Source organism: Marichromatium purpuratum 984 (genome assembly GCF_000224005.2).
GTDB lineage: Bacteria > Pseudomonadota > Gammaproteobacteria > Chromatiales > Chromatiaceae > Marichromatium > Marichromatium purpuratum.
The window spans coordinates 1512059-1568733 of sequence record NZ_CP007031.1 but is presented as its reverse complement, the minus strand read 5'-3'; the positions used below and the strand labels follow the sequence as shown (position 1 = coordinate 1568733).

Genomic DNA, 56675 nt, shown 5'->3' with positions numbered 1-56675 from the left:
CAGGGCGTGGAGATCGAACACCGCCACCGCGACCATGCTGAACACGGCGGCAGCGATGGAGACAACGAGGGTCTTGCGAGTCAGGCTCGCGACGAATGAAACGGTACTGGACATGGGTTCGGGCACATCGGCATCGGCCAGCGACGCCGGCGCAGCGACGTCCGCGGAAGAGAACGGCGCCCGATCCCCGGACGCATGTCACACATCAACGGACGTCGCTTCCATGGCGTCACCCGATCAAGTCCTGCATTCTAGCCTCGGCGCGGCAAGCGGAAAACAGCAGCGCCGTCCTCATCCCCAGGCCGCCGCATCGACCAGCACCTCGGCCCCGGCGGCCTCGGCCACCCGCGCCACCGGCAGGCTCGCCCCGGCGCGCCAGCGCGCCAGCGCCTTGCGCTTGCCTGCACCGCTGACCAGCACCAGCGCCTCGCGCCCGGCGGCCAGCGCGCCCGGGGTCAGACTGACTCGGTCGGCAGGCGGTTTGGGGGCGTGATAGACCGCCATCGTCAACGCCTCGCCCTCGGGCATGGCGTGTCCGGGGAACAGGCTCGCGGTGTGACCGTCCTCGCCCATGCCCAGCAACACCAGATCGAACGGCAGCAAGGGTGCGATCAGCTCGGCGTAACGACGCGCCGCCGGCTCGGCACCGAGTTCGGCGGGGATCGGCAAGTGGTTGCTCGGCGGCAGAGCGACCGGGTCGAGCCAGGCGGCGGCGATCGCATGGCTGTTGCGCTCCGGATCGGCGGCGGGGAGACAGCGCTCGTCGCCGTGCAACACCAGCCAGCGCGACCAATCGCTGCGCGCGCGCGCCAGCCGCGCATAGACCTGCAACGGGGTCCGCCCACCGGCGGCCACCAACACGAAGCGTCCGCGCGCGGCGATCGCCCGCCGCGCCGTCTCCAGAACGCGCGCGGCGACGACCTCGGCCAACGTCTCTGGCGTCTCGTGCAGCTGGAATCCGACACCGGTGACAGACATGCTAGGATCTCCTCCAGTCATTACACTAAAGCGGATGGGGGCGCGGGCGCGGCGCGCCAAGCCCGCACCGCGCGGCTCGACACCCGCCGGCACGCGCCAACAGAGCATACTCGCACGCCACCCCGCCCGAGGGACGGGGCTTCTCGCGGAGGATTGGATGAAGATACTGCTGGTCGATGACTCCAGGTCGGCGCGCTATGCGCTGCGGCTCCAGCTCCAACGCCACGATGTCGAGGTCGAGACCGCCGATTCGGCCGAGGCCGCCTTCGAGATCCTCGAGCGCGAGCTGCCCGACGCCATCCTGATGGATCACATGATGCCCGGGCTCAACGGCTTCGAGGCGCTCGAGGTGCTCAAGCAGAACCCGCGCACCGCCGCGATCCCGGTGGTGATGTGCTCCTCGCACGAAGAGGCCGACTTCGTCGAGACCGCGCGACGCAAGGGCGTGCTCGGGGTGCTGCCCAAGTCGGTCGCCCCGGAGCGCCTGCCCGAGATCCTCGAGGAGTTGCGCACGGTCCTCGCCCAGCCGGCGGCCACCGTGCCCGCGCCCACCACGACGGAAGCGGCACCGGCGCCGGCCACACCGCCGCCCGCGCCCGCGCCCGCCAGCGCACCGGCCATCGACATGGCCGAACTCGACGCCCGCGTCTCCGCGCAGATCACCCGCACCCTCACCCCGCTGCTCGAAGACCTGCGGCGCGATCTCAGCGAGCAGCTGCGCGCCGAGGTTCGCCAGCAGCTCGACGCCCGGCGGGACATCTCCGAGGCCGAGCTGCAGGCGCAGATCCGCGCCGCCCTGCCCGACCTGCTGCCGGATCTGCTGCGCATCGAACTCGAGGGCGAGCGCGCCCGGATCGAGGAGATGATCGACGCCAGCCATCCCCAGCCCGAAGCGCTCTCGAGCCTGGTCGAGCAGGCACTGCGGGCGCATCTCGACCCGCTGGCCGAGCGCACCGCCCGCGAGGCGCTGGTCGCCGCCCGGCGCGCGGTCCAGGAGCAGAGCGAGACGATCGCCACCCAGACCCATTCCGAGGTCGCCGAGGGCCTCACTGCACTGCAGGCGCAACTCAAGGTGGTGCGGTTGTGGGTGCTCTTCGCCGCACTCGTCGGCATCGCCGCCGCCACCGTGGTCTGGCTGCTGCTCGGCGGTCTGGCTGCAGGATAAGCGGCGCACGCCCTCGCCTCGTCCCGCCTCGAGATATCAAGCCGCTTCAAGTTACGCGCTGATGACATTGAGACATCAGCGCTTTTCTTATGCACACGCCTTGTCATTTCGATGTTGCCCGCCTATCCTTTTGCGGGTTCGTCACGACCCGTGACGAGTGCGATCATCACGACACCCGCCGGCGCCACGCCTCGCGCCGCCGGTACGCACGGCCCCCTCCATGCTCGACGCTCGCCGCCAGCGAGGAAGGCGTGGCCCGGTGAAACACACGCGGCCGCGCCCCGCCGACCGCGTCATGCAGTTCTTGCCTCGGAGGGTTCGAGTTATGTATGAGTTCGCGGACGGCATCGAGCAGCCGGCTGCCGACGACAACGGCTTCTTCCTCGATCGTCGCAACTTCCTCGCCGCGCTCGCCGCCACCTCAGCCGGCCTGCTCGGCGGCAGTCCCAGCTTCGTCGAGGCCGCCGCGCGCGATCACTCGCTCAACCACCAGGTCAACGACCTGGTGCAACGGCTGCGCCGCAAAGGCGTCGTGCGCTCCAACGAGCAGACCTCCTGGTCGGTCTACGACTTCAGTACCGGCAAAAAGCTGGTGGCGATCAACGAGGACGTGCAGCGCCAGGCGGCGAGCATGATCAAGCCCTTCGTCGCCCAGGCCTACTTCTATCAGGCCACCCATTCGAGACGGGTGCGCTACAACGACGACGTGCGCCATCACATGGAGCGGATGATCCAGCGCAGCAGCAACAGCGCCACCAACTGGCTGATCGATCGGGTCAGCGCCAACCGGGGGCGACGCGGCCCGCGCGACGTCGAGGCCGAACTCAAGCAACACGCCCCCGGCATCTTCCGCCAGACCCGCATCATCGAGAAGATCCCACCGGGCGGCGGCACCTACGCCAACAAGGCCTCGGCGCACGACTACAGCCGCTTCCTCTACGCCATCTGGAACGACCGCCTGCCCTACAGCGCCGAGCTGCGACGGCTGATGTGCCTGCCCAACAATGACCGCATCGTCACCCGCGTCTCGGCCATCTCGCACCCGCTACAGGTGTGCGACAAGACCGGCTCGACGGCCAAGCTGTGCGGCAACATGGGCATCATCGAGGCGCGCGACCGGCGCGGGCGCAAGCACGCCTACACCATGATCGGCATCATCGAACGTCCCACCCGGGCACAGAACTACACTCAGTGGATTCGCAGCCGCGGCGACGTCATCCGCCAGGTCTCCAACCTCGTCTACCTGCACATGAAGGACCGTCACGGATTGGTGTAGGCGGGACGCGGCCGGGTCCAGTCGCCAGCCGCCAGTCGCCAGTCGCCAGTCGCCAGTCGCCAGTCGCCAGTCGCCAGTCGCCAGTCGCCAGTCGCCAGTCGGGTTGAACCGCAAAGGCGCGGAGGACGCAAAGGGATGCGGGAGGGGCGTCGTCGGTTGGATGAGCGGTGCCTCTATTTTGGGTTGCCGAAGGCAACCCAATCGACGTGCTCGGGAGGATGGGCCTTCAGCTTCCAGCCGTCAGTCGTCCAAACAGCTTGAACCGCTAAGATACCGTCTTGCCCGTCAATCGCCGATCATGCACACCAGCCTCCCCGACTGGAGGCTGGAAGCTGATCGCTGGAAGCTGGTTCGAACCGCAAAGGCGCGGAGGACGCGAAGGAATGCAGGGGTTCGGCGGCGTCGGTTGGATGAGCCGTCCATTGATTGGGTTGCCGAGGGCAACCCAATCAATGGACTGATCTCCCCTTCGCGTCCTTCGCGCCTTGGCGGTTCAATCACCCTGACGCCTGACGGCAGACGACACTCAACCGCGCCGCCAGGTGGTGCCCTGGGCGCCGTCCTCGAGGACGATGCCGGCCTCGGTGAGAGCGTCGCGCAGCCGGTCGGCCTCGGCCCAGTCGCGCGCGGCGCGCGCGGCCTGACGCTGGGCGATCATCGACTCGATGGCGGCATCGTCGAGCCCGTCGGTGCCGCCGTCGCCGCCGCGCAGATAGCGCTCGGGGTCGTCCTGGAGGATACCGATCACGCCGCCGAGACGGCGCAGCTCGGCGCCGAGCGCGGCGGCCTGCTCCGGCTCACCGGCATCGCGCGCGCGGTTGACCTCACGCGCCAGCTCGAAGAGCACCGCCAGCGCCTCGGGGGTGTTGAAGTCGTCGTCCATCGCCGCAGTGAAGCGGGTGGCGAACGCGCTCTCGGCCGGGGCCTCGGCCTCGGGCAGGCCGCGCAGCGCGGTGTAGAGCCGAGTGAGCGCGCCGCGCGCCGACTGCAGCTGCTCGTCGGCGTAGTTGAGCGGGCTGCGGTAGTGGCTGGTGAGGATGAAGTAGCGGATCTCCTCGGCCCGGAAGCGCTCGAGCACCTCGCGCACGGTGAAGAAGTTGCCGAGCGACTTCGACATCTTCTCCTCGTTGATGCGCACGAAGCCGTTGTGCATCCATACCTCGGCGAAGGGTTCGCCGGTGGCCCCTTCGGACTGGGCGATCTCGTTCTCGTGGTGGGGGAACTGCAGGTCGGCCCCGCCGCCGTGGATGTCGAAGTGGTTGCCGAGGCAGCAGGTGCTCATCGCCGAGCACTCGATGTGCCAGCCCGGACGCCCCTCGCCCCAGGGCGAGGACCAGCTCGGCTCGCCGGGCTTGGCACCCTTCCACAGTGCGAAGTCGAGCGGGTCGCGCTTGGCCTCGTCGACCTCGACCCGGGCACCGGCGCGCAGGTCCTGCGGATCCTTGCCCGAGAGCTTGCCGTAGCCGGGGAAGCGCGAGACGGCGTAGTACACATCGCCGTTGTCGGCGGCATAGGCCAGCCCCTTGTCGATCAGGGTGGCGACCATCGTCTGGATCTCGTCGATGTGCGCGGTGGCGCGCGGCTCGCTGGTCGGCGCCAGCACGCCGAGCGCGGCGGCGTCCTCGTGCATCGCGGCGATGAAGCGCTCGGTCAGCGCGGCGCAGGACTCACCGTTCTCGGCGGCGCGACGGATGATCTTGTCGTCGATGTCGGTGATGTTGCGCACATAGGTCACCTCGTAGCCGAGCGCGCGCAGATAGCGATAGACCACATCGAACACCACCATCACCCGGGCATGGCCGAGATGGCAGTAGTCGTAGACGGTCATGCCGCACACATACATGCGCACCTTGCCGGGCTCGAGCGGCTGGAAGGGGGTCTTCTGGCGGGTCAGGCTGTTGTGGATCTGTAGCATCGGGGTGACTTGGACTTCTCGCATTCCCGCGCGCGGCGCACGGACCAAAGCGTCAATGGTAGCAAAGGCCGGACGCGAAGGGAGAGAGGGCGCCGTTTTCGGCCCCCAGCCTCCAGTGGGCGCCCTGCCCTCAACGTCTCGGCCAAGGGCAAGCCACCAACCGGCGGCTGATCGCGCTCTGGCAGCCAGCGGGCTTACGACCCCTCGGGGATGGCGAGCACCTGGCCGACGCGGATGGTGTCGTCGGTCAGGCCGTTCTCGGCGCGCAGCGAGGAGAGGCTGACGCGATAGCGCTGGGCGATCTCGGAGAGGGTATCGCCCTGGTGGGTGACGTGACGACGCGGGGTCGCGCGCCCGTTGGCCGCTTGCAGCAGCGCGCCCTGCGGCGGGTACTTACGGAAATAGGCCTTGATCCCGGCGAGGATGGCGCGTGCCAACCGCTCCTGGTGGGCCGGATCGCTCAGTCGACGCTCCTCCTCGGCATTGGTGATGAAGGCGGTCTCGACCAGCATCGAGGGGATGTCCGGCGATTTGAGTACCGCGAACCCGGCACGTTGGACCCGACGCTTGTGCAGATCCCCAACCTCGCCGAGATGCGAGAGCACCGCGCCGGCGGCCTCGGTGCTGTGCTCAATGGTGGCGTTCTGGGTCATGTCGATGAGCACGCTGGCGAGCAGGTCGTCGCTGTCGGCGATGTTGACCCCACCGATGAGGTCGGCGGCGTTCTCGCGGTTGGCCAGCCAGCGCGCCGCCTCACTGCTCGCGCCGTTGAACGACAGGGTATAGACCGAAGAGCCGTGGGCGCGATCGTTGGTGAAGGCGTCGGCATGGATGGAGATGAACAGATCGGCCTTGTGCTTGCGTGCCTTCTCGATGCGCTGGCGCAACCGGACGTAGTAGTCCCCGTCGCGGATCATCAGCGCTCGCATGCCCGGCTCGCGCTCGACCAACGCGGCGAGCTTGCGGGCGATCGCCAGGGTGACGTCCTTCTCGTAGGTGCCGCGCTTGCCGATGGCGCCGGGATCGGCCCCGCCGTGACCGGCGTCGATGGCGATCAGCACCTCGGGGTGTGAAGGCGATCGAGCGCGACCGGCCACCACCCTGGAATGGGGCGCGGCGCTGGCCGTCCGCGGCAGCAGATCGATCACCAGGCGGTGTTTGTCGTGACGACGATCCGGCGGCAGGCTGAAGCTCTTGACCCGTACCGGACACTTGAGGTCGAAGACGATACGCAGATCGGTCTTGTCGCGAACACCACTGCGCAGCCCGACCAGCGCCGGATCATTGCCGCGCGGTCGCGGCAACGAGGCGCCCAGCCGGGCGTCGCTGAGATCGACGACGACCCGGTCCGGGCCCTCGAGGGTGAAGATCTTGTGGGAGAGCGCGGCCCGGGTGTCGAGCACCACCCGAGTCCGGCCGTCCTCGACACCGACGCGCGCACCCTCGACCGTGACCTGCGCGGCGAGTGCGGGCAGGGCCAGGAGAGCGCAGAGCAGGAGAGTGAAAACCCGTTTCACGTCGCAGCCTCGGGATCGCCGGGGGCGCCGACGACCGATGTTCTCGGGGGTGGCACGGTCGCGCAGCGGCGATGAACTACCCCGGTGATTTGACGATTCGTTGTTTTTAAGATAGCAGCTTCACCCAGAGTATTCCAAGAAAAAACCTGGGATTAGACTTGCTTCCTGAATTCCTTTGGAACGAAATGTATCGCTTACGCAACAAGGCATTGCGATCTCGGAACTCAGCGCTCATAGAGCGCTCTGGCCAACGCCAGACCCACCTCGGTGGTCGCCACCGGGCGCAGGATGCGCCCATCGGTGCGATGCTCGAGCCGGAGCTGCAGATCCGGTGGTGGCAACGCGCCATCACCGCACTCCGGCCACTCGATCACCCAGATCGCCGGGGTATCGAGCAGATCGCGCAGACCGAGATACTCCAGCTCCTCGGGGTCGGCCAGGCGATAGAGGTCGAGATGGTAGAGCTGGGTGGTGGCGAGCGCATAGGGCTCGATCAGGGTATAGGTCGGGCTGCGCACCGCGCCCTGATGGCCGAGCGCGCGCAGCAGCCCACGGGTCAGGGTGGTCTTGCCGCAGCCGAGATCGCCCTGCAGATAGAGCACGAAGGGCGCTCGCATGCGCTCGGCCAGCCGCGCCCCGAGCGCGAGTTGGGCCGCCTCACCGGCGATATGGATCTCATGCATGATGATTCTCTCTCCCGTCGGCCAGGGCGCGCACCGCCTCGATGATGTCCCCGGCGATCATTCCCCGCTCACCCGCGCGCGCCGCCCGATCACCGGCGGCGGCATGCAGACAGACCCCGGCACGCGCAGCCTCCCCCGCATCCATCCCCTGCCCGATCAGCGCGGCGACGACCCCGGTGAGCACATCTCCGGCACCGGCGGTCGCCATCCCCGGATTACCGTCGCTGCAGACCGCTGGCGGTGTCTCGTCCGCACCGCCGACCAGCGTGCCGGCGCCCTTGAGCACCAGGACACCGCCATACTTTTGACGCAAGGCCGCGAGTGCGGCGAAACGATCGGCCTCGACCGCGGCGGTCCCACAGCCGAGCAACCGCCCCGCCTCGCCCGGATGCGGCGTCAGCACCCAGTCATCGCGCCGCAGCGGCTGCTCGGCGAGCAGGTTGAGCGCGTCGGCATCGACCACCAGCGGCAACCGGCACTCGAGCACCCGCTGCCACAGCCCGCGCCCCCACGCATCCCGCCCGAGCCCGGGACCGATGGCCACCAGATCGGCACGCGCGAGCAGTGATCCGAGATCGCCGCCGTGCTCGACCCCACGCACCATCAGCTCCGGGCGGGTGAGGTTGAGCAGCGCGGCATGCGTCGGATGGGTGGCGATCGTCACCAACCCGGCCCCGGCACGCAGCGCCGCCTCGCCGGCAAGGCGTGCCGCGCCGGACATCCCCGGGGCGCCACCGATCACCAGCACATGACCACACTGGCCCTTGTGCGCATCGCGCCGCCGCACCCCCAGACAGGCACACTGGCTGGCCCAGTCGATGCGTCGCGCACTGACCGGCGCCGCCGTCAGCAGCCCCTCCGCCACCCCGAGCGAGTCCCAGTGGAGCCGGCCACAGCAGCCGGGACCAACCCCGGTCAGCAGCCCCTGCTTGAGCACGATGAAGCTGATGGTCGCGCTGGCCCGCACCACCTCGCCGAGCACGGCGCCCCGGTCGGCGTGCAAACCGGTGGGGAGATCGAGCGCGAGAACCGGCGCCGGGTGGGCATTGAGCGCACGCACCGCCTCGGCCCAGTGCTCGCGCAACGGACGCTCGAGCCCGATGCCGAGCAGGGCGTCGACCAGCAGCTCGGCGTCCTCGGGAAGGCCACCGCGCCAGGGCTCGATCGCCCCGCCGACCGCCCGCCAGTCGCGGCAGGCCTCGGCGGCCTCGTGCCGCAGCCGCTCCGGCGCGACCAGGCTCAACACCCGAACCTCGCGCCCGGCCCGGCGCAACAGCCGCGCCAGCGCATAGCCGTCACCCCCGTTGTTGCCGCCGCCAACGAGCACGCAGATCCGGCGTGCCTGCGGCCAGCGTGCGGCCACCAGTCGCTGCGCCGCGCGTGCGGCGCGCTCCATCAGCTCACGACCGCTCAGCTCGGGCTGGAGACAGGCGGCGCGGTCGAGCGCGCGGGCCTGATCGGCGCGGTAGAGTGCGTGCGGCAGCGATGGCTGGTTCATGACGGTCTGGACATGGATTGGGATCGGCGTGGCGACCCCGATTCTAGGGGGAATGGACGAGACAGGCGAGCACCGGAGCAGACGATGAGGCGCGCGCTCGATCCGCACGAGGCGCTCGAACTGGCGACCCGGATCAAGGGTTGGGGGATGGCGCTCGGCTTTCAGCAGGTCGGCATCACCGAGACCGGACTGCAACGCGCCGAGCAGCGCCTGCTCGACTGGCTCGACGCCGGCCATCACGGCGAGATGGACTACATGGCCCGTCATGGTCGTCGGCGCGCTCGTCCCGCCGAGCTGGTGCCGGGGACGCTGCGCATCGTCTCGGTACGCATGGACTACCACCCCGAGCCACGAGAGGATCCGGCGACGCTCAGCGACCCGGCGCGCGCCTTCGTCTCGCGCTATGCACTCGGGCGCGACTACCACAAGCTGATCCGTCGTCGACTGCAGCGCTTCGCCGACCGGATCACCGAGACGATCGGCCCCTTCGGCTATCGCGCCTTCGTCGACTCGGCGCCGGTGATGGAGAAGCCGCTCGCCGAGCAGGCGGGCCTGGGCTGGATCGGCAAGCACACCAACCTGATCAACCCACGTGCCGGCTCCTGGTTCTTTCTCGGCGAGCTGTTCACCGACCTGCCGCTCCCGCTCGATACACCGCTGCGCTCACACTGCGGGCACTGCTCGGCCTGTCTCGAGGTCTGCCCCACCGCGGCGATCATCGCGCCCTATCGGCTCGACGCCCGGCGCTGCATCTCCTATCTCACCATCGAGCACCCGGGCCCGATCCCGCTGGCGCTGCGCCCGGCACTCGGCAACCGCATCTACGGCTGCGACGACTGTCAGCAGGTCTGCCCCTGGAACCGTTTCGCCCGCGCCACCGCCGAGACCGATTTCCTGCCCCGCCAGGGACTCGATCGCGCCACCCTCATCACCCTGATCGGCTGGGACGAGCCGACCTTTCTGGAACGGACCTCGGGGTCCGCGATCAGGCGCATCGGTCATGGTCGCTGGCTGCGCAACCTCGCCGTTGCACTCGGCAACGCCGCCCCGTCGCCGGCGGCGCTCACTGCGCTCACACGCTGGCGCGACCACCCTGACCCCATGGTTCGCGAGCATATCGACTGGGCCTTGGCGCGCCAGCGTGAGCACAGCGCGCGTGACGGATAACGATGCTCAGGTCGGGGCACGCAGCAGCGACCACACCTCGCCGTTGCGTTCGGGACAGAGGTCGCGATCGGCCGCCGGCACCTCGGGCGAACCGAGCGCGATCCCCAGCCGGGTGGCGAGCAGGCGCTGTCGACGCTCCATCTCCAGGCTGTGATTGGGGTTGGCCAGCAGCAGCTTGAACAGCTGCAGATCGTTGTGGAAGTAGGACGAGTCAGCCTTGGTGCACTCGAGCGTCTCGAGCAGTGCGGCCTGCAGCCAGAGCCCCAGATCGCCCTTCACCGGACGCTGGTCGAAGCTCGGCATCGGCGCGATCAGCGGGCGGTTGACATGGATCTGCAGGTCGTCCGGGATCGGCTCGGTCAGCCAGCTCATGCCCTGCAACAGACCCGCGACCTCACCGCCGGCGCGCTGACGCTCGCCGAGGTCGAAGAGGATGCGGATCAGCACCATGCGGGTGGCGAGATGACCATCCCCCTCGGCCCTGAGCTGGACGAAGCGTGCCATCGCCTCGGTCAGCGCCTGATAGCGTTCGGCCACCGGCCGAGTCGAGTCGTGGCTGTCGAGATAACGCTCGAGCGCCTCCTCGAAGCGCGACCAGAAGGGATCGCGACCATGGTCGGCGATCTGCCAGTCGATCAGAAAGGGCTGGGCATAGGGATAGGCGCCCAGCCGGATATACCATGCGCTCTCGGTCATCGCGATCTCCAGTTGAGCCGGTTCACACCATCAGGCCGCGCGCGCGCAGCCGCTCGGCGCGTGCCGGCGCACAGGCAAAGAGGTTACGACGGCGCGCATCGAGCGTCTCCGCCGTACCACAGGGGGCCAGGGCGCTCAGCGCATCGACCTGGCGATACAGCGCGTAACCGAGTGTCTCGACCGCCTGGCGCAACGCACCCAGGTCGCAATCTGGAGCGACCCGCAACATCAACAGCGGGTCATACGCGGCGAAGAACCGCTCCCCCGCTCGCAACACAGCGGGCAGCTGCCCGGCGGCGAGATCAAGACGCACCAGCGACGGACTCGCGCCCACGGGCCAGGCCGCATCGGCCAAGAGTTCGTCCAGGGTCAGCGCACCGACCGTGCGCGTCTCGAAGCAGTCGCCAAGGTCGTGCGGGCGCGCCGCCCGTCGCACCCGGATCTCGACCTCGTCGGACCCGCCCCCGATCGCCTGCTGCAACAGCACGACGCGTGCCTCCAGCGCATTCTCGGCAAGGCTGCGCGCCAGCAGTGTCGCGGACTCGACAACCGGCTCGAGCGCCAGCACCCGACCGCTGCCCTGCCCCATGGCATGGGCCATGGCGAGGGTATAGACACCGAGTCCCGCGCCCAGATCGAGCACCAGATCGTCGGGCTCGACCAGACGACGCGCCAGCGCCATCTCGGGTTCCGGCCAGTCCTCGCGCTCGAGCAACAGATAGGTGGGCAAGACGTCGATATCATTGGGGACATGGATGCGCACACCATCATCCATGGTCAGCAACAGCGAGCCATCGTCCGCCGTCGATGGCCTCGGCATGGTCAGCTCCGAAGACAGCGGCGCCGCAGCCGAGGCCGGGGTCGCCGCCATCGCCTCGGTGATGCGCTGGGCGAGCGCATCGGCCTCGGGGGAGTCGAGCCCGAGTCCGCGTGCGCGCTCCATCACCTCGGCAGCCTCGGCGGCACGTCCGGCGAGCAGCAGTCCCTCGACCAGGGTCAACCAGTAACCACCAACCTCCGGGGCCTGATCGAGCGCGTGGCGCACATGGTCGAGTCCGGCGTCGAGATCACCACGCTCGATCTCGATGATGCCGAGGTTGTGATTGGCCTCGGCATGATCGACATCGAGTGCCAGCACTGCACGATACAGCCACTCGGCGGCCTCGGCCCGTCCACCGCGCTGATGTTCGATGGCCTGCTCGAGCAGTCGTTGGGAGTCTGTCACGATCGTTGCTCCGAGATTGACGTTGGCGGATCGGGTGCGGGCGAAGACCCGGCGCCCCCGTGATTGAATGGGCATCCTAGCACCGATCGGCGAGCCGCCTAAAGTACCACCGGTGCTTGCCCGGGACGTCCCCGAGTGGCACAGTCCGGACTGGGGTCGAGCACCCCGCGAGCAAGCGACGGGAGGCGTCGACCATGACCATGCACACCGACCTGATCACCGAACTCGAGCGGGCCACCGAACAGCTGCTGGAGGCGGCGACGGGCGCCGACTGGGCGCTCGTCGAGACGCTGCAGAAGCGGCGTCGGGTACTGCTCCGGCGACTCGGCACGGATCTCAAGCCCGAGACATGGAGCGAGAGCGATCGTCGGCGACTGCAGCGCATTCTCGAACAAGAGGGCCACGCCGAGACGCGTGCCATCAACGAACGGACGAAGGTGCTGCGTAAACTGCAGCGACTGCGTGCGGCCGAAGGCGCCGAACACCAGGCCGAACCGCAGGACAGCCCGGGGGCCGCGCATACCGCGCAGCGGATGCGCAAGGCCTATGGCAGCCCCGGGCAGGATCGAGGTGGGTCCAAGACCTCCTAGAGGAAGTCGAACAACGACAGCCGATTGACCTGCACATAGGTCTGCTGCGCGGCCTGGAGCACGATCTCCTGGAGCTTGAAGCGGCTGATCGCCTCGGCGTAGTCGACGTCCTGGATGTCGGAGAGGGTGCTCTCGAGATTGAGTTCGCGCTCGGCATTGAGTTCGGTCTGGGTCTCGAGCGTCTGTAGCCGGGAGCCGACGGTGCTCCTGACGTCGCTGAGCCGATCGAGACCGGAGTCGATATTGCCGAGCGCGATCTCGACCGACTCGGAAAGTCGAGCGCGGACCTCGGGATCGCTCACCGGGGTCTCCAGCGCGGTGGCGATCGCATCGAGGGTGGCGAAGATGTCACGGTGCTCGGCCGGACGCGAGACCACGGTGTCGCCATCGGCCGGCGCACCGGTCAGGGTCACGCTGCGCCCGGCGAACTCGATCGCATCGCCGCTGTTGTAGGCAACGCCCTGGATCGGCGTGCCGCTCTTGTCGAGCACGACATTACCGAGGTCGTCGACCACGGAATATTCCATGGTCCCGGCGTTGTCGGCGAAGCGGATCTCGAAACGCTCACCGGCGGTGGCATCGAAGTCCTCACGATCCCTGATCTGCGTCTCCTCGACCACCAGTGAGCCGGTGTTGCCGAGCGGTTGCTGCGCCTCGAGCACCAGGCCACTGCGCTCGGGCAGGTCCATGAAGAGGACGTCGCCACTGTCACCGACGGCGATGGTGCTGGTCGACGAGAGTTCGACCTCGCGCACCGCTCCCGCCCCCTGGGCGCCGACATAACCGACCGAGCCGTCGGCCTCCTTGTTGAAGGGCTGGACGAACGAGCGGGTCCCGGCGAACAGGTATTCGTCGTTGGCGTCCCTGGTGTTGGCGATGTCGATGAGATCATCGCGCAGCTGATGGATCTCGCTGGCGAGATAGCTACGGGTCTGGTCGTTCTGGGTGTCATTGTTGCCGGCGAGCACCAGCTCGCGGGCGCGTTGCAGCAGGTTCTCCATGGCGATGATGCTCGCCTCCTCCTGCTCGAGGCGCGGCTGGGCATAGTCGGCGTTGCGCTGATATTGCTCGTTGGCGCGGATCGCGGCATTGAGCTGGCCGGCCTGGGTCGCCCCCGCGGGGTCGTCGGCAGGGGTGAGGATGCGCCGGCCGGTGGCCAGCTGTAGCTGGGTGTGGCTGAGTTCGGACTGCGCCCGCTGCATCGCCGTGACGCCGCTCTGGAAGGCCTGTTGGGTGGAGATACGCATGCTGGGCTCGCCTCCGCGGGGCTTAACGCCTGACCGCGTTGATCAGGGTATCGAACAGGGTGCTGGTCGTGGCGATCACCTGCGCCGAGGCCTGATAGGCCTGCTGGTAGCGCAACAGGTTGGCCGCTTCCTCGTCGAGGTTCACCCCAGAGATCGACTCGCGCTGGGCCTGGGCCGACTCGAGCTGGGTGGCGCTGGCGTCGCGCACGATCTGTGCCTGACGGGTCTGGGTGCCGACCTCGGAGATCAGGCTGTTATAGCCGTTCTGGATGCTCTCGTCGCCCTCGAGGGTGCGCGCGTCCTGGAGCCGGGTCAGCTCGAGCATGTTGCGGTTGTCGCCCTCGCGCTGGACATTGCCGGAGATCTCGAAGACCTCGCCGTCATTAGGCGCGCGCTCGAGCGTGACCTCCCAGCCATTGGCGGCGATGGTCACCTGGCCATCGGCGCTCCCGCTCACCGCCGAGGTCGGCAGCGGCACGCCATCGAGGCTGTACTGGAAGGTGGTGGCGTCGTAGCTGAGTTCGACGGTGTCGGCAAAACGCGGGTGTTCGCTGTCGGTCACCCGCACCTCGGCGGCGCTGACACCGTTGGCCGGATCGGGATAAACGGCGATCTCGGCAAGCCCGCCGATGTCGAACTGGTCACCCGCGGCGGGCTGCGAGTCGAGGGTCAGCGCCCAGCCATTGGCGGTGATCGTGGTGGTGTTGCCATCCGGTGCCACCTCGACTGCTGAATTCGGCAGCACGGTGCCATCGAGGACGTAGTTGGTGCCGTTGAAGGCCAGGGTCGAGGCGGTCGAGAAATCGGCCTCGGGATCGGTGACACGGCTCTCGAGCACCGCCGCCGTGCCGGTGTTACCGGCGTCCGGCGTCACCGCCAAGGTGCCGCCACCACCGACGGTGAAGCGATCACCGGCGATCCAGGCGTTCTGCAGCTCGAGCTGCCAGCCGTTGGCGGTGATCTGGATGTTGCCCGAGGGCAGCGTGGTGAGATCCGGTGGTGTCAGGGCAACGCCGTCGAGGGTGTAGTCGGTGCCGTCGAACTCGATCACCACCTCGTCGAGCAGATCGGGGTCGGTGGTGTCGATGACACTGCGGCTGACGACATCCGGGCGCAGATTGCCCTCACCGAGGACGATGTCCACCCCGCCATTGCCGGCAACGGAGAACTCGTCACCGACCTCGGGCGTGCCATCGAGGGTCAGCGCCCAGCCATTGGCGCTGATGGTGGTGAAGCCCTGCTCGTCGACGCTGATCGCACTCGGCGGCAGCTCGACACCATTGAGGGTGTAGCCATAGCCGTTGTAGCCGACCACGGCGCTGTTGAGCAGCCGCGGGTCGTCACCGTCGACGGCGACGACCGAGGCGATCTGCACCGCGCCGGCATTGAGATCGCCGGCATCGGCGACCATGGCGCCGGCGGCGGCGATCTTCTCCGGATCGCTGATCAACACCTCCAGCGAATCGGCCGCGCCCCGCGTCGGCTGGATCAGCCACTGATCGCGCGAGGCGGCGCCGGAGAGATCCCCGGTATCGATACGCAATCCACCACCGGTGAGCACGTCCGGGTCGTCGGAATCGGGCGTCAGCGGTACATCGGTGCCATCGGGGAGGGTCTCGAGACGGTAGGCGCTGCCGGTGAAACGCAGCCGGTAGTCGTTCGGCGTCAGCTCGCTGACGTCCTCGAGGGTGACCTCGAGCTGGCCACTGGCGGCATTGCCGGGCGTCGGATAGACGTCGGGCTCGGGGATGGCGAAAAGCTCGCCGCCGAGATTGCCGTCACGATCGACACCGAGGGTGTGCTGCTGGTTGAAGGCGGCGCCCAGGTTGAGGGCGATGAACCCCAGGGTATTCTGCGCCTCGTCGAGGATGCCGGTACGCGTCTCGAGCATGGCACCGAGTTCACCGCCGGTCATGAAGCGCGAGATGTCGACCGGCTGATCGCCCCCGGAGGTCTTGAGCCCGACATCGATGTTGCCGTCACCGGAGAAGGAACGTGCGACCAGCTCGGCCGCATTCCCGCCGGTGACCAGCGCCTGACCGTTGCCGACGAAGACGTTGACCGAGCCGTCGTCCTGCACCGTGGTGTTGAGGTCGACCTTCTCGGCGAGCTGGTTGAGCAGCAGGTCGCGCTGGTCAAGCAGGTCGTTGGGCTGACTGCCGCGCGAGTCACCGGTGACGATCTGGGTGTTGAGTTCGGCGATCGCCGCGGTGATCTGGTTGATCTCGTCGACGCTCGAACGGATCTCGCCGTTGAGCAGGTCGCGCTGCTCCTGGATCTCACCGTTGACGCGGGCGAAACGCGCCGAGAGCGAATCGGCCTCGCCGATCAGCGCGGTGCGCGCGGCGATCGCCGTCGGGTCGTCGGCGACATCCTGGACGGCGGCGAAATAGTTCTCGAGCACCGGCGCCATGCCGGTGGTGGCATCGGCGAGCAGGCTGTCGACACGTTCGGCATATTCGGCGCGCACCGAGCCGTAGCCGTTGTCCGAGAGACTGGTCCGCAGCCGGGCGTCGACCAGGTCGTCCTGGATGCGACGGATGCCGTCGGTGGTGACGCCCTGGCCGACGTAATAGCCACCGGTGAACTGTGGCGTACGCGTACTGAAATCGACCCGCTGGCGGGTATAGCCCTCGGTGGCGGCATTGGCGATGTTGTGTCCGGTGGTGGAGAGCGCGCGCTGGAAGGCCAGCAACCCCGATACCCCCGTCCCCAGAATACTCATACCCGTCTCCCGTGGATCTGCCGGTTGATGGATGCCTGGCCGCCGTCAACCACGACCGACCACTCCAGTGGACTCTGTTGTCGAAGCCCTCGCATCACCTACCCCCGCACTCGTGTTCTATCGGCCGGCGCCGTGGAAACTTGAGTCGCGGCAGGCGCTTCCGTGGCCTGTTCGGCGCTCATCCGTCGCAGCTTGGCGTGGATGCCGAGGATCTTCTCAGCATAGCGTGGATCGGTGGCATAGCCGGCGCGCTGCAGTCCACGCACGAACTCGCGCGGCGAGTCGACCTTGGTCAGCGCATCACCATAACGAGGATTACGTTGGAGGAAATCGACATAGTCCTCGAATGAGCCGGCGGGACTCGGGTAGGCACGGAAGCGCGCCTGCTCGCGACGGGCCACGCCGTCACGATACTCAAGCGTGCCGACCGAGACCCGCTCGCCCTGCCAGGCGCGATTGGCCTTGATGCCGAAGAGGTTGAAGCTGCTGCTGCCGTCGGCATGACGCGGTACATGCTTGCCCCAGCCGGTCTCCAGCGCCGATTGCGCGAGCAGCACATGTGGATCGACACCCAGTCGCGCCGCGGCCTGCTCGGCGTGCGGGGCGAGATAGTCGAGGAACTCCTGCGGGTTGCGCGGTGGCCAGCGCCCCTCGCCGGCGCGCGCGATGCTCGGCGCGGCCGCCCCCGACTCGCTCGCACCGGCGCGGGTGGTCGTCGTCTCGGCGGCGCCCGCCGCCGCTGCCGGATGCATCCGCCGCAACCAGGGGGTGCGCTCGGGGACAGTGAGGGTGCGCCCGGCGCCGGTCTCGACGCTCACCGTCGACCCCGACGGCGAGAGCTGGCGCAGCAGTGCCTGACGGATGCCCAGTCCCCGCCCTTCGCTCAGGTTGGCCGCGATCTGCTGATCGTGCATCTCCTGGTACATGCGGCTGTGCTGCGAATCGAGGATACCCTCGCCGAGCGAGGCGGTGCGCATCTGCTTGAGCATCTGACCAACCAGCAGCGACTCGAAGGCGCGCGCGGCGGTATCGAGCGCGGCGGCATCGTTACGCCGCACCACGGTACCGAGCGACTTCAGGCTCGCCGGATCGGCGGCCAGTCCCTGGGGTCGCGACAGGTGCGCCCGAGCGCTGAACGCGGCGCTGGTGTCGAGCGGCAGCATGACTAGATCACCACCAGCTCGGCGCGCAGCGCGCCGGCCTCGCGCAACGCCTCGAGGATCGACACCAGATCGCCGGGCGCGGCGCCGACGTTGTTGACCGCGCGCACGATCTCGTCGAGCGAAGTCCCCGGAGCGAACAGGAACATGCGGTTGTTCTCCTCGGTCACGTCGATGTCGGTATCGGGCACCACTGCGGTCTGGCCGCCGGCGAGCGCCTGCGGCTGCGAGACCAGCGCGTCCTCGCTGATGGTCACGGTGAGACTGCCGTGCGAGACGGCAGCGGGATAGACCTGCACCCCGGAACCGATGACCACGGTACCGGTGCGTGAGTTGATCACCACCCGGGCGGCGGGCTCGCCGGTTTCCACCTCGAGGTTCTCCAGGGTGGCGACGAAGTCAACCCGGCGACCCGGGTCGATCGGCGCATGGATCTGCACCGAGGAGGCGTCCATCGGCTGGGCGACGTCGTTGCCGAAGGTGCGATTGACCGCCTCGGCGAGCCGGCTGACGGTGGTGAAATCAGGGCGGTGCAGACTCATCACCATCAGCCCGCCCTGGGCGAAGGCGCTCGGCACCTCACGCTCGACCGTCGCCCCCCGAGGGATGCGCCCGACACTCGGCACATTGACGGTGACCCGACTGCCGTCGGCACCCTCAACACCGAAACCGCCGACGACCAGATTGCCCTGGGCAATGGCATAGATCTCGCCATCGGCGCCCTTGAGCGGAGTCATCAGCAAGGTGCCGCCGCGCAGACTCTTGGCGTTACCCATCGACGAGACGGTGACGTCGATGCGCTGCCCCGGCTTGGCGAAGGGCTGCAGCTCGGCGGTCACCATCACTGCAGCAACGTTCTTGAGCTGGGGGTTGACGTCGGCCGGCACGGTGATCCCGAGCTGGCCGAGCATGTTCTTCATCGTCTGGATGGTGAAGGGGGTCTGGGTGGTCTGGTCACCGGTGCCGTCGAGCCCGACCACCAGGCCATAGCCGAGCAGCTGGTTGTCGCGCACCCCGGAGATGGAGGCGAGATCCTTGACCCGTGTCAGCCGGGCATCGTCCATGGCCTGGATGTTGCCCGCCAGCGCAAGCGGCGCAAGCGTGCAGAGCAGCAGCGAGAACACCAAAGCGAGACTGCGATCGTTCATATCGAACCCCTTGCCCGCGCCATCAGAAGGGGAACAGCGGGCTGTTGGCGATCCGGGTGAGCCAGCCCGGACCATTGCTGTCGGCCAGCGCGCCGGTGCCGCCATAGTAGATCTGGGCATTGGCGACCTGGGTCGACTGCACCGTATTGCTGGCACTGATATCGACCGGGCGCACGATCCCGCGCAGCCGCACGTACTCCTGTCCCTGGTTGATCCCCAGCCACTTCTCGCCCTGCACCACCAGATTGCCGTTGGGCAGCACCTGGGCCACGGTCACGGTAATGCTGCCGGTGAGCTGGTTGCTCTGCTTGGAGTCGCCGGTCCCGTCGAAGGTCCTCCCGGCGGTGGAGTTGGCGGTGAACAACGAGGCACCACCGCTGGTCACCGGGCGGCCGGCGATGTTGACGCTGCCGAGATCCATTGAATAACCGGAGTCCTTGGCGGTCGAGGTCTCGGCGCTCTTCTGGGCGTTGGTGCTCTCGGTGAGCTGGACGGTGAGGATGTCGCCGACCCGTCGCGCCTTGTAGTCCTCGAACAGGGTCTTGGCCTGCGCCTGCTGGAAGATCGCCCCGGTATTGAACTCGCTGGCTGCAGCCGAGGGGGGCGTCACCGGCAGGTACTCGGGCGAGTCGCCCTGACGCGGCGGATCGAGACTGGCGCACCCCGACAGGGCCGAGACGATCACTGCCAGCGCGATGAGTGGACGGGTGTTCATGCGGTGCCTCTTCCCGACCCTCAGCGGGCCAGGTTGTTGTTGACGAACTGCAACATCTGATCGGCGGCGGAGACGGCCTTGGAGTTGACCTCGTAGGCACGTTGGGTCTCGATCATGTTGACCAGTTCCTCGGCGATGTTGACATTGCTGCTCTCGAGCGAGCCCTGGATCACGGTGCCGATGCCGTTGAGTCCGGGGTTGGACTGCTGCGCCGCGCCCGAGGCCCCGGTCTCGAGAAACAGGTTCTCGCCCATCGGCTGCAACCCCGCGGGGTTGATGAAGTCGGCCAGCTGCACGATCCCCAGCTCGACGCCCTCGGGCTCGTTGGGCAACTGGGCGGTGACGGTACCGTCCTTGCCGATGGTCAGCGACTGGGTGTCCTCGGGGACCACCAGCCCCGGCTGCAGCGGATAGCCGTTGGACATCACCACCTCGCCGTCGGCATTGAGCTGGAAGGAGCCGTCGCGGGTATAGCCGATCTCGCCGCTGGGCAGCAGGATCTGGAAGAAACCGCGCCCCTCGATGGCCATGTCAAGGGCGTTCTCGGTCTGGATCAGATTGCCCTGATTGAACAGCTTCTCGGTGGCCACGGTGCGCACGCCGGTCCCCAGGGTCAGACCCGAGGGCAGCTGCGCCTCCTGGGTGGCCTGGGCACCGGGCTGGCGCACGGTCTGGTAGAGCAGGTCCTCGAACACCGCCCGCCCCTTCTTGAAGCCGGTGGTGTTGACGTTGGCAAGATTGTTGGAGACGACCGACATACGCGTTTGCTGCGCGTCGAGTCCGGTCTTGGCGACCCAGAGGGCACGATTCATGGTGCGACTCCTGTGCTGGCGCGAACGCGGTTAACTGATCCCCAGCAACTGATTGCTGGTCTGTTCGAGACTGTCTGCGGTATCCATCATCTTGACCTGCATCTCGAAGTGCCGGGAAAGCTCCATCAGCCGGGTGAGGGCCGCCACGGTATTGACGTTGCTGCCCTCGAGCATCCCGGTGACCACCTGGACATCGGCATCCGGCGGCACTGGTTGACCATCCTTTGCACGAATCAAGCCATCGTCCGTGCGCATCAGGTTGTCGGTATCGGGCTTGACCAAGCGGATGCGCTCGACCGCAGCCAGGGTGTTCGGTGCGGCGCCCTGCGGGCGCACGGTGATGGTGCCGTCGGTGCCGATCAGGATCGACTCGAAGGGCGGCACCGCGATCGGCCCGCCGTCACCGAGCACCGGCAGCCCGCGCTCGGTGCGCAGGATGCCGACGCTGTCGACATGCAGATTGCCGGCACGGGTATAGGCCTCGCCCCCGTCGGCGGCCTGCACGGCGATGAAGCCCTCGCCACGGACGGCGACATCGAGATCGCGACCCGTGCTCTGCAGCGGCCCCGGGGTGAAGTCGATGGCCTCGTTGCCAACCTGTACATAGTCGCGCGACGGATACACCGGCCCGCGCACCGGCGCGGTGTAGGCATCGGCCAGCGCCTGGCGGAAGCCGTGGGTGTCGGCATTGGCCAGGTTGTGGTTGTTGATGCTCTGGGCGTAGAGATTCTCCTTGGCCCCGGACATCGCGATGTACAGAAAACGATCCATGACTCAGCCCCGTGACCCGCGCCTCAGCGGATGTTGATGATGGTCTGGGTGATGGCGTCGGCCGTGGAGATGGTCTGCGCGTTGGCCTGATAGTTACGCTGCGCGATGATCAGGTTGACCAGCTCCTCGGCGAGATCGACGTTGGAGGCCTCGAGCCCGCCCGATTGCACCAGCCCCAGACTGCTGGTGCCGGCCTCGCCATAGACCACGTCGCCGGCGGCATAGGACTCCGCCCAGTTGTTGTCACCGAGCTGCAGCAGACCCTGCGGGTTGGTGAAGTTGGCCAGCGCCACCTGTCCCAGCGCCGCCGACTGGCCGTTGGTGTAGCGGGCGAACACCACACCCGATTGATCGACGTCGAAACCGACCAGACGCCCGGTGGTGAAGCCGTCCTGGTTGAGATCGTCGACCGAGTAGTCGGGGCCGAACTGGGTGATGTCGGAGAAGTCGATCGAGACCACCCCGGTGGCCTCGCCCGTGGCCGGGTCGATCTCACCGAGCAGACCGCCATTGACCGGGTCGTAGTTGGCAAGATCGAAGGTGAAGTCGGTCGCCGTGGTCGGACTGGTCATCACGCCGTTGGAGTCGAAGGTGAGCTTCACCGGGCCTTGCGGCTGCGGCGGCGACAGATTCGATCCGGAGAGATCGACATAGGCCTCCCACTCCAGGGTGTTCTCCGTCTTGACGAAGTACATGGTCGCGGTGCGCGGCGCGCCGAGCGAGTCATAGAGGGTCAGCGCGGTGGAGTACTGATAGGTCTCCGGATCGGTCTGGTCGAACTTCACCGGGGCCCCTGGCTCGAAGGTCACGCTGAACTCGTCACCGACATCGGGGGCGCCCGAGAGCGTCAGCTCCCAGCCGTTCTCGGAGATGACGTGCTGACCGCCGTTGACCGTGGCCAGAACCAGCTTGCCGTTGAGCAGATACTGTTCGTCACCGCCCGCATTCGGTCCCTGATAGACCAGGGTCGCCGGATCGAGGATGTCGGGGTCCGAGGAGTCGAGCACCGCCAGACTGCTCACGGTCACGGCGCTGGTGTTGGCGCTGCCCACAGTGGCCGTCGCCTCGGGCGCGGTCGAGAACTGATCACCGTCGGCGGGCGCGCCATACAGTTCCATCGCCCAGCCATTGAAGGTGATGGTGGTCTTGCCGTCACTGGTGACGACGTTCTCCGCCGCGATCGGGACCTGGGTACCGGTCCCGTCATCATAGGTGTACTGATCGTTGGTCGCGTCATAGGTGACGGTGAATGGTTTGAGATAGTTCGGATTGCTCGAATCGACCACATAGACCCGGGACTCGGTCACCGCACCGGTGTTGGCGGGGTCGGCCGTCACATTGATCACCCCCGCCTCCTCGTCGATGATCTGCTCGGCCTCGGAGCTGAGGTTGATCGACATGTCGACCTCCGAGGTCGAACGTGGCGGATTGTCGCCGAAGTCGAGCTGGAGGTCGCTCAACTGGCCGGTGCTGAAACCGGGGTCGGGGCTGTTTTCCTTGACCGGCGGGAACACCTGCAGACGCTGGCCGGCGCTGTTGACAACAAAGCCGTCGCGGTTGACCTGGAAGGCTCCGGCGCGGGTGTAGAGCTGCTCGCCGTTGTCGTTGAGCACGAAGAAGCCCTCACCGTTGATCGCGAGATCAAGCGCGTTGTCGGTGAAGTCGATGTTGCCCTGGCTGAACTGCTGGGTCACCGCCTCCAGACGTACGCCCGAACCGATGGCGGTCTTGGTGATGTCGCCGTAGGAGTTGGCGAAGACGTCGGCGAACTCGGCGCGCGACTCCTTGAAGCCGACGGTACCGGCGTTGGCGATGTTGTTACCCGTGACCTCGAGGTCGGCCGATGCGGCGTTCAGACCACTGAGTCCGATGCGAAAAGGCATGATGCGTCTCCTGAACTAGAGCTGATATCTGCGATGACGTCCCAGGGTCTACCGGCGCGCCTCAGCTGCCGATGCGGAACACACTGTTGAAGTCGACATTGCCGAGCCCCTGGACCTGAAGCACCAGGCCACTGTCCTCCCCACCCAGGGCGACGCTGTTGACCTCGCCACTGACCAGGGTGTAGAGCGCCTCGGTCCCCTCCCCGAGCATCGCCCTGGACTTGAACTCGTAGGTGCCGCTAGGCGCCTCCGTTCCGTCGTTCGTCAAGCCGTCCCAGGTGAAATCATGCAAGCCCGATGCCTGGGTCCCGAGATCCATCGAGCGCACCACCTGCCCCGCCTCGTTGTAGACATCGACCGTGACGCCAGTCCCGGAACTCGGCAGACTGATCGCCCCCGCCACCGTCTCCCCCGACTGGAACTCGAAGTCCTCGGCCGGCACCAACACATCGCGTCCGACCAGAGACGCGCCTTGCAGGGTTTGCCACTGACTGAACGACTGCGCCAGCGATTCGAAGGCCACGGTCAGCTCCTCGATACCCGTCACGGTGGAGAACTGCGCCAACTCACCGATGAACTCGCCGTTCTCCATCGGCTTGAGCGGGTCCTGGTTGGACAGCTGGGTGGTCATCAGCTTGAGGAAGTCCTCCTGGCCGAGCGAGTTGTCGATCGGTTCAGTCTTGGTGCTCTCGTAACTGTTGAGTCCCAGACCAGTGATCACATCGGTATTGATTTCACTCATGGCGAGACTCCTAGCTCTGACCGATGCGCAGGGTGCGCTGCAACAACTGGCGCGAGGTGTTCATCACCTCGACATTGGCCTCGTAGCTGCGCGAGGCCGACATCATGTTGGCCATCTCCTCGACGACACTGATCGCCGGGCGGAACACATAGCCCTCGTCATTGGCCTGCGGGTGGTTGGGTTCGTAGTTGGGGATCGGCTCGGCAGTGGAATCGACGATATCGGCCACCCGCACCGGACGGGCCGCGCCCGTGGGGTCGCTGCGATCGAGCAGGGTCTGGAAGAGCACCTGCTTCGACTTGTAGGTCTCCTCCGGCGAACTTGCCGCGGTGTTGGCGTTGGCCAGATTGGAGGCGACGGTATTCAGTCGCACCGACTGCGCGGTCAGCGCCGAGGCCGAGGTGTTGAAGACACTGAATAGGGTGCTCATGCCTTACTCCTTGCGTAGTGCGGAGCGGATGCCGGAAACCCGACGATTGAGGAACTCGAGACTGCTCTGGAACTGCATGGCGTTCTCGGCGAAGGCGGCGCGCTCGAACTGCGGATCGACAGTGTTGCCGTCGAGCGCCGGTTGCGACGGGATGCGATAGAGCGGCGCCATCGCCGAGTCCAGATCCGCACGCGGCAGCGGCAGATGGCCCTGCTGGGTCTGCTCCAGCCGCAACAGATCATCACGCTCGACCTGGGTGGCGAGCGCAGACCTGAAATCGATGTCCTGTGCCTTGTAGTTGGGGGTATCGGCGTTGGCGAGGTTCGAGGCCAGCAGCTCCAGACGCTGGGCCCGCACCTGTACCGCCGCGGGCTGGATCCCCAGTGCCTTGTCGAGTGAAAGACTCATATGGAACACGCCTATGGCATTGACTTGCCGAAGTCAATGCAAACATCGAGCCAACTTGGAGACTGGAGACTGGAGACTGGAGACTGGAGACTGGAGACTGGAGACTGGAGACTGGAGACTGGAGACTGGAGACTGGAGACTGGAGACTGGAGACTGGAGACTGGAGACTGGAGACTGGAGACTGGAGACTGGAGACTGGAGACTGGAGACTGGAGACTGGAGACTGGAGACTGGAGACTGGAGACTGGAGACTGGAGACTGGAGACTGGAGACTGGAGACTGGAGACTGGAGACTGGAGACTGGAGACTAGAGGCTGGAGGCTGGAGGCTGGAGGCTGGAGGCTAGAGGCTGGAGGCGACCCCGCCGCGGCCAAGCAGGAGCGCGAACGGGGTCGGGGTGGGACGCTAACGACGCCTAAGCACGGCGCCCTTTGGTGTGCGAACCATCTCGAAGGCACTGGTGTAGGAACCGACCGATTCGGAGGCCCCGACGAAGAGATAGCCGCCGGGTTCCATCTGCCTGGCAATGCCGTCAAAAACTCGACGCTTGGTCTCGGCCGAAAAATAGATCAGCACGTTGCGACAGAAGACGATCTCGAACTTGCCGAGCGCGGCATAGGATTCCATCAGGTTGAGCTTCTGGAAGCGCACCCGACGCTGGATATCGGGCTTGATCCGATGCCCCTCCTTCACCGTCTCGAAGAAGCGATCGCGGCGCTCCTTGCTCAGGCCGCGCACGATCCCCAACCCGTCGTAGACACCGGCACGCGCCTCGGCGAGCACGGTATCGGAGAGGTCGGTGCCAAGCACGCTGGTCTGGATGTTCTTCGGCGGAAAGCTCTGCTCCCACTCGGCCAGCACCATGGCGATACTGTAGGGCTCCTGCCCACTCGAGCAGGCCGCCGACCAGATGCGGATCGGGCGTTTTTTCTCGGCCAGCTCGGGAAGGACCTCGTGGCGCAGGATCTCGAACGGATAGACGTCGCGAAACCAGGAGGTCTCGTTGGTCGTCATCGCGTCGATCACGCGTGACTTGAGCGTCGGATCCGCAGAGCGGCGCAGCGCGCGCAGCAGCTCCTCGACACTGGAGAAGGAGAACTCACCGAGCAGGCGTGAGAGCCGGCTGGAGACGAGATACTGACGATTCTCGCCCAGCACCAAGCCACAGCACTCGGAGAGAAAGCGCGAGAATTCTGCGTAGTCTTGCGGATCTATCACGACAGACCTCTGGCCAAACGTCCGTTCGCACCCGCCATGCACTGGCGCAGGACCACGCTGATCGAATCACTCAATGGAATACTCACACTTTCTATGCATCAGGAAGACTGTAAGGACCATCCCGCTCAGGAGCCGTCCGCGGGTCGACCACCATGCTTCATCACCATCGCAGCCAACTCGTCTGGATCGAACTTCGGCAGGAAGTCATCGGCCCCGGCGCGCTTGACCATATCGGCGTTGAACTGCCCGCTCAGCGAGGAGTGCAACACCACTGGCAGATCCTTGAGCTTGCTATTGTCGCGGATCTTGCGGGTCAGGGTATAGCCGTCCATGCGCGGCATCTCGATGTCGGAGATCACCATCTCGATGGTCTCCGAGACATCGCCAGTCTCGGCCAGCTCCTCAAGGAAGTCGAGCGCGGCGCGACCATCGGAGCGGGTCTCGACCTGGAACCCGATCTCGCCAATGGCGCGCTCGATCTGCTTGCGCGCGACCATCGAATCGTCGACCACCAGGATCGATTTGTGGTGATCGATGTGCTCGGCACGCTCAAGGGTGGTCTCTGAAACGTCCTCCTTGAGCTGGTTGATGGCGGCGAACACCCGCTCGACATCGATGATCTGCACCAGCCGCCCCTCGACCTCGGTGACCGCCACCAGGTAGCTCTCTTGCTCGGTGCCTCGCGGCGGCGGCTTCACCGTTTCCCAGTTGACGTTGACGATACGATCCACAGCCGAGACCCAGAAGCCCTGCACTGAGCGGTTGAACTCGGTGACGATCACCTTGGCATCGGTATCATCTCCCGGCCGGTCGACGAAGCCGATGGCCTGCGCCAAATCGATGATCGAGACCGTGCGGTCACGGATCGTCGCCACGCCGCGCACGATCGCGCTCGCCCCGGGCAGTTGCTGCAGCTTAGGGCGCGCGATCACCTCGCGGACCTTGAACACGTTGATCCCGAACGTCTGGTCGCCGCCGAGGTGGAACAGCAGCAACTCCATGCGATTCTGCCCCACCATGCGGGTACGTTGATCGACGTCGTCAATAAACTGACTCATCTACCACCTCCAAGTCGAGGCCCGCCGGCCCGGGTGCTCATGCCTGAGCATGATAGCCTAAGCTGACGGGCTTCATGAATGAATTCGGCCCCTTCGCCCGTTTGTCTCCACCTCTCCGGGGCGTCATGCCCCGATGATGCCTCGCGATCGATTCTGCCCCGGACCAGGCTCCGGCGCGATTTCTGCATGCAATCGCATATCGGACAACCGGCCCCTTCGCGCGCCGCCACTCCCGCCAGCATCAACTTCAGCGGTGACCCCCATGCAACCACCCACCACGATCGACAACCCGACACAGCACACCACCGGCCTGGCGATCGCCCTCGCCTGCACTCTCTGCCTGCTGTGCTCGGCGCCGACCAGCCAAGCCGGCGAGATCGAGTCGATCGAACGCCTCCGCGATACCGTGGCCACCTATCTCTCGGCGATCACCCAAACAACAGGCACGGACGAGATCGAGGTTCTAGTCGGCCAGATCGACGCCCGCCTGCGGCTGGCGCGGTGTGATCGCACGCCGAGCGCCAGTCTCGCCCCCGGCGCCCGCACCAGCGGCCCGACCACCGTCAACCTGCGCTGCTCCGAACCCGTGCAATGGTCGATCTTCGTCCCCGCTCGCATCGAGCGCCACACCCGAGTCGTGGTCGTCGCCAGACCGATCGCCCGCGAGCAGCGTATCCAGGCATCCGACCTGCGACGTGAACGTCAGGAGGTCTCGAGCCTGAGCGGTGGTTTCTTCAAGGACCCGAACGCCGTGATCGGCATGGAGGCGCGACGCGCGCTCACCCCGGGGCAGGTCATCACCAGCGCTCATGTCGCCCCGCGCAAGCTTGTCGAGCGCGGACAGCTGGTCACCATCTATTCGGGAAGCGGCGGCCTGATGGTCCGAATGTCCGGCGAGGCGCTTGAGGATGGAGCAGCGGGCGAACGCATCCGCGTGCGTAACCGCTCCTCGCGCCGGATCGTCGAAGGCTATGTGGAACCCTCTGGGCATATCCACGTACCATTGTAGCCATATGATGGGGCTGCGACGGACACACGACAATGGACTACAGTTTCCTGGTCGACGGCCGTTACCAACAGTGAGCCCACGTCGATCGGAAGCAACGCCAATGGACATCAAGAACCTCACCACGACCGCGTTTCGCACCGAAGGCAACAACTCCGCCGGCAGCGGCGTGCGCGGTGGCGCCAAGGCGCCTGAGGGCGAGGCCCAGGCACGCCCGGGCGGCGAGGGTGGGGAGACGGTCACGCTGACCTCTGCGGCCAAGAGCATGAGTGCATCGCGTGGCGAGTCGGCCGAGCCGCCGATCGACGAGGCCAAGGTCGCGCAGATCAAGCAGGCCATCGCCGAGGGCCGCTATCCGATCGACAACCAGCAGCTCGCCGACAGCATCATCGAGTTCGAGCAACTGCTGGCCTGAATCACCGCCTGACTTGAGGTTGGCCCATGGAGCACACCGGTCCCTTCGCCCACTCGCTCGAAACAGCGATCGCCCTGGCGACCCGTCTGGAGCAGGCGTTGCTCGACGAGACCCGGGCGATCGAGTTGCGCGATCCCGACGAGTTGCAGCGCGTCGTCGCCGGCAAGCAGCAGCTGGCCGACCAGCTCGAGGAGGAAACGCTGCGCATGAAGCAGTGGGTCGAGGACACCGGCTACACCTTCGACGCCCAGGGCGTAGAGCGGTTGCTCGAGCGTGTCGATCCACGACGCGACCTCACCCCGCGCTGGGATGCGCTGCGGGGCTACGTGGTGCGCTGCGACCAACTCAACCGCACCAATGCCACGCTGATCAATCGCGACCGCAAGCGCGTCACTCTGTCGCTGCGCATCCTCCGCGGCGAGGACCCCAACGCCACCACCTACGACCCGCGCGGCCAGGCCAACAACGGCACGTCACACAGCCGTACCATCAGCCGCGCCTGACGGCGTCGGCCCCGTCCTGGCAACTATAGATCGAGCAGCACCATGGCCGCAGAAGAGCTGATCACCAACCCCGGACGGATCTCGACCATCCTCAGCGACATGAACCACCGGCTGCTGGTGGTCAACGTCCGCCTCGACCCCGACGGTCCACTGTTCGCCTCCTCGCTGATCCGCCTCGAGAGCGAACAGCGCACACTGTTTCTCGACGAACTCCACCCCGAAGAAGGACATCAGCAGGTCGGCCAGGCCCACGAGATCCGGGTCTATGGCAACCTGCGCGGGATCGCGATCCGCTTCTCGACCCGGGTGGCCGACATCCTCGAGGAAGACGGCATCGCACTCTACGCCTGCCCCTACCCCGAAGCACTCAACTATCTCCAGCGTCGCGAGATCTTTCGCGCCGCCCTGCCCTTTGGCGAGATCCGTCACGTTTGCCTGCACCACGTCAACTCCAGCGACACACTCAACGGCCGACTGCTCGATCTCTCGGCCAAGGGCTTCTGTCTCGAGGTCGATTGGAGCGATATCGCTCGGGTCGAGCCCGGCACCCTGCTGCACTACTCGGGGATGCAGCTGCCGATCCTGAACGCACCGCTGACCGGCGAAGCGGTCCTGATCAACAGCCGGCCAGTGGCCGAGCCCGGTCGCTTCGCCGCCGGCTTTCGTATCGTCAATCTCGATCAGGGCACCGAGCGCGCACTGATGCGTGCAACCCTCCACTATCAGCGTGAGGCACGCAAGGTCGCGGTCTGACCCGCAGGCCCCGCACCACGCCCCGCATGAGCGAACCCATCCCAGGTCAATCACTGCCGCAACTGCTGAGCAGCAGCCGGATGCAGGGCAGCGTCAGGGTACAGCAGGCGCTGGAGCTGACCATCGGGCTGAAACTCGAACTCGACCTCGCCACCCCCGCGCGCAATACACCAGTCGCCTCGGGAGAGGTCTTCGTCCGGGTCCGCCCCCCGGGCCCGGGCACCACCTGGTCCGCCCCGCTGCAGCTGCGCTTGCTGGCACCGCCACCATCGCCACAGCCCCCTGCACAGGCGACCGGCCCATTGCTCACCCCTCATCAGCCCCCGAGCGCATCCACAGCAGCGTCAACGCCGCCGCTCCCCACTCAAGCGGGCGTCGCACCGCAGTCGGCGCGGCCAACCGCCGAGGTTGTGGCGCTGCGCCCGATCCCGACGTTACGGCTACTCCCCGCCCAACCGCCTCCCGCTCCGCCCGAGAACTTTTCTGTCCCACGCGCGAACACCGAGACGATGACGCGCGACTGGCTCACCCAGCAGATCAGGCTACATCTGCCACAGGCGCGCGCACTGGCCGAAACCCTGACCGAATGGAGCAGACGACTCGGCCACGAGGCCAGCGGCACGGTACAAACCAAGGGGCAGACACCGGCACCAAGCACCACCGCCGTCGCGCTCAACGACCGACTCGAGCGCCTGATCAGCCGTTTGCCCGCCCCCAGCACACTCACCGAACCCAACGGGCTACAGCGTGCCGTCGAGGGATCGGGGATCTGGCTCGAGGCCCGGCTCGCGCAGCTCGCGCTCACCCCCGGCGCGCTCACCGATGCCAGACTCGGCGAGGACCTCAAGGCACAGCTGCTACAGTTCGCCGACCAGATCAGACGTCACAACCGCGAGGCGAGCGACACCGAAGCCCGCGCGCCCATGCCCACGCCGCCCACGATGAGTATCGGAAAGGCGTTGGAGCAGGAGGCCGAGGGCATGCTCAAGCAGCTCGTCAGCCTTCAACTACAGCCCTTGGAGCAGGAGGCCGAACAGCCGCGCTGGGTGCTCGACCTCCCCTATCGCCACAGCGGCGGTGTCGGCACCGTTCAGGCCGAGATCGAGCGCGAACGCGGACAAGGCGAAGTCGAAGAGGCAGGGTGGACGATCCGGCTGCGGCTGGATCTAACCGAACTCGGACCACTCACGATTCGGCTGACGCTCAGGGGGCAGCGCTTGAGCGCGAGCCTGCTGGCCGAGCGCGCGCCGACCGTGGCGCTGCTGCGCAGCAGATTGCCGCTCCTGCGCGAACAGCTCGAGGCGCGTGAACTCGAGGTCGCCGCCCTCCACGCGGGGCAGGGCCAGACACCGGACCCGGCGCGCCACTCCGGGCCATTGATCAGCGAGCAGGCATGAGCAAGCACGATGATCTATCCGAGGAAGCGCCAAGCAAGGCGGTCGCGCTGCACTGGGACACGCGCAACGCGCCACGGATCACCGCCTCGGGGCTGGGCGTCACCGCCGAGCAGATCATGCGTATCGCCGAGGCCCACGACATCCCACTGCACGCCGACCGCCAACTCGCCGAGGCATTGGCACAGATCCCGATTGGCGACGAGATCCCGGCGGAACTCTATGTCGCCGTCGCCGAGGTCCTGGCGTTCGTGTTCGCACTCGCCGGCATCGATCCGCGACAGCAACACCAGGAGCCGCGCGGGCAGGACTGAAGACTGAAGGGCGTGCGACGAGGCCCCGGCGCTCATCAGGACCCCGTGTCGGACAGCCGGTCGGAGGCGTACTCACCACTGATGCCATGTCCGTGCAGCCCGAAGAGCAGCTCGAGTTCGGCGTCGGTCAGGGCGCAGAGTCGACGGACCTGCTCCCGGCTCTGGCCACTGCGGATGAGCTTGATCGCCTGAGCATAGGGACTCTGATCGGCATCGCGCATACGCATCTCGAGGCGCATCTCCTGCTGCTGATCGGCCAGGCGCTCCAGGGCATTGACCAGCATCACCCGGTCCTGACCGCGATGGAAGCTCTCGCCAGCGATGACCCGGAGATCGCGATGCAGGGTCTGCAGCACGGGATCGAGACCTCTCAGGTCGTGCCGTAACCTGCGTGTTTCGCGCCACAGATAGACGAAGGCGGCAAGCGCGAGCGCTGCCGCCAACAGTGCCAGGATGGCCAGGATTTCCGCCAGACTGATCAAGGGCTCAGGCTCTCAGCGGTCGGCAAGGAGGCTCGGCTGCGATACGGATCGCACCCCGACTTCCCGGCTAGGCATACTCATCGATGAACCCCCGACGTTTCCTGCCGATCGGGCGGCGCGATACACCGCTTCCACCAGAGGCCGGTGGGGCATCGCCCGGGCGACGACGCTCGGTGTGTCGTCGATCGCCCAATCGCCGCTCCCCCAGCCGCCGCTCCTGCTGGCGACGCTCCAGCGCGCGCGGCGCGCCGGCGCGCCGTTCCTGTGAACGTCGCTCCGCGAGGCGGCGCTCGAGTCGACGACGCTCGCCCTGGCGCCGCTCGGTCTGACGACGCTCGCGCAGCCCAGCCCGGCGACGCAGCAAAGGACTCCACAGCGCCGCCGCCTGCCCCTGGTCCTCGTCCGAGTCGCGTCCCCTGAGGCCGGACTGGACGGGTAGCGTCGGCTTGATCGGATCGCTCATACACTCCCTCCTGAGCCGCCTCGACCAACCCTGGCCGGGAACCGCGGGCTATGCGCCCGCGGTGCCCAGGATCAGCCGACGCTACGCACCAGCTCCCACTCGTCATCGGAGAGCAGTTTCTCGAGACTGATCAGAATGGTCAGCCCCTCCTCGGTACTGGTCACGCCGAGGATGAAGCGGCTGCTCTGGTCATTGCCCACCGCCGGCGCCGGATCGACCGAGTCGGCATCGATCTGCACGACCTCCGCCACCGCATCGACCAGGATGCCGACATTCTGGTTGTCGATGTCGATGATGACGATGCGCGAGGCATCATCGGGCGCACGCGGCGGCAGCCCCATGCGCCGGCGCGCATCGATCACGGTGACCACGTCACCGCGCAGGTTGATGATCCCGAGGATGTAATCGGGCACGCCGGGTACCGGCGCGATCTCGGTGATCTTGAGCACCTCCTGGACCTGCAGCACATCGATGGCATAGGTCTCCTCTGCCAGGCTGAAGGTTACGAAGGAGGAGGAGGTGCCCGCAGTATTGGTCTGGGTGTTTGGTTCGCTCATGGATTCCTCGCCTTGATGTCCGGCCATCACGCATCGCCGGAGGTCATTCTGAATGATGGTCGGCGACGGCGCCGGGATCAATCCCCGGGTACGACGTCGAATTCGTCCACCTCGGGGACAATATGATCACGCTTGAGCCATTCGGGCTCGACGCGCTCGTGAGCGCGCGGCGGTGGCCCCGGCAGCACCACGATGGCCACGCGCCGATTACGCGCCCGCCCCTCGGCGGTGTCGTTGGATGCGACAGGCTGGAACTCACCATAGCCGATCGCCACCATGCGACGGGGATCAACACCATTCTGCGCAAACAGATTGACCACCGTTGCCGCACGCCCCGATGACAGCTCCCAGTTCGAGGGGTAGATCGAGTTGCCGATCGGCAGATCGTCGGTATGCCCCTCGACATGGATGCGCGAATCGCGCCTTGCCAGCACCTTGGCCACCTCCTCCAGGACCGGCAGGGCGGCCGGCTCCAGAGTCGCCGAGCCACTGAGGAACAGCAGGCTGGTGTTGATCTCGATCTCCAGCCAGTAGGCCTGACGATCGACCTGAATACGCCCGTCATCGACCAGCCCGCCGAGCGCCTCCTCGATCTCACCGGCCATTTCGCCGATCTCGCGTAGTATCTCGCGCTTGCGCACATCCGGCACCCCCTCGAGGATGCTGCGCACCGTGATATCGGCGGACGAGTCGGTCATGTCGACCAGAGGGTCGAGCAGCGCCGGGTCGAGCAGCGCCAGACTGCTGCTGATCGGGGCGAGCGTGCGACGCATGTCCTCACCGATCAAGGCATCGCCCGGCAACGGCTCACCGATCTGTACCGGCGAGACCTTGGCCTGCGACCCGAAGGCCTGCTCCAGCGAGTCGGAAAGCACTCGATACTTTCCGGCATCGATGCTCGAGACCGCATACATCACCACGAAGAAGGCCATCAGCAGGGTCACCAGGTCTCCGTAGGGGATGGCCCAGGCCTCATGGTTGGCATGGTCGTCGTGTCTGCGCCGTCGCGCCATGGACCACCTCAACGCTGGATGAAGCCGCTCAGCTTGTTCTCGATGTTGCGCGGGTTCTCACCCTCTGCGATCGCCACCAACCCCTCGAGGAGCATCGTCTGATAATTGACCCGCGCCTGGATCAACCCCTTGAGCTTGTTCGAGACCGGCAGGAACAGCAGATTGGCCGAGGCGATCCCGTAGATGGTGGCCACGAATGCCGCAGCAATCCCCGGGCCAAGCTTGCTCGGGTCGGCCAGGTTCTGCATCACCGCCATCAACCCCATCACCGCCCCGATGATGCCGAGGGTCGGGGCATAGATGCCCATACTCTCGAAGACCCTAGCGCCCTGCAGGTCGAAGTGCTCACGATTGTCGAGGTCCGACTCGAGGATCTGTCTCAGCACCTGGGGTTCGGTGCCGTCGACGAGCAACTGCAACCCCTTGCGGACGAAGGGATCGGTCTCTTGCTCGGAGAGCGCCTCGAGACCGAGCAGCCCCTCGCGACGAGACAGATGCGCCCAATCGACCAGCCGCTTCACCATTGCCTGAGGATCGAGCCGAGGGGTGAGCACCACCCAGGGCAGGATGCGCAATGCATGACGGAACACCGGCAGGCGAGCCTGGACCAGTGCCGCGCCCAGGGTCCCGATCACCACGATGGTGAAGGCGGCAAGATTCCACAGCGCGCCCAGCCCACTGCCCTTGGCGATGGATCCCCCGACCACGGCCACCAGCCCCAGCAGGAGCCCGACCAGGGTCAGGACATCCATCTCAACAGAGATTTTTGACGAGCGCCGGCCCGACATCCCTCAACGCGAGTACCTGATCGGCGAGCCCGGCCTCGATGACCGCCGCCGGCATCCCGAAGACGACCGAGCTGGCGGCGTCCTGGGCCCAGATCCGCGCCCCCTGCTCCTTGAGCGCGCGTGCGCCCTCGCGACCGTCGGCCCCCATTCCGGTGAGCACCACCGCCAACACCTGACTGCGCAGCGCAGCGACGGCGGAGGTGAAGGTGATGTCGACACTCGGCTTGTAGATGGTGCCGGGCGGGCTGTCGACGATTCGCACCCGCGGCTGCGATCCGCCCTCGAGCACCAGCTGCATACCACCGGGCGCGAGCAGCGCCACCCCCGGCTTGAGCGCATCCCCATTGGCCGCCTCGCGCACCTCGATCTGGCAGAGGTTGTTGAGACGCTCGGCAAAGGCCGGGGTGAAGCTCGCCGGCATGTGCTGGATCACCACGATCGGCAAGGGGAACTGACTCGGCAACGCCTTGAGCACCTCTTGCAACGCCACCGGTCCACCGGTCGAGGTACCGATCAGCAATGCCCGCAACGAGCGCAACGACTCGCCACGTCCCCCCGATGACCGGGGCGGGGGTGGGGGCGGCGACTGAGACGGTGTCGAGGACGCGGGAGCGGCGGGTACATGACGCGCATCGGCGCGCGCCGATGCGCGAGGCGCGACCGGCGCGCTACTCCGCCCCCGAGCCAGCGCACGCACCCGCCGACGCAGCAGCATCTTGGCGCTGTCCTCGTCCTTGGCCATCTCGCTGAAGCGCTTGGGCAGAAAATCCATCGCACCAGCGTCCAGGGCGTCGAGCGTGGCGGTCGCGCCATCCGTGGTGAGGGTCGAGAACATCAGGATCGGGCGAGGCGCCTCGGCCATGATCCGTCGCACCGCGGTGATGCCGTCCATCACCGGCATCTCGATATCCATGGTCACCACATCGGGCTTGAGGCGCTTGACCACCTCGATGGCCTCACGACCATCACCGGCGGTACCGACCACCTCGATGCCGATATCGGCATTCAGGATCTCGACGATACGACGCCGAAAAAAGGCGGAATCATCGACAACGACAACCTTGAGCGGCACGGATCAGCCCCCTGTGACCAATTCGTCGGCCGCTTCGCGGCGACCGCCGAACTCCGAACGGCCCATGACCTTGAGCAGTTCGGGAACATCGAGAATCAGTGCGATACCACCATCACCGGTGATCGTGGCCCCGGCGAGACCGGAGACATGACGCAACCCGAGACCGAGCGGTTTGATTACCACCTCCTCCTGCCCCACCAGACCGTCGACCACCAGACCGACCTTGCGCTGTCCGACCTGGACCACCACGACATGGGCCTCGCCTCGCGGACCCTCCTCGCGGCCGGGACGGACCCAGCGGCCGATGTGATAGATCGGCAAGGCATGGCTGCGCACCACGATCGCCTCCTGGTCATCGACGAAGCGGCTGCGCGAGAGATCGAGGTCGAGGATCTCGGAGACCGAGGCGAGCGGGATGGCGAAACGCCGGCCGTCGAGGATCACCATCAACGCCGGCAGGATCGCCAGAGTGAGCGGCAGCTTGACCTGCAGCAGGGTACCCCGACCGAGTTCGGAATCGATCTCGACCGAACCGTTGAGTTGAGCGATGCGGGTCTTGACCACATCCATGCCGACTCCACGCCCGGAGACGTCGGAGATCTGCTCCTTGGTGGAAAAGCCTGCCATGAAGATGAGGTTGAAGGCATCGCGATCGGACAGCCGCTCGGCCATCGGCGGCTCGAGCAGCCCTTTCTCCACCGCCTTCAGGCGCAGCGCCTGGGGATCCATGCCACGACCATCGTCCTCAATGGTCAGGGCAATGTGGTCACCTTCCTGCGCCGCGCCCAGGATCACGCGCCCACGGCGCGACTTGCCAGCGGCCTCGCGCACATCGGGCATCTCGATACCATGATCGACGGCGTTGCGGATCAGATGCACCAACGGATCGGCCAGGGCCTCGACCAAATTCTTGTCGAGGTCGGTGTCCTCGCCATAGGTCTGGAAATCGATCTCCTTGCCGAGCGAGCGCGAGAGGTCACGGACCACGCGTGGGAAGCGGCTGAAGACCTTCTTGATCGGTTGCATCCGGGTCTTCATCACCGCCGCCTGCAGATCGGCGGTGACCAGCGCAAGCGAGTTGATCGCCTTGGCGACCTCGTCGTCCTCGGTCTGAGAGCGCAGCATGCTCAACCGGTTGCGTACCAGCACCAGCTCACCGACCAGATTCATGATCTCGTCGAGCCGGTTGGTGTCGACTCGCACCGAGGTCTCGGCCGGGGTGGCGACCTGCTTGACAGCACGTGCCGCGGCCGCAGCGCTGCTCTCGCCATCGGGCTTCGGCGCCGGCTTGGCGGGGGCGGCCGCGGTGCTCGGCTGTGGCGCCGGCGCAGGAGAGGAAGGTGCGCTCTCGGCCGCCGCTTTCGGCGCAGGGGCCGCAGTGAAAGCGCCCTTGCCGTGGAGCTGATCGAGCAGGTTCTCGAACTCCTCGTCGGTGATGAGGTCGGTATCCTCGGCTGGTTGCTCGTCCGCCGTCGCGGCCTCGATCGGTATCGACTCGCTCGACGCCGGAACCGCAGGCTCGGCGGCTTCGGCGGGTGCGGCACCGGACTGGGGTTGACCACCGAGCGCGTCGAGTAATGCCTCGAACTCCTGCTCGGTGATTTCATCGTCGGGTGCGGAGGCGCCCGTCGCCACCACGGGTTCAGGTGCCGCCTCGGGCTCGGCTGGCGGCGGCTCGACGGGAGCCGGAGGCGGCTCGGGCGATGCCGGCGGCGGCGCAGGCGAGGCCAGTTGCTCGAGTTCGGCGATCAGCTCGGGCGCGGCGGGCTCGGGCTCCTTGCCCGACTGCAGGTCACCGAACATGACGTTGACGACATCGAGCACCCGCAACACCGTGTCCATCAACTGCGCGTCGACATGGCGCTCGCCGTTGCGCAACAGGTTGAACACGTCCTCGGCATGATGACAGACCGAGACCAGCGCGTTGAGGTTGAGAAAGCCCGCGCCACCCTTGATGGTATGAAAACTGCGGAAGACCGAATTGAGCAGATCGCGGTTCGCCGGATCCTGCTCCAGATCGATCAGTTGCTCGTTCAAGCCTTCGAGCAGCTCGCCGGCCTCGACCAGGAAATCCTGAAGAATTTCGTCATTCGGGTCGATTGGCATTCACCTTATCCTCTGAACTCGATGGGCTCGGGCAACTAGAAGCCGAGACTGGACAGCAGGGCATCGACGTCGTCCTGACCCGAAACGACATCCCCGAGATCGTCGCTGGTATTGGGCACCGCCGGCCCGACGCCAGCTCGAGGATGGGGCTCCTCGGCCTTCTCGACGGAGGGCTCGGCGGGCTTGGCGACAGCCCCTTCCATGCGTCCACTGGAGAGCCGAATCAAGCCGACTAGGTTCTCCTCGACGTCCTGCACCAGACGGATGACCCGCCCGATGATCTGGCCGGTGAGGTCCTGGAAGTCCTGGGCCATCATGATCTCGGACATCAGCGAGCGCAGCCGCTCGGTCTCCTGCCCGGTGGCGGTGAAGAAGGCGTCGAGTTCGTGCGCGAATTCACGGAATTCATCGAGCGAGAGTTCGCGGCGCCGGAACCGTCCCCAACGCTCGGAGAGTCGCACCGCGTTGTCATGCACTCGCTCGGCGATCGGCAAGCCCTCGTCGACCGCATTGAGGGTACGGTGCGTAGCCTGCTCGGTCATGGTGACGACATAGGAGAGCCGTTCCTTGGCGTCCGGGATCTCGTCCTGGGTGATCTCGACCAGACGCGAGTCACCACGGAAACTCTGCAGCGCTTCGTGCAGCTCGCGGGTCAGCTTGCCGAGTTCCTCGAACAGCTCGCGCTCGTAGGGGAAGCGCAGCTGCTGGATGATCAGGCGCGCGCCTTCCTCATCGCCGTTTTGGAGGTGTTCGACCAGCTCCTGCGCAAGCGCCAGCTGTGCGGTCAAACGTGTTTCGTCATTGTCCATCGATTGTTCCCAGGCCGAACGAAAAGGCTACCCGAGGCATGGATGGGCCGACCATGGAGGCACATGCCGGAGTGGGCTGAGTCCATGCGGCACCAGAGGCGGGCGACGAGGCGACGGCCGACGCGGCGCGAGACAGTCGCTCAAACCCCGCCCCTAGCCAGCGACTCGCTCGAAGATCTTATCGATCTTTTCCTTCAGTGTCTCGGCGGTGAAAGGCTTGACGATATAGCCGTTGACACCCGCTTGGGCCGCCTCGACGATCTGCTCACGCTTGGCCTCGGCCGTCACCATCAGCACCGGCAGCTCCTTGAGTTCAGGGTCGGCACGGACCTGACGCAGCAGCTCGATCCCCTCCATGTTGGGCATGTTCCAGTCGGTGATGAGGAAGTCGAAGCCGCCGCTCTTGAGCATCGGTAGAGCCGTGCTACCGTCGTCGGCTTCCATGGTGTTATTGAACCCCAGCTCGCGCAGCAGATTCTTGATGATGCGTCTCATCGTGGAGAAGTCATCCACGACGAGGATCTTCATGCCTTTGTCCACACTGAACTCCCAGTGTCAATTGTCGGATTTATCGATCACAACAGCGACTCACTGCCCTCGCCGGTCCAATCAGACAACCGTGAGCGCAAGCGGTGCAAGGCCTGACTGCGGATCTGGCTGACACGTGACTCGGTGATACCGAGCACGGCGCCGATCTCGCGCAGGTTCAACGCCTCGTTGTAATACAGGTTCATGACCAGACGCTCGCGTTCCGGCAAGCTCCCCAGGGCCTGGGCGAGCGCCAGGCGAAACTGCGCCTGAGCGAGCTGCTCCGGGGGCGAGTCCTCCGTCCCCGCTAGCCAGCGATCGGCCTCCACCTCCGGACCGCCGAGGTCTTCGATGCCGAGGACGTTGGCGCTCGCGCTGTCCTGCAGCATCGCATGATAATCCGTCAGCCCGACTTCAAGCTCGGCGGCAACCTCGGCGTCGCTCGCCGCGCGCCCCTCGCGCGTCTCCACCTCGCGGATAGCCGCGGCGATACGGCGACTGTTGCGGTGGACCGAGCGCGGAGTCCAGTCCGCCCGGCGCAGCTCGTCGATCATCGCGCCACGGATACGGATGGTCGCATAGGTCGCGAAGGTCGCGCCCTGCCCTGCCTGGAACTGGCGCGCGGCCTCGATCAGCCCCACCATCCCCGACTGAACCAGATCGTCGAGCTGCACCGACGGCGGCAGACGCGCCGCCAGATGATGCGCGATACGCTGTACCAGGTCGACATTGGCCGCAACCAGCTCGTCGGGCCGATCGACCAGATTAGGATACCCCTGCAATGGACGTTTCGGGGCCATCAGGCACTTTGCAACATCCGCTCGACGAAAAAGCCGATGCCGCCCAGGTCGGTCTCGGCAATGGGCCAACGGTCGACCCGGGTCGCCAACTCGGTGAAGGCGCGCCCCGAGGGACTGCCCGGATACAGATCGACCACGGGGCCGCGTCGTTGCACGGCCCGGCGCAGATTGTCGTCGAGCGGGATGATACCCGAAGCCTCGAGCATCACCTCCGGCAGATACTGGGCACAGACGGTCGAGAGCTTGCGCACCAGGCGCCGACCGGCCTCCGGCGAACTCAACATGTTGCAGACCATGCGGAAACGACGCAAGCCGTGATCCTGGTGCAGCACCTTGATCAGCGCGTAGGCGTCGGTGAGCGAGGCGGGCTCGTCACAGACCACCACCACCACTTCCTGCACCGCCTTGCAGAAGGCGGTGACCGATTCCTGGACACCGGCCGAGGTATCGACGATGAGCACGTCGAGCGGCTGACGGTAGGAGCTGAAGGCACGGATCAGCCCGGCGTGCTCGGCGGGGCTGAGATTGGCCATGCTGGCGATGCCCGAGGCCGAGGGCACCAGCTGCATGCCCTGCGGGCCTTGCACCAACACCTCCTCGAGCCCCTCGACCCGCCCCTCGACGAGATCGTGCAGGGTCTTGGTCGGGCGCAAGCCGAGCAACAGGTCGGCGTTGGCCAGACCGAGGTCGGCGTCGAACAGCATCACCCGCCGTCCCATGCGCGCGAGCGCGACAGCGAGATTGACCGAGACATTGGTCTTGCCGACGCCCCCCTTGCCGCTGGCGACGGCGATGCTCCTGAGCCGACTGCTAGGCGGTTGCATGGGTGGGCGTCCTGAAGGGCAAGACCGACTCCAGAACCATACCGCCCTGTTCACCAGGCGTCCGCGTGGACGCCGGCATCGCGTTCATTGCCAGACCATCGAGAGAGGCGCGCGCGCCGCTCGGCGCGCGCATGGCGTGGACCCGCTCCTGGAGCGCCAGCCGGGTGAGATAGAGTGTATCGACCTTGTGGAAATCTTCGGTCATGCGTTGACCATCGCTATAAAAAATCAAACCGAGCCGCTGCTCCATCAACACGGACAGAGTCTCGCCGAGCTGTTCCGTCTCGTCCACCTTGGTCAACACCAGGGCCGAGGGTTCGCTCGACTGGAACGCCTCGAGCACTTGTCTGAGCACCATCGACTGATGGGTAGCGGCAATCACCAGCCAGGTCTCGAGCTCGATGCGCTCGCGCACCTGCGCAAACAATCGGCGCTCGGCGGCATCACGCGCGGCATGCCCGGCCGTATCGATGAGAATCAGTCTGCCATCACCGGCGCGACTCGACAACGCCGCCAGCTCATGCTCGTTCTCGAGCAACATCACCGAGACCCCGGCCATCTGGCCGAATGCCTGCAACTGCTTGTAGGCGCCAATGCGCTGGCGGTCAAGTGAGACTAGGCTGACCGAGTCGCGCCCCATGCGCCGGATCTGGCGCAGCGCCAACCGCGCCAGGGTGGTGGTCTTGCCCACCCCGGTCGGCCCCACCAGCGCCAGCATGCCACCCTGGTCGAGCACCGGCGACTGTGCCGTCGGCATCGCCGCCGAGAGCCGCGCGCGCAGCCGCGACCAGGCGCTCTCGACCGAGGTCTCCTCGAGGATCCCGCCAGCGAGACTGCGCGCGAGCTTCTCGGTGAAACCACAGCCGGTCAGTCGCGTCACCAGCTCGGCGGCGAGCGGATGACGCGCCGCCCAGCGCGCCGACTCGCTGGCGTTCTGGTGCTGCACCAGCAGGCTGCGCAGATCGCAAAGTTCGCGCCGCATCGCCGCGATCTCAGGGTCAGTGGGCAGGGTCGCGGTCGCCGGCACCGCCGGGCGCGGAGCACGCACCTCGGGCGCGTTCGCGCGCTCGCGGTGTGGCGCACGGGTCGGTACCGTCGGTGCCGGCGCAGCGGCCTGATCGCCCTCGTCGAGCGCGGCGATCACCTCCAGCATGCCATCGACCCGACGACTCGACAGGATCACCGCATCCGGTCCCTGCAGCTCGCGCACCTGGCGCATCGCGTCGCGCATGTCCCGTGCCGTATAGCGCCTCACACTCATGGTCGTACTCCTGCTCGCTCAATCATGCCTTTGCCGGAGCGGCATCGCCCTGCCCCACGGTGGCCACCACCCGGATCTTGCGGTTGTCCGGGATCTCGGTGAAGGCCAGCACCGTCAGGCTGCTGACAGCGCCGCGCAACCAGCTCGCGACCCAGGTGCGGATCTCCGGGGCGACCACCAGCACCGCCGGCGCCCCCTCCATCTCCTGGCGTCTGGCCGCATCGGCCACCGAACGCTGAACCCGCTCAGCCAGTCCGGGTTCGAGCCCAACGGTCTCGCCCTGACTGCCTCGCAGCGACTTATGCAAGAGTTGCTCCAATGTTGGCTCAAGAGCGATCAACGGCAGCTCACCCGCAGGTCCGACCAGGTCCTGGACGATCGAGCGCGCCAGTGCGACCCGCACCGCTGCGGTCAAAGCGCCGGGATCTTGACTCTTCTGCGCCTGCTCCGCCAGGGTTTCGGCAATGGTGCGCATGTCACGGATCGAGACCTGCTCGGCGAGCAGGTTCTGCATCACCTTGAGGATCGCGCTCAGCGACAGCGTCTTCGAGAGCAGGTTCTCGACGAGCTTGGGTGAGCGGCGGCCGAGTTGATCGAGCAGGTGCTGCACCTCCTCGTGACCGATCAGCCGGTGGGCGTTCTCGCGAAACACCTGCGAGAGATGGGTGGCGATCACGGTGGCGGCATCGACCACGGTATAGCCCGCGCCCTGGGCGTTCTCGCGATCGCTCGGGTCGATCCACAACGCATCGAGGTTGAAGGTCGGGTCCTTGGTCGGGGTGCCGGGGACGGTGCCGAAGACCTGCCCCGGGTTGATCGCCAGCTCGCGATCGGGGAAGACCTCGGCCTCGGCCTGGGTGACCCCGAGCAGCGAGATACGGTAGTGGTTGGGGCCGAGCTCGAGGTTATCGCGGATGTGCACCGGCTGGATGAGAAAGCCGAGTTCCTGCGAGAGCTTGCGCCGGATGCCCTTGATCCGTCCCATCAGCTGCCCGTTCTGGCCGCGATCGACCAGCGGGATGAGCCGGTAACCGACCTCGAGCGCGACCAGGTCGACCGGCGGCACATCCTCCCAGGAGAGTTCGCGCTCCTCCGGCGCCGGCGGCATCTCCACCCCAGGCGGGAGTTGGTCGACCTCCTCGGCGCCGGCCGGCTCGGCGGCGCGACGGCTGAGCAGATAGCCGCCGCCGGCCATCATCGCCGCCAGCCCGAGGAAGACCAGGTTCGGCATCCCCGGGATGGCGCCGAGGATACCGAGCACCGCGGCGGCGACGAACAGCGCCCGCGGATTCTCGAACATCTGCCCGAACACCTGCTGGCCCATGTCCTGCGCCGTCGAGGTACGGGTGACGATGATCGCCGTGGCCGAGGAGAGCATCAGCGAGGGGATCTGCGCCACCAGCCCGTCACCGATGGTCAGCAGTACATAGACGTTGCCGGCCTCGCCGAAGGACATGCCGTGCTGGCTGGTGCCGATGACGATGCCGCCGAGGATATTGATGAAGAGAATGAGGATGCCGGCGATGGCATCGCCGCGCACGAACTTGCTCGCACCATCCATCGAGCCGTAGAAGTCGGCCTCCTGGGCGATGTCCTCGCGCCGCGTACGCGCCTCGTCCTGGGTGATCAGCCCGGAGTTGAGGTCGGCGTCGATGGCCATCTGCTTGCCCGGCATGGCATCGAGGGTGAAACGCGCGCTGACCTCGGAGATACGTCCCGCGCCCTTGGTGACCACCACGAAGTTGATGATCACCAGGATGGTGAAGACCACCAGACCGACGGCGAAGTTACCGCCGAGCACGAAGTCGCCGAAGGCCTGGATCACCTGCCCGGCGGCATCGGTGCCATCGGCGCCGCGCAGCAGGATCACCCGGGTCGAGGCGACGTTGAGCGCCAGACGCAACAGGGTGGCGAGCAGCAACACCGCCGGAAAGGCGGCGAAGTCGACCGGCCGCGGGGTGTAGACGGCCACCATCACCACGATCAGCGACAGCGAGATGTTGAAGGTGAAGAGCAGATCGAGCGCCAGCGGCGGCAGCGGCAACACCATCATCGACAGCAGCGCGATGAGCAGCAGCGGCGCGCCCAGCCCGAGCCGGCTCAGCCCCCCCAGGCGTTCACTCAGTCCAGCCACTAGCGGTTACCCCGCGCTGCGCGAGCCGCCTCGCGTGGATCGAGATATTCATCGGGCACAGGCAGGTCGGTCGGCATCGATACCTCGGGATCGTGACGCTTGAGCTGATAGACATAGGCGAGGATGCGCGCCACGGCGACGAACAGCCCACCGGGGATCTCCTCGCCAAGGTCGGTGGTGAAATAGATCGCGCGTGCCACCCGCGGCGCCTCCACCCGGATGATGTCGTGCTCGTCGGCGAGCGCGCGAATCGCCCCGGCGACCTCGCCGACCCCCTTGGCGAGCAGTCGTGGAGCACGCATCCGCGCCGGCTCGTAGACGATGGCCACGGCATAGCGGGTAGGGTTGGTGATGACCACGTCGGCCTTGGGCACCTCGGCCATCATCCGTCGGCTGGCCATCTCTTGCTGCAGCTGACGGATCCGCCCCTTGACCTCAGGCTTGCCGTCGGTCTCCTTGTACTCGTCCTTGAGCTCCTGACGGGTCATGCGCAGCTGCTTGTTGTGGTTCCACAACTGGAAGGGTACGTCGACCGCAGCAATCAGCACCAGCGCCGCCGAGACCAGCAGGAAGATCCATACCGCCATGTCGGCGGTATGGAAGATCGCCTCCTTGAGCGGCTCCTCGCCGAGATGCAGCAACTCATCGGAAACGCTCCAGAGCACCATCCCGGCGACCAGGGAAACGATCACGAACTTGGCAAGTGTCTTGCCAAGTTCGAGCAATGCCTGAGCGGAGAACTGGCGCTTGATCCCCTTGAGCGGATTGAGCTTGTCGAGCTTGGGGGCCATCGCCTGCGCCGAGAAGTTGGCGCCGCCGATCAGGATCGGCCCGAGCAGCGCGACGACGAAGAGCAGCGCAAAGAGCGGCGCGAGGGTCTGCAGCGCGCGACCGATCTGACTGGCCAGATAGGGCAACAGTCGCTGGGTGTCATAGAACAGCTCGCGCTCGAGGGTGAAGCCATCGGCCATCTGGGCGGCGAGCTGGGCGCCGAGATGGCCGCCGAAGAACACCATGAAACCGGCACCGGCGAGCAACACCGTCAGGGTGTTGAACTCGCGCGAGCGTGGCACCTGGCCTTTTTCGCGCGCCTCGCGTTGGCGTTTGGCGGTCGGTTCTTCGGTTTTTTCCTGGCCGTTCTCGTTCTCGGCCATGTCACACCCCGAGCAGCCGCTGGATCAGCAGGAACGCGGCGGTGAGCAGGTCCCCGATCCGTGCCGGCAGCCCCGGCAGGATCAGCATGATGAGCACGAATCCCATCAGCAGGGTCACCGGAAAACCGACCGCGAAGATGTTGAGCTGAGGCGCGGCACGGGTGACCACGCCCATGGCGAGATTGACCAGCAACAACGAGGCCACCGCCGGCAGCGCGATCAGCAAGGCGCCGGCGAACATGGTGGTACCGAACCCAGCGATGCGCCAGAAATCCTCGGCCACCAGCCCCTGCATCCCCACCGGCATCACCTCGAAGCTCAGGGTCATCAGCTGGAGCAACACCAGATGGGCATCGAAGGCGAGGAACAAGAGCGTGGTGAGGATCACGAAGTACTGCGACACCATCGGCACCTGTACACCGCCGGCGGGGTCGATCACCGAGGCGAAGCCCAGTCCCATCGACAAGGCGATGCTCTCGCCGGCCAGGGTCACGGCGGCGAAGACCAGCTGGGCGACGAAGCCCATCATGACACCGATCAGCACCTGCTGGAGGGCCACCACCAACCCCTCCATGCTGAGCGGATCAATGGCGGGAAACGGCGGCAACAGGGGCGCGACCAGGATCGCCAGCAGCAAGCCCAGCGACAGTCGGACACGGGCGTTGACGGTCCGGGCGCCGAAGATCGGCGCGACCAGCAGCATGGCGCTGATGCGCACGAAGGGCCAGACGAACATCCCCACCCACGCAAGCAGGGTGTCGATCGAGATCACCATGCGCGGCTCAACCGATCAGCTCGGGGATGCTGTGATAGAGCCTGATGGTGTAGTCGGTGACCAGCGCCAGCATCCAGTGGCCGGTGAACAACAACGCCACCCCCATGCCGAGCAGCTTGGGGATGAAGGTCAGCGTCATCTCCTGGATCTGGGTGGCGGCCTGGATCATCCCGATCGCCAGACCGACGGCGAGCGCGGTCAGCAGCGCCGGGGCCGAGAGCAGCACCACCACCATGCCCGCGTCCTTGCCGACGTCGATCACCATCTCGGGGGTCATAGCATCGTCCTCAACTGTAGAAACTCTGCGCCAGGGTGCCCATCAGCAGCGGCCAGCCGTCGATCAACACGAACAGCATGATCTTGAACGGCAATGAGATGATCAGCGGCGAGAGCATCATCATGCCCATCGACATCAGCACGCTGGCCACCACCAGATCGATGATCAGGAAGGGAATCAGGATGAGGAAGCCGATCTGGAAAGCGGTCTTGAGTTCGCTGGTGACGAAGGCCGGCACCAGCATGCTCAGCGGAATCGCCTCGGGCGAGTCGAAACCGTCGACGCCGCGGATCTCGGCGAACATCGCCAGATCGTTCTCGCGAGTCTGGGCGATCATGAAGCGACGCAGCGGCACCACCGCCTGCCCGATCGCCGCCTCGGTGCTGATCTCCTCATCCATATAGGGCTTGACTGCGCCGTCGTAGACCTCCTGAAACACCGGCGCCATGATGAACAGGGTGAGAAACAGCGCCAGTCCAAGGAGCACCTGGTTGGAAGGCGTCTGGGTGGTCCCCAGCCCCTGGCGCAGCAACGCCAGCACCACGATGATGCGAGTGAAGGAGGTCATCATGATCAGCACCGACGGCAACAGCGTCAGCAACGTCATCAACAACAGCACCTGGAGGGTAACCGAGTAGGTCTGCCCCCCGTCGGCGCCATTGGTGACGGTCACCGCGGTGAGCCCCCCCGGCTGCCCCAGGGCGAGCCCCGGCAGCAACAGCAACGCGAGCAGCAACCAGTGACGCGCGCTCACGACCGCCCCCGCCGTCCCAGGCTCTGCTTGAGCAGCGTGGCGAAATCGCCACCGCCACCGTTCTCCAGCGGCGCGACGCTCACCGGCTTGCGCAGCCGGTGCAGGGTACGCATGCCGGTGGCGCCGGCGGCGATCAGCAGCTGCTCCTCGCCGACCTGGACCAGCAGCAGTCGATCGCGCGCGCCGATGGCGCGGACCGCGAGGATCGAGATCGGCTGGTCAGCAGTCTGCCCCACCCCGCCGGGCAATCGGCGCAGCAGCCAGGCCAGGCCGAGGATGGCGGCGATCACCAGCACCAGCGCGCCGAAGAGCTGCGCCAGATATCCGGCGCTGGTCAGCTCAACCTCGGCGCACCAAGCCATCCCCGGAAACAGCGCCAGGGGCACGGCGAGGATTGGCGTCGGGCTCGACCGCATTGATCTCATTTGAGTTTTCGCACACGCTCGCTAGGACTGATGACGTCGGTCAGACGGATACCGAACTTCTCGTTGACCACCACGACTTCACCATGAGCAATGAGCGTGCCATTGACCAGGACGTCGAGCGGCGCGCCGGCCAGCCGGTCGAGTTCCACCACCGAGCCCTGATTGAGCTGGAGCAGGTTGCGGATCGGGATCCTGGCCCGGCCGATCTCCATCGAGATGGTCACCGGGACGTCGAGGATCATGTTGAGGTTGACGTTGTCCGACGGCGGCGTCTGGTTGTCGGTGAAGTCCTCCGGCGTCATCGGCTGTGGCGAGCCGGTGCCGAACTCGTGGATCGCCCCACCCGGGGTCGTCTGCGGCGGGGTATCGGACTCCTTCTGCTCCTCGAGCGCCGCCGCCCAGTCGTCGGCCAGCGCGGCATCGTCTTGGCCCTTGCCGTTTTCTGGACTCATGGCGTCGTCGTCTCCTTGTTCCCCTGCAGGAATTCAGTGATCTTGATGGCATTGTTACCGTTCGAGGTGCCGAACTTGCCCCGAAAGGTCGGGATGTCCTCAACATTGAGGACCACAGTCTCCGGCAGCTCGACCGGGATGATGTCGCCGGGTCCGACATCGAGCAGCTCGCGCACCGTCAAGGTCGCCTCGGTGAGCATCGAGAAGATCTCCACCTCGGCGATCTGCACCTCCTCCTGGAGCGCATGCAGCCAGCGCTCGTCGACCCCGGAGCGGTCGGACTGCAGACCGGTGTCGAGCAGCTCGCGGATCGGCTCGATCATCGAGTAGGGCAAGGTCACGTGGAGGTTGCCGCCACCGCCCTCGAGTTCGATGTGGAAATCGTTGATCACCACGATCTCGGTGGGACTGACGATGTTGGCGAACTGCGGGTTGACCTCCGAGTTGACGTACTCGAAGGTCAGGTCCATCACCGGCTCCCAGGCCTTCTTCATGTCGTCGAAGGCGGCATGGAGCAGGTTCTGGATGACGCGCAGCTCCATCGGGGTGAAGTCACGGCCTTCGATCCGCGAGTAATAGCGCCCGTCGCCGCCGAAGAAGTTGTCGACCAGGGTGAACACCAGCCGCGGGTCGAAGACGAACAACGCGGTGCCGTGCAGCGGCGTCACCCGCACCAGGTTGAGGCTGGTGGGGACGTAGAGCGAGTGGATGTACTCGGAGAACTTGGTGACCTTGGTGCCGACCACCGAGATCTCCGAGGAGCGACGCAACAGGTTGAACAGGTGCACGCGCAGATAGCGGGCGAAGCGCTCGTTGATCATGTCGAGCGTGGGCATTCGCCCACGCACGATGCGCTCCTCGCTGGCGAGGTTGAAGGGCCGGATCTGGCCATCGGCCGGATAGGGGTTGTCCTCGGTATCGATATCCCCGCTGTCGACACCGTGCAACAGCGCGTCGATCTCGTCCTGACTGAGGATGTCGGTCTGCTGGGCCATCGCCGCCTGTCCTCTGTTACTGCATCACCAGATCGGTGAACAGGACGCCCTCGATCTGCGCCGGCTCGCCGACCTTGATCAGTGCCGCGCCGAGCATCTCGGTGAGCGCCGCACGCAACGCGTCCTTGCCCTCCGGGGTGTTGAGCTGGGCGTAGTCCTGGGCGGCCAGATGAGCCAGGAAGTCGTTGCGGATCATCGGCATGTGTCTCTCGATGGCTGCGGCCACCGCCTCGTCGCGGGTCATCACTGTCACCCCGACACGGAGGAAGCGCACCGGCCCCTCGGCCGACAGATTGACTGTCATCGAATCGAGCGGACGGTAGATCATCGGTCCCAGCGGGGCCGCCGGGACAGCGGCGCCGGGCGCGGCCATCTCGGCACCCTGCTCGGCCGTCTCATCGCCCTCGGCCTCGGGATCGTCACCGCCCATCAGGAAGAAATAGGCCGCCGCCCCACCGCCGGCGAGGACCAGCACCACCAGCAGGATCAGGATGATCAGCTTCCACTTACCCGACGGTTTCGCGGCCTCGTCGGTCTCGGCCTTCTTGTTCTTCGCCATGGTTCACCCGAATTGACTGGCATCCGCGCGGGATGCGGATTGGCTCCATCCCTGGAGTTGATCGCGCCGCGATGGCAGAGACGACCCAGTGCGTCAGGATGTTGACGCCGCTGGGTACGGTGAGCCTCGGGCACGCGCCGGACGCGCGACACGGCCTCAGACCAGACCGCACGACCGCACATCCGCGCAGTCTATCAAAGCCCCGATGACTGGACGTAGGCAGGGAGGCGGGAGCGGCGCTCGACCGGAGGACGGTGAAGCGCACCGCTGTCAGACGAACAGATCGAGCCGTTGCGACAGGGCGCCGAGCGTGCTGTGAGTCAAGGACTCGCCCGTCTCACCCGAATCGCCCTCACCCGCATCACGACCGTCACCGGCGCGGCCGTCACCACCGGCCTGGGCGCCACCGTCGCGCTGCTGCGGCGGCTGATCGGCGATGGTGACCTCACCGAGCGACATCCCCTCCTGGGCCAGCGAGTCACGCAACCGCGGCAATGCCGCTTCGAGCACCTCGCGGGCGACTGGATTGGCGGCGAAGAACTGCACATTGGCCTTGTCGCCCTCCATCGCCACCCGTACCTCGAGCGCCCCCAGGCTCGGTGGATGCAGCTTGATCTCGGCCGCATCCTCTCCGGCGCGAGCCAGCCACTGCATGCGCTCGACCAGCGCACGCTCGCCCCCCGGGCGCAGCAGCTGCTGGAAGTCGAGCACCAGGGGGCGACTGGTCTCGGCGCCCGCCGACTGAGTCGTCGCGCCGGCGCCGGTCGGCGCCGACACCGCAAGCCGCGAGTCCTGGTCACGCCCCTGTTCGACAACCGAGGCGCCATCATGACCGCCCCAGCGCTGCAGCAGCTCGAACAACGCCTCACGCGAGAACTCGCGCCCCCCGTCGGTCTCCGGCTGAAGTGCGCGCGTCAGCGCCGGCGACAGGACAGCAAGATCATCACCCCCCCCCGACCTCACCGCCCCCCCGAGCAGCACCTCGGGATCGGCATCGCTGCCAGCCGTCGTCACCGACTGCAACAACGAGCGCAGGGCCGGCGCCAGCGTCTCGAGCCCGCTCTCGGTCGACGCCCCGCCCCCCTGCTGCTGGAGCAGTGCCGCCAGGCTTGCACGCTCCGCCGCCGCAAGCTCGACGCTGCTCGTCTCGCCTCGCAGCAGTGCCCGCAGCCGCGCCACCAGGTCGTCGCCGCCATCGCTGCCATCTGCCACCTCTGCGCCATCTGCAGCGATGGTCACGGCATCGAGCTGGGCCTGCAGTGCGTTGAGCAGGGCCTCGCCGCGCGCCGCCATCTCCTCACCGGGCAGCGGCGCGCCAAGCGCCCGGCCCTGTTCGAGCGGGAGCTGTTGCAACGCGGCGAGCACCACGGCCTCCCCTGTGCTCGGCTCGCTGGCCGGGAGTGCGGGTGCCAGCACGTCCCCGCTCGGGACGGCGCCACTGGGCACCTCGGTGGGGCGTTGCTGGAGCAAGGCGAGCAGCGAGGCGAGCGCCTCATCCGGGGTCTCGGCCCCCTGCAACTCGGAGTCGAGTTCTTCGAGGTCGACACCCCAGCCCGAGAGCAGTTCGCGCAGCTGGCCCTCGAGCGCCTCGGTGAAGGCGCCGCCCTCCCCCGCGGGATCAACCGCCGCCCCGGCCGTGGCGCCGGAGAGCAGCTGCAACAGGCCATACGGCTGTAACTGGGCTGTTTGCGCTTGCATGACCGCGATCCTCGCTATTGGTGAAGGGGGCTTGCACCGCCCCGGTTAGGCGCCCGGCGCATCAGCGGGGCTCATTCCTGATGGCGCTGATCGAAGGCGCGACGGGTCGCCCACATGTCCTGTTCGCGCTGCTGGCGACGCCCTTCCTGGAGCGCCTCCTGCTCACGACGTCGCTCGATCAGCTTATCCAGCGACAGGCTCGCCTGATGACGTTCGAGCCAGACCGCACGGGCCTGATCGACCTGTGCCTGAGCGGCATCGACACGCAGTTCCTGCTGATCGAGGGCCTCGCGCAACTGATCACGCATCCGCGCCAACTGCTTGAGCATGTTGACATCCTCCGGCACCAGGGCGTTCAGATAGTCGTTGAGATAGCACTCGAGCTGCTCGCGCTGGGCCTCGATCTGATTGAGGGTGTCGAGCCGCGCGGCGAGGCCCACCGCGGCCTCGTTCTCCTGCGCCTCGCGGATGCGCAGCAGACGCTTGAAGCGACGGATGCCGGCGCTCATGGCCCACCCCGCATCAGCGCGATCAGGCCGTCGCGGGCCTCCTCGAAGGTCACGCACTCGGTGCGCTGCTGGGCGAGATAGGCCTCGAGACGGGGATGCATCGCCACCGCCTCGTCGAGCTGGGGATCGGTGCCCTTGCGATAGGCGCCGACAGCGATCAGGTCGCGGTTGGCGGCATAGGTAGCCATCATGCCGCGGAAGCGCCGCGCCGCCTGCTCGTGCTCGGGGCTGATCAGCGCGCTCATCACCCGCGAGACCGAGGCGCCAACGTCGATCGCCGGATAGCGCCCGCTCTGGGCGATTTCGCGCGAGAGCACCACGTGGCCGTCGAGGATGCCGCGCGCGGCATCGACGATCGGGTCGTTCTGGTCGTCGCCCTCGGCGAGCACGGTGTAGAAGGCGGTGATCGAGCCACCGCCCCTGTCGCCGTTGCCGGCGCGCTCGACCAGCGCGGGCAGGCGCGCGAACACCGAGGCCGAATAGCCCTTGGTCGCCGGTGGCTCGCCGATGGCCATGGAGATCTCACGCGCGCCCTGGGCGAAGCGCGTCAGCGAGTCCATCAGCAACAGTACGTCGAGCCCCTGGTCGCGGAAGTACTCGGCCACCGTGGTCGCCACCAGCGCGCCGTGCTGGCGCAGCAGCGGCGACTGGTCGGCCGGCACCGCCACCACCACGGTGCGCCGGCGCGACTCGTCGTCGAGGATGTCGTGGATGAACTCGTTGACCTCGCGACCACGCTCGCCGATCAGGCCGACGACGATGACATCGGCGGCGGTGAACCGGGTCATCATCCCCAAGAGTACGCTCTTACCGACGCCGCTGCCGGCGAACAGACCGAGGCGCTGACCGCGCCCGACGGTGAGCAGTCCGTTGAGGGTGCGCACGCCGACGTCGAGCTGGGTGCGGATCGGGTCGCGGGTGAGCGGATTGATCGGGCGCCCGTCGATCGGCATCTCCTGCTGCGCGCGCAGCGGCCCGGCGCCGTCGAGCGGCTCGCCGTTGGCGTCGATCACCCGCCCCAACAACTGCGGCCCGACGGCGATACGCCGCTGCTGGTCGAGCGGCTCGATCCGCGCCCCCGGCACCAGCCCCTCGATCCGCCCCTCGGGCATCAGGAAGGTACGCTCGCCCTGGAAGCCGACCACCTCGGCCGAGACCCGACCACCGCCGGCGGTATGGATGGCCGCGCGCCCGCCGACCGGTAACCGGATCCCCTCGGCCTCAAGGGTCAGCCCAACCATCCGCGAGAGCTGCCCCTCGGGCTGCGGCGGCACCACCTTGTCGATGCGCCGGCCCGATTGCGCCAGGCGTTCGCGCAACCCGCTGACCAGCTCGCGGGTGCCCTGCTCGCGCAGTCCATCGATCAGCTCGCTCATCGCTGCTCGACCTCTTCATCGGCCAAGGGTTCGTGCGTCGGCTCGGGCGCGGCATCGGTGTCCGCGACCGGCGCATCCACCGGGGCCGCTCGCGACGAGGGCTCGGCACCGCCTGCCACGGGCTCATCCGCCGCCGGCTCGACCTCGCCCCAGAGCGCCTCGACACCCTGGCGCAGCCGCTCCTCAAGCGTGGCGTCGATCCGGCTCGGGCCGCTCTCGACGAGACAGCCGCCACGGGCGACCCCCGGGTCCGGGCGCCAGCTGATGCGCTCGTCACGGTCCCGGGCATAGGCCTCGAGGATCTGCGCATCCTCGGGGTTGATGCGCACGCGGATCTCGCGATTGCGCGAAGGCAACTGTCCGAGCGCACTGCCGAGCACCCGGGCGACGTGCTCCGGGTGCTGCTCGAACTCGGCCATCACCACCCGTCGCGCCATCGCCACCACCAGCGCCAGCAGCTCGGGCTCGAGGGCATCGGCGGCGGCGGCCAGGGGATCGGCGAGATCGCGCGCCACACCCTCGAGCGCCTCGACTGTCTCGCGCACCTTCTTGTCGTAGCGCGCCCGGCCCTCCTTCTCCGCCTCACCCTGGCCGAGTTCGCGCCCCTCCTTGTAGCCGGTCTCGAAACCGGCCTCGTAACCGGCATCACGCGCGGCCTGCTCGATCGCCTCGATCTCGGCGGCGGTCGGCAGGTGGCGCTCTGGCTCGGGCTCGAACTCGGGTTCCGGCTCGGGTGCCGGCTCAGGCGGTGGCGGTGCGCCGACATCCGGTGGCTGCCAGCGTTGCACCGGCCCGTCGAGCAGGTCGGCATAGAGCACCGAAGACCCCGAGCCGCTCACACCATCTGCTCCCCGCCGGCCCCGCCGAGCACGATGTCACCGCTCTCGGAGAGTCGACGCGCGACGGCGAGGATCTCTTTCTGCGCGCCCTCGACATCGCTCAGACGAACCGGCCCCTTGGCCTCGAGATCCTCGCGCAACATCTCGGCGGCGCGCTTGGACATGTTCTTGAAAATCTTGTCCTTGAGCGCGTCATCGGCGCCCTTGAGCGCAAGCACCAGCGAATCGGTGGAGATCTCGCGCAGCAGGGTCTGGATACCGCGATCGTCGACGTCGACCAGGCTCTCGAAGACGAACATCAGCTCCTGGATGCGTTCGCCGAGATCCTCGTCGACCTGGGTGACCCCGGACATCACGTTGGTGCTCTGCGAGGCGTCCATGAAGTTGAGGATGTCGGCGGCGGTCTTGACCCCGCCGACCATCGAGGACTTGGCGGTGTTCTTGCCCGAGAGCTGGCGCTCGAGGATCTCGTCGAGTTCGTGGAGCGCGGCGGGCTGGACGCCGTCGAGGGTGGCGATGCGCAGCACGATATCCGACTGCATCCGGTCGGGGAGATAGGAGAGGGTCTCGGCGGCCTGATCGGCGTCGAGGTGCGAGAGCACGATGGCGACGATCTGCGGGTGTTCGTGGCGGATCATCTCGGCGATGGCGCGTGGGTCGAGCCACTTGAGCGCCTCGAGCCCCTTGGAGTTGCGCCCGAGCAGGATACGGTCGATCAGCCCCGAGGCCTTGTCCTCGCCGAGCGCGGAGTTGAGCACCGAGCGCACATAGTCCTCGGCGCCGATGCCGAGCGAGGTGTGCTCCATAGCCGTCTCCGAGAAACGTTTCAGCACATAGTCGATATCGGTGCGCGAGACCCGCTCGAGAGAGGCCATGGCGGTGCCGATCTTCTGCACCTCCTTCGGTCCCATGTGCTTGAGCACGTCGGCCGCCGCCCCCTCACCGACGCTCATCAGGAAGATCGCCACCTGTTCGGGGCCGGGGCGCTTGGACGGATCAGTTGCCATCTTCGTTCAGCCAGCTCTTCATCACCTGTGCCACGCGTTTCGGATCCTCTTTGACCAGCTCGCGCACGGCCTCGAGATCGACCTGCTGCTGATCGCCCTCCTTCGGGCCGGTGAGCGCGGCGATCGCCGCGCTCTGCTGGGTGATCGCCACGGTGTCCTCGCCGAGTTCGCCCTCGCCGCCCATGCCGGCGCCGCCGCCGACACCACCGCCCTCGCCCGACTGGTCCTCGAGCGCGGCGGCGGCCTCGTCGGCCGACGGCGGCGCGAGCTGGCGCACCGCCGGACGCACGATGGTCAAGAGTACCATCAGCGCGAGGATCAACCCGGCGCCGATCTTGGCCAATTCGAGGAACCACGGCTGGGTCCAGACCGGCTCGGCATCGGCAGCGTCAGCGGGCGTGAACGAGGCGGTGATCACGTTGAGCGAGTCGTTGCGCGCATCGTCGAATCCCACCGCCTCGCGTACCAGCGCGCGGATGCTCGCCAACTCCTCCTCCGAGCGTGGCACCCGCACCATCTCGCCTTCCTCGTTGAATTCCTCGCGATAATCGACCACCACCGCCGTCGACAGCCGGCGGATATTGCCCGGCATCTCACGCACATGCGAGATCGCACGATCGATCTCGTAGTTGCGCGTCTTCTGCATGCTGCGACTGCTCGGCATCATCGGATCGGCCACCGGCGCCTCGCCGACGGCGCCGCCGTCCGGCGGCTGGTTGGTCAGGGCGCCGGGGATACCGCCGATCGCCGGATCGCTGCCGACGCGCTCCTGCTCGCTGAGCTGCTCGGAGCGCACCGCGGTGCGCTCGGGGTCGAACGACTCCTGGGTGCGCTCGACGCGCGAGAAGTCGATATCCGCGGCCACCTGCACCCGCACCCCGTCGCGCCCGAGGATCGGCACCAGCAGGGTCATCACCCGATCGACATAACTGCTCTCGAGACGACGGATGTAGTCGAGCTGGTCGGCCGAGGTCGAGAGCCCCATCTCGTCATCGTTGCTGGTGAGCAGCCGACCGTGCTGGTCGACCACGGTGACCTGCTCGGGATCGAGCGCCGGAATGCTCGAGGAGACCAGATGGACGATGGCTGCGACCTGGGTGTCGTTCAAGGCCCGGGTGCCACGCAGATGGACCACCACTGAGGCGCTCGCCGGCTTGCGCTCGCGCACGAACACCGAGCGCTCGGGCAGCGCAAGATGGACCCGCGCGCGCTCGACCGGCTCGAGAGCCGCGATCGAGCGTCCCAGCTCGCCCTCGAGCGCACGCTGGTGGCGCGCGCCCTCCATCAGCCGACTGGCGCCGAATCCCATGTCCTCCTGCAGCAGCTCAAAGCCGAAATCCGAGGTGCGCGGCAACCCCTGACCGGCAAGCAGCAACCGGGTCTGGGCGATCTTGGCCTGGGGGATCTCGATCCGACCGGACAGCTCATCGATGCGATAGGGCACGCCGAGCTGATCGAGCGCCTGCACCACCTCGGCCGCCTCGGCATTCTCCATCCGCGAGAATAGCGGCGCATAGGTCGGACGCATCGACCAGTAGAGGATGGCGCCAGCCACCACCAGACCACCAGCGATCATCCCCAGCAACGCGATCTGCCGACCCACCGG

At 66.8% G+C, this 56675-nt stretch carries 57 protein-coding genes and 2 pseudogenes (2 of these 59 running past the window's edge); 10 read left to right on the top strand and 49 right to left on the bottom strand.

The features are described 5' to 3' along the window. Positions 1-114, bottom strand: partial view of an EAL domain-containing protein gene (locus MARPU_RS07135; protein WP_005223797.1) — the 5' end (the start) only. The gene continues 3354 nt to the left of window position 1, outside the view; 114 of the gene's 3468 nt are visible here — the first part of the coding sequence; it begins with the start codon at positions 112-114; the stop codon falls past the left edge of the window. A 177-nt stretch (positions 115-291) separates the two neighbouring features. Then, entirely contained in the window at positions 292-978 is a 687-nt protein-coding gene (pgl, locus tag MARPU_RS07130; protein ID WP_005223798.1) for a 6-phosphogluconolactonase, read from the bottom strand. 157 nt (positions 979-1135) lie between these two features. On the opposite strand from pgl, the gene MARPU_RS07125 reads away from it, so the two are divergent. Continuing rightward, positions 1136-2143 carry a response regulator gene (locus MARPU_RS07125; RefSeq protein WP_005223799.1) on the top strand — a complete coding sequence of 336 codons (1008 nt, stop codon included), beginning with the start codon at positions 1136-1138 and terminating at the stop codon, positions 2141-2143. 325 nt (positions 2144-2468) lie between these two features. Then, complete coding sequence (locus MARPU_RS07120; protein ID WP_005223800.1) at positions 2469-3419, top strand: serine hydrolase; 951 nt, start codon at positions 2469-2471, stop codon at positions 3417-3419. A 526-nt stretch (positions 3420-3945) separates the two neighbouring features. Here the strand turns inward: MARPU_RS07120 and cysS are convergent. The 4 genes from cysS to MARPU_RS07100 form a co-directional block, all read right to left on the bottom strand. Further along, positions 3946-5334, bottom strand: coding sequence for a cysteine--tRNA ligase (cysS, locus tag MARPU_RS07115; protein WP_005223801.1), 1389 nt, complete (start codon positions 5332-5334; stop codon positions 3946-3948). A 194-nt stretch (positions 5335-5528) separates the two neighbouring features. Next, positions 5529-6851: an N-acetylmuramoyl-L-alanine amidase gene (locus MARPU_RS07110; protein ID WP_005223802.1), complete on the bottom strand. Its 1323-nt coding sequence runs from the start codon at positions 6849-6851 to the stop codon at positions 5529-5531. A gap of 224 nt (positions 6852-7075) precedes the next feature. Next, positions 7076-7534 carry a tRNA (adenosine(37)-N6)-threonylcarbamoyltransferase complex ATPase subunit type 1 TsaE gene (gene tsaE / locus MARPU_RS07105; RefSeq protein ID WP_005223803.1) on the bottom strand — a complete coding sequence of 153 codons (459 nt, stop codon included), beginning with the start codon at positions 7532-7534 and terminating at the stop codon, positions 7076-7078. Beyond that, a complete protein-coding gene (locus tag MARPU_RS07100) occupies positions 7527-9032 on the bottom strand; it encodes a bifunctional ADP-dependent NAD(P)H-hydrate dehydratase/NAD(P)H-hydrate epimerase (protein WP_005223804.1) in 1506 nt (501 codons plus the stop codon). The genes tsaE and MARPU_RS07100 overlap by 8 nt, the downstream gene beginning before the upstream one ends. A gap of 84 nt (positions 9033-9116) precedes the next feature. On the opposite strand from MARPU_RS07100, the gene queG reads away from it, so the two are divergent. After that, positions 9117-10199: a tRNA epoxyqueuosine(34) reductase QueG gene (queG, locus tag MARPU_RS07095; protein ID WP_005223805.1), complete on the top strand. Its 1083-nt coding sequence runs from the start codon at positions 9117-9119 to the stop codon at positions 10197-10199. Positions 10200-10205: 6 nt separating this feature from the next. Here the strand turns inward: queG and MARPU_RS07090 are convergent, their stop codons facing one another. Then, a complete protein-coding gene (locus MARPU_RS07090) occupies positions 10206-10895 on the bottom strand; it encodes a hypothetical protein (RefSeq protein ID WP_005223806.1) in 690 nt (229 codons plus the stop codon). Between the two features lie 22 nt (positions 10896-10917). Further along, positions 10918-12120, bottom strand: coding sequence for a class I SAM-dependent methyltransferase (locus tag MARPU_RS07085; protein ID WP_005223807.1), 1203 nt, complete (start codon positions 12118-12120; stop codon positions 10918-10920). 194 nt (positions 12121-12314) lie between these two features. On the opposite strand from MARPU_RS07085, the gene MARPU_RS07080 reads away from it, so the two are divergent. Beyond that, on the top strand, positions 12315-12710 hold the full coding sequence (locus MARPU_RS07080) for a hypothetical protein (protein WP_005223808.1): 396 nt from the start codon (positions 12315-12317) through the stop codon (positions 12708-12710). Here the strand turns inward: MARPU_RS07080 and flgL are convergent. The 14 genes and pseudogenes from flgL to MARPU_RS07015 all read right to left on the bottom strand — a co-directional run bounded on the left by flgL (position 12707) and on the right by MARPU_RS07015 (position 27027). Further along, on the bottom strand, positions 12707-13957 hold the full coding sequence (gene flgL / locus MARPU_RS07075) for a flagellar hook-associated protein FlgL (RefSeq protein ID WP_005223809.1): 1251 nt from the start codon (positions 13955-13957) through the stop codon (positions 12707-12709). The genes MARPU_RS07080 and flgL overlap by 4 nt on opposite strands. A 22-nt stretch (positions 13958-13979) precedes the next feature. Further along, positions 13980-16682 (bottom strand): flagellar hook-associated protein FlgK, encoded by a 2703-nt coding sequence (gene flgK / locus MARPU_RS16605; RefSeq protein ID WP_005223810.1) that lies wholly within the window; start codon positions 16680-16682, stop codon positions 13980-13982. 98 nt (positions 16683-16780) lie between these two features. Then, positions 16781-17845, bottom strand: a complete 1065-nt coding sequence (flgJ, locus tag MARPU_RS07065; RefSeq protein WP_005223811.1) for a flagellar assembly peptidoglycan hydrolase FlgJ — start codon at positions 17843-17845, stop codon at positions 16781-16783. A gap of 2 nt (positions 17846-17847) precedes the next feature. Beyond that, positions 17848-18906 (bottom strand): flagellar basal body P-ring protein FlgI, encoded by a 1059-nt coding sequence (locus tag MARPU_RS07060; RefSeq protein WP_232229527.1) that lies wholly within the window; start codon positions 18904-18906, stop codon positions 17848-17850. A 106-nt stretch (positions 18907-19012) separates the two neighbouring features. Beyond that, the gene (flgH, locus tag MARPU_RS07055) at positions 19013-19705 is read right to left on the bottom strand and encodes a flagellar basal body L-ring protein FlgH (protein ID WP_005223813.1); all 693 of its coding nucleotides are present in this window, start codon (positions 19703-19705) and stop codon (positions 19013-19015) included. Positions 19706-19725: 20 nt separating this feature from the next. Then, positions 19726-20517 carry a flagellar basal-body rod protein FlgG gene (gene flgG, locus MARPU_RS07050; protein WP_005223814.1) on the bottom strand — a complete coding sequence of 264 codons (792 nt, stop codon included), beginning with the start codon at positions 20515-20517 and terminating at the stop codon, positions 19726-19728. 30 nt (positions 20518-20547) lie between these two features. Then, on the bottom strand, positions 20548-21288 hold the full coding sequence (locus MARPU_RS07045) for a flagellar basal body rod protein FlgF (RefSeq protein WP_005223815.1): 741 nt from the start codon (positions 21286-21288) through the stop codon (positions 20548-20550). A 23-nt stretch (positions 21289-21311) separates the two neighbouring features. After that, positions 21312-22076 (bottom strand): annotated as a pseudogene (locus MARPU_RS17885) (flagellar hook protein FlgE); the annotation flags it as partial. 576 nt (positions 22077-22652) lie between these two features. After that, a pseudogene (locus MARPU_RS17880) lies at positions 22653-23171 on the bottom strand (flagellar hook-basal body complex protein); the annotation flags it as partial. Between the two features lie 61 nt (positions 23172-23232). Continuing rightward, on the bottom strand, positions 23233-23913 hold the full coding sequence (locus MARPU_RS07035; protein ID WP_005223817.1) for a flagellar hook assembly protein FlgD: 681 nt from the start codon (positions 23911-23913) through the stop codon (positions 23233-23235). 10 nt (positions 23914-23923) lie between these two features. Beyond that, a complete protein-coding gene (gene flgC, locus MARPU_RS07030; RefSeq protein ID WP_005223818.1) occupies positions 23924-24343 on the bottom strand; it encodes a flagellar basal body rod protein FlgC in 420 nt (139 codons plus the stop codon). 3 nt (positions 24344-24346) lie between these two features. Continuing rightward, a complete protein-coding gene (gene flgB / locus MARPU_RS07025) occupies positions 24347-24751 on the bottom strand; it encodes a flagellar basal body rod protein FlgB (protein ID WP_005223819.1) in 405 nt (134 codons plus the stop codon). 405 nt (positions 24752-25156) lie between these two features. After that, positions 25157-25969 carry a CheR family methyltransferase gene (locus tag MARPU_RS07020; RefSeq protein ID WP_005224642.1) on the bottom strand — a complete coding sequence of 271 codons (813 nt, stop codon included), beginning with the start codon at positions 25967-25969 and terminating at the stop codon, positions 25157-25159. 125 nt (positions 25970-26094) lie between these two features. Then, positions 26095-27027: a chemotaxis protein CheV gene (locus tag MARPU_RS07015; protein WP_005224641.1), complete on the bottom strand. Its 933-nt coding sequence runs from the start codon at positions 27025-27027 to the stop codon at positions 26095-26097. A gap of 262 nt (positions 27028-27289) precedes the next feature. On the opposite strand from MARPU_RS07015, the gene flgA reads away from it, so the two are divergent. The 6 genes from flgA (at position 27290) to MARPU_RS06980 (ending at position 31412) form a co-directional block, all read left to right on the top strand. After that, positions 27290-28036, top strand: a complete 747-nt coding sequence (flgA, locus tag MARPU_RS07010; RefSeq protein ID WP_005224640.1) for a flagellar basal body P-ring formation chaperone FlgA — start codon at positions 27290-27292, stop codon at positions 28034-28036. Positions 28037-28136: 100 nt separating this feature from the next. After that, complete coding sequence (flgM, locus tag MARPU_RS17875; RefSeq protein ID WP_005224639.1) at positions 28137-28448, top strand: flagellar biosynthesis anti-sigma factor FlgM; 312 nt, start codon at positions 28137-28139, stop codon at positions 28446-28448. A 26-nt stretch (positions 28449-28474) separates the two neighbouring features. Next, on the top strand, positions 28475-28951 hold the full coding sequence (locus MARPU_RS07000) for a flagella synthesis protein FlgN (RefSeq protein ID WP_005224638.1): 477 nt from the start codon (positions 28475-28477) through the stop codon (positions 28949-28951). A 42-nt stretch (positions 28952-28993) separates the two neighbouring features. Beyond that, on the top strand, positions 28994-29704 hold the full coding sequence (locus MARPU_RS06995; RefSeq protein ID WP_005224637.1) for a flagellar brake protein: 711 nt from the start codon (positions 28994-28996) through the stop codon (positions 29702-29704). A 509-nt stretch (positions 29705-30213) separates the two neighbouring features. Next, complete coding sequence (gene fliK / locus MARPU_RS17870; RefSeq protein WP_025275176.1) at positions 30214-31101, top strand: flagellar hook-length control protein FliK; 888 nt, start codon at positions 30214-30216, stop codon at positions 31099-31101. Next, positions 31098-31412, top strand: a complete 315-nt coding sequence (locus MARPU_RS06980) for an EscU/YscU/HrcU family type III secretion system export apparatus switch protein (RefSeq protein WP_005224635.1) — start codon at positions 31098-31100, stop codon at positions 31410-31412. The genes fliK and MARPU_RS06980 overlap by 4 nt, the downstream gene beginning before the upstream one ends. 35 nt (positions 31413-31447) lie before the next feature. On the opposite strand, the gene MARPU_RS17965 is transcribed toward MARPU_RS06980, so the two are convergent. The 27 genes from MARPU_RS17965 to fliF all read right to left on the bottom strand — a co-directional run. Further along, positions 31448-31894: a DUF2802 domain-containing protein gene (locus MARPU_RS17965; RefSeq protein WP_005224634.1), complete on the bottom strand. Its 447-nt coding sequence runs from the start codon at positions 31892-31894 to the stop codon at positions 31448-31450. A 67-nt stretch (positions 31895-31961) separates the two neighbouring features. Then, positions 31962-32357, bottom strand: coding sequence for a hypothetical protein (locus MARPU_RS06970; protein WP_005224633.1), 396 nt, complete (start codon positions 32355-32357; stop codon positions 31962-31964). 71 nt (positions 32358-32428) lie between these two features. Further along, the gene (locus MARPU_RS06965) at positions 32429-32914 is read right to left on the bottom strand and encodes a chemotaxis protein CheW (protein ID WP_005224632.1); all 486 of its coding nucleotides are present in this window, start codon (positions 32912-32914) and stop codon (positions 32429-32431) included. A gap of 77 nt (positions 32915-32991) precedes the next feature. Next, on the bottom strand, positions 32992-33927 hold the full coding sequence (gene motD, locus MARPU_RS06960) for a flagellar motor protein MotD (protein WP_005224631.1): 936 nt from the start codon (positions 33925-33927) through the stop codon (positions 32992-32994). Positions 33928-33935: 8 nt separating this feature from the next. After that, positions 33936-34679 carry a flagellar motor protein gene (locus MARPU_RS06955; protein WP_005224630.1) on the bottom strand — a complete coding sequence of 248 codons (744 nt, stop codon included), beginning with the start codon at positions 34677-34679 and terminating at the stop codon, positions 33936-33938. 1 nt (position 34680) lies between these two features. Further along, positions 34681-35787: a protein-glutamate methylesterase/protein-glutamine glutaminase gene (locus MARPU_RS06950; RefSeq protein WP_005224629.1), complete on the bottom strand. Its 1107-nt coding sequence runs from the start codon at positions 35785-35787 to the stop codon at positions 34681-34683. A gap of 3 nt (positions 35788-35790) precedes the next feature. Then, positions 35791-37893, bottom strand: coding sequence for a chemotaxis protein CheA (locus MARPU_RS06945; RefSeq protein ID WP_005224628.1), 2103 nt, complete (start codon positions 37891-37893; stop codon positions 35791-35793). Positions 37894-37928: 35 nt separating this feature from the next. After that, positions 37929-38702 carry a protein phosphatase CheZ gene (locus MARPU_RS06940; protein ID WP_005224627.1) on the bottom strand — a complete coding sequence of 258 codons (774 nt, stop codon included), beginning with the start codon at positions 38700-38702 and terminating at the stop codon, positions 37929-37931. Between the two features lie 153 nt (positions 38703-38855). Next, positions 38856-39230: a chemotaxis response regulator CheY gene (gene cheY / locus MARPU_RS06935; protein WP_005224626.1), complete on the bottom strand. Its 375-nt coding sequence runs from the start codon at positions 39228-39230 to the stop codon at positions 38856-38858. Positions 39231-39277: 47 nt separating this feature from the next. Next, positions 39278-40033 carry an RNA polymerase sigma factor FliA gene (locus tag MARPU_RS06930; RefSeq protein ID WP_025275175.1) on the bottom strand — a complete coding sequence of 252 codons (756 nt, stop codon included), beginning with the start codon at positions 40031-40033 and terminating at the stop codon, positions 39278-39280. After that, positions 40030-40854 (bottom strand): MinD/ParA family protein, encoded by an 825-nt coding sequence (locus tag MARPU_RS06925; RefSeq protein ID WP_005224624.1) that lies wholly within the window; start codon positions 40852-40854, stop codon positions 40030-40032. Before MARPU_RS06925 ends, MARPU_RS06930 begins: the two co-directional genes overlap by 4 nt. Beyond that, a complete protein-coding gene (gene flhF / locus MARPU_RS06920; RefSeq protein ID WP_005224623.1) occupies positions 40841-42115 on the bottom strand; it encodes a flagellar biosynthesis protein FlhF in 1275 nt (424 codons plus the stop codon). The genes MARPU_RS06925 and flhF overlap by 14 nt, the downstream gene beginning before the upstream one ends. 22 nt (positions 42116-42137) lie before the next feature. After that, entirely contained in the window at positions 42138-44249 is a 2112-nt protein-coding gene (gene flhA, locus MARPU_RS06915; RefSeq protein ID WP_005224622.1) for a flagellar biosynthesis protein FlhA, read from the bottom strand. Next, positions 44249-45403, bottom strand: coding sequence for a flagellar biosynthesis protein FlhB (gene flhB / locus MARPU_RS06910; RefSeq protein ID WP_005224621.1), 1155 nt, complete (start codon positions 45401-45403; stop codon positions 44249-44251). Before flhB ends, flhA begins: the two co-directional genes overlap by 1 nt. A 1-nt stretch (position 45404) precedes the next feature. Beyond that, positions 45405-46178, bottom strand: coding sequence for a flagellar biosynthetic protein FliR (gene fliR, locus MARPU_RS06905; protein ID WP_005224620.1), 774 nt, complete (start codon positions 46176-46178; stop codon positions 45405-45407). A gap of 7 nt (positions 46179-46185) precedes the next feature. Beyond that, positions 46186-46455 (bottom strand): flagellar biosynthesis protein FliQ, encoded by a 270-nt coding sequence (gene fliQ / locus MARPU_RS06900; protein ID WP_005224619.1) that lies wholly within the window; start codon positions 46453-46455, stop codon positions 46186-46188. A 10-nt stretch (positions 46456-46465) separates the two neighbouring features. Then, the gene (gene fliP, locus MARPU_RS06895; protein WP_005224618.1) at positions 46466-47209 is read right to left on the bottom strand and encodes a flagellar type III secretion system pore protein FliP; all 744 of its coding nucleotides are present in this window, start codon (positions 47207-47209) and stop codon (positions 46466-46468) included. Continuing rightward, a complete protein-coding gene (fliO, locus tag MARPU_RS06890; RefSeq protein WP_005224617.1) occupies positions 47206-47634 on the bottom strand; it encodes a flagellar biosynthetic protein FliO in 429 nt (142 codons plus the stop codon). The genes fliP and fliO overlap by 4 nt, the downstream gene beginning before the upstream one ends. Continuing rightward, positions 47631-48086 (bottom strand): flagellar motor switch protein FliN, encoded by a 456-nt coding sequence (gene fliN, locus MARPU_RS06885; RefSeq protein WP_005224616.1) that lies wholly within the window; start codon positions 48084-48086, stop codon positions 47631-47633. The genes fliO and fliN overlap by 4 nt, the downstream gene beginning before the upstream one ends. Further along, positions 48083-49081, bottom strand: a complete 999-nt coding sequence (gene fliM / locus MARPU_RS06880) for a flagellar motor switch protein FliM (RefSeq protein WP_005224615.1) — start codon at positions 49079-49081, stop codon at positions 48083-48085. The genes fliN and fliM overlap by 4 nt, the downstream gene beginning before the upstream one ends. 16 nt (positions 49082-49097) lie before the next feature. Continuing rightward, positions 49098-49640, bottom strand: coding sequence for a flagellar basal body-associated FliL family protein (locus MARPU_RS06875; RefSeq protein WP_005224614.1), 543 nt, complete (start codon positions 49638-49640; stop codon positions 49098-49100). A 270-nt stretch (positions 49641-49910) separates the two neighbouring features. After that, complete coding sequence (locus tag MARPU_RS06870) at positions 49911-51338, bottom strand: flagellar hook-length control protein FliK (RefSeq protein ID WP_005224613.1); 1428 nt, start codon at positions 51336-51338, stop codon at positions 49911-49913. A 71-nt stretch (positions 51339-51409) separates the two neighbouring features. Beyond that, positions 51410-51847: a flagellar export protein FliJ gene (gene fliJ, locus MARPU_RS06865; protein ID WP_005224612.1), complete on the bottom strand. Its 438-nt coding sequence runs from the start codon at positions 51845-51847 to the stop codon at positions 51410-51412. Next, complete coding sequence (gene fliI / locus MARPU_RS06860; protein WP_005224611.1) at positions 51844-53223, bottom strand: flagellar protein export ATPase FliI; 1380 nt, start codon at positions 53221-53223, stop codon at positions 51844-51846. Before fliI ends, fliJ begins: the two co-directional genes overlap by 4 nt. Beyond that, entirely contained in the window at positions 53220-54062 is an 843-nt protein-coding gene (locus MARPU_RS06855; RefSeq protein WP_005224610.1) for a FliH/SctL family protein, read from the bottom strand. Before MARPU_RS06855 ends, fliI begins: the two co-directional genes overlap by 4 nt. Then, on the bottom strand, positions 54059-55069 hold the full coding sequence (gene fliG / locus MARPU_RS06850) for a flagellar motor switch protein FliG (RefSeq protein ID WP_005224609.1): 1011 nt from the start codon (positions 55067-55069) through the stop codon (positions 54059-54061). The genes MARPU_RS06855 and fliG overlap by 4 nt, the downstream gene beginning before the upstream one ends. Then, on the bottom strand, positions 55059-56675 hold the 3' portion of the coding sequence (fliF, locus tag MARPU_RS06845; protein WP_005224608.1) for a flagellar basal-body MS-ring/collar protein FliF. Its footprint extends 57 nt past the window's final position; only the last 1617 of its 1674 coding nucleotides appear in the window; its start codon lies beyond the right edge, outside the window — the gene reads right to left on this strand; its stop codon occupies positions 55059-55061. Before fliF ends, fliG begins: the two co-directional genes overlap by 11 nt.

Bases quoted from the DNA above. Each gene is read 5' to 3' on its own strand.
- pgl (WP_005223798.1), bottom strand. From the start codon at position 978: ATGTCTGTCACCGGTGTCGGATTCCAGCTGCACGAGACGCCAGAGACG.
- MARPU_RS07125 (WP_005223799.1), top strand. From the start codon at position 1,136: ATGAAGATACTGCTGGTCGATGACTCCAGGTCGGCGCGCTATGCGCTG.
- MARPU_RS07120 (WP_005223800.1), top strand. From the start codon at position 2,469: ATGTATGAGTTCGCGGACGGCATCGAGCAGCCGGCTGCCGACGACAAC.
- cysS (WP_005223801.1), bottom strand. From the start codon at position 5,334: ATGCTACAGATCCACAACAGCCTGACCCGCCAGAAGACCCCCTTCCAG.
- tsaE (WP_005223803.1), bottom strand. From the start codon at position 7,534: ATGCATGAGATCCATATCGCCGGTGAGGCGGCCCAACTCGCGCTCGGG.
- MARPU_RS07100 (WP_005223804.1), bottom strand. From the start codon at position 9,032: ATGAACCAGCCATCGCTGCCGCACGCACTCTACCGCGCCGATCAGGCC.
- queG (WP_005223805.1), top strand. From the start codon at position 9,117: ATGAGGCGCGCGCTCGATCCGCACGAGGCGCTCGAACTGGCGACCCGG.
- MARPU_RS07090 (WP_005223806.1), bottom strand. From the start codon at position 10,895: ATGACCGAGAGCGCATGGTATATCCGGCTGGGCGCCTATCCCTATGCC.
- MARPU_RS07080 (WP_005223808.1), top strand. From the start codon at position 12,315: ATGACCATGCACACCGACCTGATCACCGAACTCGAGCGGGCCACCGAA.
- flgL (WP_005223809.1), bottom strand. From the start codon at position 13,957: ATGCGTATCTCCACCCAACAGGCCTTCCAGAGCGGCGTCACGGCGATG.
- flgK (WP_005223810.1), bottom strand. From the start codon at position 16,682: ATGAGTATTCTGGGGACGGGGGTATCGGGGTTGCTGGCCTTCCAGCGC.
- flgJ (WP_005223811.1), bottom strand. From the start codon at position 17,845: ATGCTGCCGCTCGACACCAGCGCCGCGTTCAGCGCTCGGGCGCACCTG.
- MARPU_RS07060 (WP_232229527.1), bottom strand. From the start codon at position 18,906: ATGGACGATGCCCGGCTGACACGGGTCAAGGATCTCGCCTCCATCTCC.
- flgH (WP_005223813.1), bottom strand. From the start codon at position 19,705: ATGAACACCCGTCCACTCATCGCGCTGGCAGTGATCGTCTCGGCCCTG.
- flgG (WP_005223814.1), bottom strand. From the start codon at position 20,517: ATGAATCGTGCCCTCTGGGTCGCCAAGACCGGACTCGACGCGCAGCAA.
- MARPU_RS07045 (WP_005223815.1), bottom strand. From the start codon at position 21,288: ATGGATCGTTTTCTGTACATCGCGATGTCCGGGGCCAAGGAGAATCTC.
- MARPU_RS07035 (WP_005223817.1), bottom strand. From the start codon at position 23,913: ATGAGTGAAATCAATACCGATGTGATCACTGGTCTGGGACTCAACAGT.
- flgC (WP_005223818.1), bottom strand. From the start codon at position 24,343: ATGAGCACCCTATTCAGTGTCTTCAACACCTCGGCCTCGGCGCTGACC.
- flgB (WP_005223819.1), bottom strand. From the start codon at position 24,751: ATGAGTCTTTCACTCGACAAGGCACTGGGGATCCAGCCCGCGGCGGTA.
- MARPU_RS07015 (WP_005224641.1), bottom strand. From the start codon at position 27,027: ATGAGTCAGTTTATTGACGACGTCGATCAACGTACCCGCATGGTGGGG.
- flgA (WP_005224640.1), top strand. From the start codon at position 27,290: ATGCAACCACCCACCACGATCGACAACCCGACACAGCACACCACCGGC.
- flgM (WP_005224639.1), top strand. From the start codon at position 28,137: ATGGACATCAAGAACCTCACCACGACCGCGTTTCGCACCGAAGGCAAC.
- MARPU_RS07000 (WP_005224638.1), top strand. From the start codon at position 28,475: ATGGAGCACACCGGTCCCTTCGCCCACTCGCTCGAAACAGCGATCGCC.
- MARPU_RS06995 (WP_005224637.1), top strand. From the start codon at position 28,994: ATGGCCGCAGAAGAGCTGATCACCAACCCCGGACGGATCTCGACCATC.
- fliK (WP_025275176.1), top strand. From the start codon at position 30,214: ATGACGCGCGACTGGCTCACCCAGCAGATCAGGCTACATCTGCCACAG.
- MARPU_RS06980 (WP_005224635.1), top strand. From the start codon at position 31,098: ATGAGCAAGCACGATGATCTATCCGAGGAAGCGCCAAGCAAGGCGGTC.
- MARPU_RS06970 (WP_005224633.1), bottom strand. From the start codon at position 32,357: ATGAGCGATCCGATCAAGCCGACGCTACCCGTCCAGTCCGGCCTCAGG.
- MARPU_RS06965 (WP_005224632.1), bottom strand. From the start codon at position 32,914: ATGAGCGAACCAAACACCCAGACCAATACTGCGGGCACCTCCTCCTCC.
- motD (WP_005224631.1), bottom strand. From the start codon at position 33,927: ATGGCGCGACGGCGCAGACACGACGACCATGCCAACCATGAGGCCTGG.
- MARPU_RS06955 (WP_005224630.1), bottom strand. From the start codon at position 34,679: ATGGATGTCCTGACCCTGGTCGGGCTCCTGCTGGGGCTGGTGGCCGTG.
- MARPU_RS06945 (WP_005224628.1), bottom strand. From the start codon at position 37,893: ATGCCAATCGACCCGAATGACGAAATTCTTCAGGATTTCCTGGTCGAG.
- MARPU_RS06940 (WP_005224627.1), bottom strand. From the start codon at position 38,702: ATGGACAATGACGAAACACGTTTGACCGCACAGCTGGCGCTTGCGCAG.
- cheY (WP_005224626.1), bottom strand. From the start codon at position 39,230: ATGAAGATCCTCGTCGTGGATGACTTCTCCACGATGAGACGCATCATC.
- MARPU_RS06925 (WP_005224624.1), bottom strand. From the start codon at position 40,854: ATGCAACCGCCTAGCAGTCGGCTCAGGAGCATCGCCGTCGCCAGCGGC.
- flhF (WP_005224623.1), bottom strand. From the start codon at position 42,115: ATGAGTGTGAGGCGCTATACGGCACGGGACATGCGCGACGCGATGCGC.
- flhB (WP_005224621.1), bottom strand. From the start codon at position 45,403: ATGGCCGAGAACGAGAACGGCCAGGAAAAAACCGAAGAACCGACCGCC.
- fliR (WP_005224620.1), bottom strand. From the start codon at position 46,178: ATGGTGATCTCGATCGACACCCTGCTTGCGTGGGTGGGGATGTTCGTC.
- fliQ (WP_005224619.1), bottom strand. From the start codon at position 46,455: ATGACCCCCGAGATGGTGATCGACGTCGGCAAGGACGCGGGCATGGTG.
- fliO (WP_005224617.1), bottom strand. From the start codon at position 47,634: ATGAGATCAATGCGGTCGAGCCCGACGCCAATCCTCGCCGTGCCCCTG.
- fliN (WP_005224616.1), bottom strand. From the start codon at position 48,086: ATGAGTCCAGAAAACGGCAAGGGCCAAGACGATGCCGCGCTGGCCGAC.
- fliM (WP_005224615.1), bottom strand. From the start codon at position 49,081: ATGGCCCAGCAGACCGACATCCTCAGTCAGGACGAGATCGACGCGCTG.
- MARPU_RS06875 (WP_005224614.1), bottom strand. From the start codon at position 49,640: ATGGCGAAGAACAAGAAGGCCGAGACCGACGAGGCCGCGAAACCGTCG.
- MARPU_RS06870 (WP_005224613.1), bottom strand. From the start codon at position 51,338: ATGCAAGCGCAAACAGCCCAGTTACAGCCGTATGGCCTGTTGCAGCTG.
- fliJ (WP_005224612.1), bottom strand. From the start codon at position 51,847: ATGAGCGCCGGCATCCGTCGCTTCAAGCGTCTGCTGCGCATCCGCGAG.
- fliI (WP_005224611.1), bottom strand. From the start codon at position 53,223: ATGAGCGAGCTGATCGATGGACTGCGCGAGCAGGGCACCCGCGAGCTG.
- fliG (WP_005224609.1), bottom strand. From the start codon at position 55,069: ATGGCAACTGATCCGTCCAAGCGCCCCGGCCCCGAACAGGTGGCGATC.